General features: G+C 67.7%; 39 protein-coding genes and 1 pseudogene. 15 read left to right on the top strand and 25 right to left on the bottom strand.

Features of this window, described 5'->3' with window-relative positions; genetic code table 11:
• From HB662_RS28225 to HB662_RS28210, 4 genes are all read left to right on the top strand, one after another.
• On the top strand, positions 1–721 hold a 721-nt coding region (locus tag HB662_RS28225), incomplete at its 5' end, for a glycosyltransferase family 29 protein (RefSeq protein ID WP_171970302.1).
• Positions 715–2,610 carry a glycosyltransferase gene (locus tag HB662_RS28220; protein WP_168055322.1) on the top strand — a complete coding sequence of 632 codons (1,896 nt, stop codon included), beginning with the start codon at positions 715–717 and terminating at the stop codon, positions 2,608–2,610. The genes HB662_RS28225 and HB662_RS28220, both read left to right, overlap by 7 nt.
• Positions 2,607–5,504: a hypothetical protein gene (locus tag HB662_RS28215; RefSeq protein ID WP_168055320.1), complete on the top strand. Its 2,898-nt coding sequence runs from the start codon at positions 2,607–2,609 to the stop codon at positions 5,502–5,504. Before HB662_RS28220 ends, HB662_RS28215 begins: the two co-directional genes overlap by 4 nt.
• The gene (locus HB662_RS28210; RefSeq protein WP_168055318.1) at positions 5,501–7,456 is read left to right on the top strand and encodes a hypothetical protein; all 1,956 of its coding nucleotides are present in this window, start codon (positions 5,501–5,503) and stop codon (positions 7,454–7,456) included. Before HB662_RS28215 ends, HB662_RS28210 begins: the two co-directional genes overlap by 4 nt.
• A gap of 215 nt (positions 7,457–7,671) precedes the next feature.
• On the opposite strand, the gene HB662_RS28200 is transcribed toward HB662_RS28210, so the two are convergent.
• Entirely contained in the window at positions 7,672–9,042 is a 1,371-nt protein-coding gene (locus tag HB662_RS28200; protein ID WP_168055316.1) for a phage head spike fiber domain-containing protein, read from the bottom strand.
• A 396-nt stretch (positions 9,043–9,438) separates the two neighbouring features.
• Between HB662_RS28200 and HB662_RS28195 the strand changes: the two are divergent.
• Positions 9,439–9,765 (top strand): annotated as a pseudogene (locus HB662_RS28195) (cupin domain-containing protein); the annotation flags it as partial.
• A 32-nt stretch (positions 9,766–9,797) separates the two neighbouring features.
• On the opposite strand, the gene HB662_RS28190 reads toward HB662_RS28195, so the two are convergent.
• From HB662_RS28190 to HB662_RS28170, 6 genes are all read right to left on the bottom strand, one after another.
• Positions 9,798–10,664, bottom strand: a complete 867-nt coding sequence (locus HB662_RS28190; RefSeq protein WP_168055312.1) for a glycosyltransferase — start codon at positions 10,662–10,664, stop codon at positions 9,798–9,800.
• Between the two features lie 154 nt (positions 10,665–10,818).
• The gene (gene vapC, locus HB662_RS28185) at positions 10,819–11,232 is read right to left on the bottom strand and encodes a tRNA(fMet)-specific endonuclease VapC (RefSeq protein ID WP_168055310.1); all 414 of its coding nucleotides are present in this window, start codon (positions 11,230–11,232) and stop codon (positions 10,819–10,821) included.
• Positions 11,232–11,453, bottom strand: coding sequence for a type II toxin-antitoxin system VapB family antitoxin (gene vapB / locus HB662_RS28180; RefSeq protein ID WP_168055308.1), 222 nt, complete (start codon positions 11,451–11,453; stop codon positions 11,232–11,234). Before vapB ends, vapC begins: the two co-directional genes overlap by 1 nt.
• A 257-nt stretch (positions 11,454–11,710) precedes the next feature.
• The gene (locus HB662_RS29875; protein ID WP_280865802.1) at positions 11,711–11,836 is read right to left on the bottom strand and encodes a small membrane protein YohP; all 126 of its coding nucleotides are present in this window, start codon (positions 11,834–11,836) and stop codon (positions 11,711–11,713) included.
• Between the two features lie 65 nt (positions 11,837–11,901).
• Entirely contained in the window at positions 11,902–13,218 is a 1,317-nt protein-coding gene (locus HB662_RS28175) for a PRC-barrel domain-containing protein (RefSeq protein ID WP_168055306.1), read from the bottom strand.
• Between the two features lie 171 nt (positions 13,219–13,389).
• Positions 13,390–13,845, bottom strand: coding sequence for a PepSY domain-containing protein (locus HB662_RS28170; RefSeq protein ID WP_168055304.1), 456 nt, complete (start codon positions 13,843–13,845; stop codon positions 13,390–13,392).
• A 333-nt stretch (positions 13,846–14,178) separates the two neighbouring features.
• Here HB662_RS28170 and HB662_RS28165 point away from each other — a divergent pair, with 333 nt between their 5' ends.
• On the top strand, positions 14,179–15,627 hold the full coding sequence (locus HB662_RS28165; RefSeq protein ID WP_168055302.1) for a sensor histidine kinase: 1,449 nt from the start codon (positions 14,179–14,181) through the stop codon (positions 15,625–15,627).
• A complete protein-coding gene (locus HB662_RS28160) occupies positions 15,624–16,982 on the top strand; it encodes a sigma-54-dependent transcriptional regulator (RefSeq protein WP_168055300.1) in 1,359 nt (452 codons plus the stop codon). Before HB662_RS28165 ends, HB662_RS28160 begins: the two co-directional genes overlap by 4 nt.
• 70 nt (positions 16,983–17,052) lie before the next feature.
• On the opposite strand, the gene HB662_RS28155 is transcribed toward HB662_RS28160, so the two are convergent.
• The 3 genes from HB662_RS28155 to HB662_RS28145 all read right to left on the bottom strand — a co-directional run bounded on the left by HB662_RS28155 (position 17,053) and on the right by HB662_RS28145 (position 19,356).
• On the bottom strand, positions 17,053–17,412 hold the full coding sequence (locus HB662_RS28155; protein WP_168055298.1) for a stability/partitioning determinant: 360 nt from the start codon (positions 17,410–17,412) through the stop codon (positions 17,053–17,055).
• Complete coding sequence (locus HB662_RS28150; RefSeq protein ID WP_168055296.1) at positions 17,409–18,098, bottom strand: ParA family protein; 690 nt, start codon at positions 18,096–18,098, stop codon at positions 17,409–17,411. Before HB662_RS28150 ends, HB662_RS28155 begins: the two co-directional genes overlap by 4 nt.
• A gap of 160 nt (positions 18,099–18,258) precedes the next feature.
• A complete protein-coding gene (locus tag HB662_RS28145) occupies positions 18,259–19,356 on the bottom strand; it encodes a site-specific integrase (protein ID WP_168055294.1) in 1,098 nt (365 codons plus the stop codon).
• A 190-nt stretch (positions 19,357–19,546) separates the two neighbouring features.
• Between HB662_RS28145 and HB662_RS28140 the strand changes: the two genes are divergently transcribed.
• Positions 19,547–20,695: a Fic family protein gene (locus HB662_RS28140; RefSeq protein ID WP_168055292.1), complete on the top strand. Its 1,149-nt coding sequence runs from the start codon at positions 19,547–19,549 to the stop codon at positions 20,693–20,695.
• An 83-nt stretch (positions 20,696–20,778) separates the two neighbouring features.
• Here HB662_RS28140 and HB662_RS28135 read toward each other — a convergent pair whose 3' ends face one another.
• The 3 genes from HB662_RS28135 to kdsA are packed head-to-tail and all read right to left on the bottom strand — an operon-like array spanning position 20,779 to position 23,392.
• Positions 20,779–21,786 (bottom strand): KpsF/GutQ family sugar-phosphate isomerase, encoded by a 1,008-nt coding sequence (locus HB662_RS28135; protein ID WP_209443518.1) that lies wholly within the window; start codon positions 21,784–21,786, stop codon positions 20,779–20,781.
• Positions 21,783–22,508, bottom strand: coding sequence for a 3-deoxy-manno-octulosonate cytidylyltransferase (locus HB662_RS28130; RefSeq protein WP_168055290.1), 726 nt, complete (start codon positions 22,506–22,508; stop codon positions 21,783–21,785). Before HB662_RS28130 ends, HB662_RS28135 begins: the two co-directional genes overlap by 4 nt.
• A gap of 17 nt (positions 22,509–22,525) precedes the next feature.
• A complete protein-coding gene (kdsA, locus tag HB662_RS28125) occupies positions 22,526–23,392 on the bottom strand; it encodes a 3-deoxy-8-phosphooctulonate synthase (protein ID WP_168055288.1) in 867 nt (288 codons plus the stop codon).
• A gap of 556 nt (positions 23,393–23,948) precedes the next feature.
• Here kdsA and HB662_RS28120 point away from each other — a divergent pair.
• Positions 23,949–25,259: a DUF1800 domain-containing protein gene (locus tag HB662_RS28120; RefSeq protein ID WP_168055286.1), complete on the top strand. Its 1,311-nt coding sequence runs from the start codon at positions 23,949–23,951 to the stop codon at positions 25,257–25,259.
• Positions 25,256–26,491 (top strand): DUF1501 domain-containing protein, encoded by a 1,236-nt coding sequence (locus HB662_RS28115; protein ID WP_168055284.1) that lies wholly within the window; start codon positions 25,256–25,258, stop codon positions 26,489–26,491. The genes HB662_RS28120 and HB662_RS28115 overlap by 4 nt, the downstream gene beginning before the upstream one ends.
• Positions 26,492–26,852: 361 nt before the next feature.
• Here HB662_RS28115 and HB662_RS28110 read toward each other — a convergent pair whose 3' ends face one another.
• Positions 26,853–27,794, bottom strand: coding sequence for a replication protein RepA (locus HB662_RS28110; RefSeq protein WP_168055282.1), 942 nt, complete (start codon positions 27,792–27,794; stop codon positions 26,853–26,855).
• Positions 27,795–28,418: 624 nt separating this feature from the next.
• Here HB662_RS28110 and HB662_RS28105 point away from each other — a divergent pair.
• The 4 genes from HB662_RS28105 to HB662_RS28090 all read left to right on the top strand — a co-directional run bounded on the left by HB662_RS28105 (position 28,419) and on the right by HB662_RS28090 (position 34,833).
• A complete protein-coding gene (locus HB662_RS28105) occupies positions 28,419–29,285 on the top strand; it encodes a hypothetical protein (RefSeq protein WP_168055280.1) in 867 nt (288 codons plus the stop codon).
• Positions 29,286–29,512: 227 nt separating this feature from the next.
• The gene (locus HB662_RS30025; protein ID WP_168055278.1) at positions 29,513–31,141 is read left to right on the top strand and encodes a glycosyltransferase family 29 protein; all 1,629 of its coding nucleotides are present in this window, start codon (positions 29,513–29,515) and stop codon (positions 31,139–31,141) included.
• Positions 31,141–33,513: a glycosyltransferase gene (locus tag HB662_RS28095; protein ID WP_168055276.1), complete on the top strand. Its 2,373-nt coding sequence runs from the start codon at positions 31,141–31,143 to the stop codon at positions 33,511–33,513. The genes HB662_RS30025 and HB662_RS28095 overlap by 1 nt, the downstream gene beginning before the upstream one ends.
• A 72-nt stretch (positions 33,514–33,585) precedes the next feature.
• Positions 33,586–34,833 (top strand): polysaccharide pyruvyl transferase family protein, encoded by a 1,248-nt coding sequence (locus HB662_RS28090; RefSeq protein ID WP_168055274.1) that lies wholly within the window; start codon positions 33,586–33,588, stop codon positions 34,831–34,833.
• Positions 34,834–34,902: 69 nt separating this feature from the next.
• On the opposite strand, the gene HB662_RS28085 is transcribed toward HB662_RS28090, so the two are convergent.
• The 11 genes from HB662_RS28085 to HB662_RS28035 form a co-directional block, all read right to left on the bottom strand.
• Positions 34,903–36,873 carry a DUF6716 putative glycosyltransferase gene (locus HB662_RS28085; RefSeq protein WP_168055272.1) on the bottom strand — a complete coding sequence of 657 codons (1,971 nt, stop codon included), beginning with the start codon at positions 36,871–36,873 and terminating at the stop codon, positions 34,903–34,905.
• A gap of 30 nt (positions 36,874–36,903) precedes the next feature.
• Positions 36,904–37,737, bottom strand: coding sequence for a hypothetical protein (locus HB662_RS28080; protein WP_168055270.1), 834 nt, complete (start codon positions 37,735–37,737; stop codon positions 36,904–36,906).
• Entirely contained in the window at positions 37,730–38,764 is a 1,035-nt protein-coding gene (locus HB662_RS28075; protein WP_168055268.1) for a GSCFA domain-containing protein, read from the bottom strand. Before HB662_RS28075 ends, HB662_RS28080 begins: the two co-directional genes overlap by 8 nt.
• 67 nt (positions 38,765–38,831) lie before the next feature.
• Positions 38,832–40,913 (bottom strand): glycosyltransferase, encoded by a 2,082-nt coding sequence (locus HB662_RS28070; protein ID WP_168055266.1) that lies wholly within the window; start codon positions 40,911–40,913, stop codon positions 38,832–38,834.
• A 48-nt stretch (positions 40,914–40,961) separates the two neighbouring features.
• Positions 40,962–41,972: a hypothetical protein gene (locus HB662_RS28065; protein ID WP_168055264.1), complete on the bottom strand. Its 1,011-nt coding sequence runs from the start codon at positions 41,970–41,972 to the stop codon at positions 40,962–40,964.
• 58 nt (positions 41,973–42,030) lie between these two features.
• On the bottom strand, positions 42,031–42,705 hold the full coding sequence (locus tag HB662_RS28060; protein ID WP_168055262.1) for a hypothetical protein: 675 nt from the start codon (positions 42,703–42,705) through the stop codon (positions 42,031–42,033).
• Positions 42,705–43,883 carry an acylneuraminate cytidylyltransferase gene (locus tag HB662_RS28055; protein WP_342449605.1) on the bottom strand — a complete coding sequence of 393 codons (1,179 nt, stop codon included), beginning with the start codon at positions 43,881–43,883 and terminating at the stop codon, positions 42,705–42,707. Before HB662_RS28055 ends, HB662_RS28060 begins: the two co-directional genes overlap by 1 nt.
• A 149-nt stretch (positions 43,884–44,032) precedes the next feature.
• Entirely contained in the window at positions 44,033–44,911 is an 879-nt protein-coding gene (locus HB662_RS28050; RefSeq protein ID WP_168055260.1) for an N-acetylneuraminate synthase family protein, read from the bottom strand.
• 151 nt (positions 44,912–45,062) lie between these two features.
• Positions 45,063–46,664, bottom strand: coding sequence for a hypothetical protein (locus HB662_RS28045; RefSeq protein ID WP_168055258.1), 1,602 nt, complete (start codon positions 46,662–46,664; stop codon positions 45,063–45,065).
• Between the two features lie 254 nt (positions 46,665–46,918).
• Positions 46,919–47,662: a glycosyltransferase family 25 protein gene (locus HB662_RS28040; RefSeq protein WP_168055256.1), complete on the bottom strand. Its 744-nt coding sequence runs from the start codon at positions 47,660–47,662 to the stop codon at positions 46,919–46,921.
• Between the two features lie 45 nt (positions 47,663–47,707).
• The gene (locus HB662_RS28035; protein ID WP_168055254.1) at positions 47,708–48,886 is read right to left on the bottom strand and encodes a tetratricopeptide repeat protein; all 1,179 of its coding nucleotides are present in this window, start codon (positions 48,884–48,886) and stop codon (positions 47,708–47,710) included.
• Between the two features lie 309 nt (positions 48,887–49,195).
• Here HB662_RS28035 and HB662_RS28030 point away from each other — a divergent pair.
• The coding region (locus tag HB662_RS28030; protein ID WP_408871691.1) for a tetratricopeptide repeat protein at positions 49,196–51,122 on the top strand (1,927 nt) is incomplete at its 3' end.

Below are 51,122 nucleotides of genomic sequence, written 5' to 3'. Positions count from 1 at the left end.
TGCGGCGCTGCACCGGGCGACGCGCGCACGGCTGGCCGAGGCCCGCGCCGCCTGGCGTGCCGATCCTGGCCTGGTGCTGCTCGCCGGCCAGCCTGTCCCGCATCCCTCCCCTGAACACGCCGCCGCCCTGCAGGGCGCCGAGGCCGCCCTGCGGCAGATGGAGGCCGGCCAGACCGTCATCGTCGGCAATTCACCGGAGCTGATCGGCCGCGGCGGCGGCGCGCGGATCGACGCGGCGGGGGCTGTGGTGCGGCTGAACGATGCGCGGATCGGCGGCTTCGAGGCGGATACCGGGTGCCGCACCACCCTGTGGTTCTCCTCCGCCAACCGGCTGGGGGAGCCGGACCCGGGGCTGCGGCCGGAGCATGCCTGGCTGTACCAGCCGGAGGCGCAGCACCTGCCGCCGATGGCGCTGTTCTGTGCCGGCCGGCTCGGCGTGCCGGCGCCGCCCGGCAGCACCTTCCTGCCGCCGGACCTGCACCGCTTCAGCAATGAGCTGATCTATCCGAAGCCGACCACGGGCTTCCGCATGGTCACCACGCTCGCCTTTGCGCTGGAGAACCCTGTCGCCATCACCGGCTTCGACTTCTTCGTCCGCCATGGCGGCCACTATTTCAGCACCGGCCGGCCGCTGCAGGTGGGCGAGGTGCATGCGGTCGATTTCGAGCGGCGGCTGGTCGATGAGGTCCTGGTGCCCGCCGGACGCGTGCAGCGATGGTAGCCGCGCCGCTGCCCTGGGCGGTCCTGGCGCGGGACGCCGCCGCGGTGATCGCCGCGGCCGAGGCGCTGCTGCCGCCCGATGCGCCCGCCTTCCTGCATCTGGGGGAAGCCGCAGCGGCCGAGCCGGTTGCCGGGCTGATCCTGTTCGACGACCGCGGCGCCATCTCGCGCGCGCGCATCGCCGAGGCGCGCGGCGCCGGTCTGCCCGTGGTGCTGGCGCAGGCCACGGCCGGGCTGCCGCGCAACGTCTTCGGCCTGGCTTCGCGTGACGTCACCCAGGCGCCGCCCTGGGGCGCCAGCGCGCCGGACCTGCTGGTGCTTGCAAGCCCGGCGGATGCCGCTTCCGTGGCCGGCAAGACCGGTCTGGCGGCGCCGCGGCGCGTGGCGATCGGCCAGCCGGGCGTGGGGGCCTGGGCCTGGTCGCGGCTGCGCCAGCCGGCGCGGCCGGGCGAGGTGGTGCCCGATCCCGGCCTGCAGACCCTGGGCCTCGACCTGCCGCCGGGCATCGAGGCAAGCGGGCCGCCGATCCTACTGACGACCCGCCCGGCCGATGCGGCCGAGGCGCTGCGGCTGGGATGGAAGACGCTGCTGCTCGCGCCCGGGCATGGGGCGGACGATGTGGCGCAAGGGCTGGCCATTGCCGATGGGCCGGTCCGGGCCGCGGCGCTGCTCGCCCGGCTGGCGACGGACCGGGATACGCCCGCCGCATCTCCGGCGCGGCTGCTGCCGCTCGCCGGGGGCGAGCCCTTGGCGCGGCTGCTGGCCCAGCTGGTATTGGCGGGCATCGAGGCGGTGGGCCGCCCCTGCGGAGTGCCAGCCGCTGGCCCGGCCCCTGCCCCCCTGCGGCTGGAGGGGCTGGCGGTGCCGCGTGGCGGCCTCGTCATCGTCTCGCATGACTGGTCCGAGCGTACCGGCCTGGCCCGCCCCGCGCTGCGCATGGCGGAGGTGCTGCGCGCCGCCGGCGTGCCGGTGCGCTGCCTGCCGATCGGCCCGGAGTCGGACCCCCGGCCAGTGCTGCGCGCCATCCCGCCGGAGGCCGCAGTGCTGTTCAACTCGGCCGGCATGTTCGAGCGCGGCGAGGCGGCGCTGCGGGTCTATGACGCCATCGCGCCGGCACGGCGCGCCATCTACCTGCATGAAACCGCCTGGACGCTGGAGCGGTTCCGGCAGACGGCGCCGGATCTGTGGCAGGGCTTTGCCGAACGCCTGCCGACGGCGCTGCTGCTCTGCGTCTCCGCCGCCCAGGCGCGGCTGCTGGCCGGGCAGTATGGCGCCACGCGCTGCGTCGTGGTCGGCAATGCGACGGAGGTGCCGCGCCCGGCCGAGGCGCCGCCGCCGGCCCCAGCCGGTGCGCGGATTGCGATCGCGATGCTGGGCACCGTGCAGGCGCGCAAGGGCCCTGCCCTGTTCGGCGCCGTGGCGGAACGGGCGGCGGCGCTGGCGCTGCCATGGGATTTCAGCTGGATCGGCCATGACGTGCAGGAACCCGGCCTGCCGCCGCCCAGCCCGGCCGTGCGCTGGGCCGGACGGATGGAAGGGGCGGCACTGGCCGCGGAGCTGGCGGCGATGGATTTGCTGCTGCTGTCCTCGGCCGATGATCCGATGCCGCTGTCGGTGATCGAGGCGCTGGCGCTCGGCAAGCGGGTGGTCGCCTATGCCGGGACCGGCGCGGCCGAGGCGGTGGCCGGCCTGCCGGGCTGCGGCGTCTTCGCCGATTACACGCCGGAGGCCGCTCTGGCGGCGCTGCAGGCAGCGCTGGCCCGGCCCGCCGATGCCGGCGCGATCGCCGCGCGGGGGCTGGACCTGGCCTCCCCGACCGGCCTGGCGCAGCGGGTGCTGGCCGCGCTGATGGCTGGCGCCTCGGGCCAGCCGGTCCCCGTCGCCGCATGATCGAGCCCTTGCGCGGTGCGGCGGCCTGGTCGGAGGCGGCACGCCTCGGGCGGCCGGTCGTGGTGGTGGGCAACGGCCCCTCGGCCGCTGACCTGCCGGCCGGCGCGGTGCCGGAGGAGGCGGTGATCGTCCGCACCAACGCCTTCTTCTTCGAGGATACGCGCCGCTACGGCAGCCGGGTCGATGGCATCTTCTGGGCGGTGGCGCGGCGCTGGCTGCAACTGGGCTTCCAGGCGGCGATCGCCGAGCAGGCCTATGATTTCGGCACTTTCTTCACCCCGGTCGGGGTGGCGCGCGAAACCCTGCCGCCCTTCCGGGCGGAGGCGGCGGAGCTGGCGCGCCTGCTGCAGCCGCGCATGTCGCATTTCGACCTGCTGCGCGCCGAGCCGATCATCGCCGGCTTCCTGGCCGCGCCGCGTGAACGGGTGCGGCCCATGCTGCCGACCCAGGGTCTGCAGGCGGTGGCGACCATGCTCGCCTTCGGCTTCCGCGACATCCGCATCGCCGGGATGGACCTATACCAGGCCGATCAGCGCTATGTGCACGCCGTGCCGGACTTCATCCGCGACATGACGGCGCCCGTGCATCTCTCGGGCGGCTACGAGGCGGCGCAGCATGGGCTGGAGACCGACCTCGGCTTCCTGACGGCGTTGCGGGTGGCCTTTCCGCTGGCGCGGATCAGCTGCCTCAGCCCGAGTTCCTACACGGCGCGGCTGCTGCCGCTGGCGCCGGTCTCCGCCCGGGCTGCGGCCTCGGCGGGTCCGGTCCCGGCGGGCTTCGAATCGCGTCTGCGGATGCTGTGCGGCGCGCCCTTCGGGCCGGTGCCGGCCGCCCCCCAACCCGAGGCCGAAGCGGCAGGCCTGGCGGGTGGCGTGGCCCAGCTCGATGCGCGCCGGGCGCTGCTCTGGGCCTGGCGGCCGGAACAGCCGACGGCCTGGCGCAGCGTCCTGATCGAAGGCGCGTCGGGGCTGCGGGAGCGGTTGCGGCCGGACCAGAAGGTGCATGAGCTGGAGCTCGCCTGCCTCGGCGATGGCCGGCATGGGCGGATCCTCGACTTGGCCTGGCTGGCCGAACGGGTTGGCCCGCCGCCCTGGCGGTTCACCGACGTGACCAGCGGTCTGCCGCTGCATGGCAGCCCGCTCGACCCGCGCGAGGCGCTGCGCTGGCCGCGGCCCGACCCGCGCGAGATCCGGCTGGTCACAGATCCGGCGGCCCCGGCATCGGCTGAGGCATCGGGCGACGTGGTGGCGATGCCGGATGGCGAGGGACGACTTCGTTGCGACATCAAGGATGGCCCGACACGGATGCTGCGCCCGGCGCGGCCTGACCTGGCCGGGCAGGTGGCGGCGCTGCGGCACAGCTTCCCGGGCGTGCCGATCCGCTGGCAGCCCGCCCCAGGCGCGCTGACCCCGGCGGCCCTTGCGGCGCTGGCGCAGGAGATCGGCCCGCGCCTGGGCGACTTGCTGGCAATGGCGGCGGAAGGGATGTTGATTGGCCTGCCGGTCCCGGCGCAGGACCAGATCAAGGCCGCCCTCATGCTGCAGACGACCCTGTTCATCCTCGGTGAGGGCCATCCCCGCGATGGCTTTGGCGGTTTGCTCGACCGTGTGCCGGCGGCCCAGCGGCTGCCGCTTTCGGTCGGCATCGGGCTGCTCGACATGCTGGGCGAGACGCCGGGCGGTGCGGCACTGCTGATCGGGCTGCCCGAGCTGCTGCAGGCCGGGGAGATGCTGATGCCGCGGCTGCTCGCCATGGCCCGCGCCGGGGAGAAGCAGGTCTTCGTCTCGGTGCCCTGCTGGCCGGCCGGCGGCGCGCGGGCGCGCGATCTGCTGCACCGGCTGGGTGCCGCCGGCGGCACCGCGATCGCCACCGACCTCGGGGTCGCCGATGCGTTGCGGGCGGCGCTGCCGGGGCTGCCGCTGCGGGTTGCCGAAGCGCCGCCGGCGACCTGGCGGGCCATCTACCCGCGACCCGCGCGCCCGGATGGTCGGCGCAGTATCGGCCTGCTGGTCGCCGAAGCCGACCGCGCCACGCTCGACCTGGTGGCCGATGCGGTCTGGGCCTTGCCGGCCGAGGCGCGCCAGCGTCTCGACCTGCTGGTGCTGCCCCTGGGTGGGCAGGCGGGGCCTGCCGAGGCGGAGGCGGCCGGCATTGCGTCAACCGATGCGGTGCCGGTGGCGAACCCCTCGGCCGAGGTGATGGCGGCGCTCGATGCCGGCATCCTGATGGGGTCCGCCTCCGGCTTTCCGCCGGCGCTGTCGCATGCCGCGGCGCTGGACCTGCCGCTGCTGCTGGCCCAGCCGGCCGGCTTCGCGGCGCAGGGGACGGCGCCGCCGGTGCTGGGGCTGGACGCGGCACTGGCCGCGGCGCTGGCCGGCCATGGCGAAGCGGGCGCGCTGCAGGCGCCGGCGACCGAAGGCAGCACGGCCGCGCTGCTCGCCGCGATCGCGGATGTGCCGCGGCATGCGGCGGCGGCCTTCCTGACCGGGCAGGACAGCCTGGCGGCAGCCAGCCCAACCGAGGACGATGCAGCGGATCTCGAGATCCGCGCCTACCTCGGCACGTCGGGCGAGGGCAGCACGGTCACGCTGCGCCTGTTCAACCGCAGTCCGCATGCCTGGGTACGGGCCGGGCGTTCCGGGCGTGGCGCCACGCATCTCGACGTGGCGTTCCACAGCAACGAGCCTGGCCACAGCAACGAGCAGGGCACCACCCTGGTCCGCCATACGCTGCCGCTGCTGGCGGACCTTCCGCCGGGCAGCGAATGGGCGGCCGACTTTCCCATGCCCAAGGGGCTGGCGGGACGATCCTGCACCTTCACCCTGAGTCTGCTCCGCGGCGCGATGGGACGAAGGCGACTATTCGGCCCGGTGCAGATCAGAAGGGCTCCATGAGCGAAACGGTGTTGCCGACGACCGTCATCGAGAAGCGCTGGCTGCAGCGGGTCACGCTCAGCATCGCGCCGGCGCCGCTGCCGCGCGGGGCCGTGCTGAAGGTAGGGGGCACCCCGCTGCCCTGGACCCCGGCCGGGCCCAGCGGGGCCGCGTTCACCCTGCCCGAGGAACTGATCGCCCAGGGCGACACCACGGCGGAGTTCGTGGGTGCCGACGGTGCGAAGCTGTCCTCGCCCTGCCCTTTGCCGATCGGCTTCTGGGTCTCCTTCGGCACGCTGGTCGGCTTCATCGACCATGTCGAGCGGCTGCGGGGCCAGGTGACGGTGCGGGGCTGGGCGGTGGATTGGCGGAAGCCGCGGCAGCGCGTGCAGGTCGGCCTCGAGGTCGAAGGCCGGATCGTCGCCCTGGCGCGCGCCGACATCTACCGCGCCGACCTCAAGCAACTCGGCGTCGGCGATGGCCACCAAGGCTTTGCCTTCTGCATCCTCGGCAGCGCGTTGCACGATGATGAGGAGGTCGTGGTCCGGCTGATGGCCAATGGCGCGCCGCTCGACGGGTCGCCGGTCCGGCTTGGCGGCGGCCACGACAAGACCGGCGGCGCCACCGTGGTCGGCCGGCTGCACACCCCGCAGCAGGCTGAGGCAGGCGATACCGCGGCCGAAGACATCGAGCTGCCCCCGGACCTGGTCCCGGTGGCCTTGCCGCCAGCATTGGCGGGGCAGGATGCCGAACTCGGCGCCTTGCTGGCCCGGGCCGCGCAGGATCATCCGCAGGCCTATCTGCTGCTGCAGGAAAGCGGCACCACCCTGCCGCCGGCGCAGGCCGTACGCCTGGCGGCAACGCTGCGCGCCAATGCCTGCGCCGGCTTCGCCGTGGCGGTGACGACGATGCCGGATGGCATGGTGGTGGGTGGCGGCTATCGCATGGTGGGCGACGGGGAGGCCGATGGGATCGCGGCGATACGGCCGCCGCCCGAGTTCGACCTGCTGGTGGCGGAGATCGGCAGCCCCGGCGTGGTCGCCTTTCCGGCACAGGTGCTGCTGGCTGCGCTGCAGGATTGCGGCGCATGGCAGGAAGGCCGCCCCGGCTCGATCTGGAGCGAGCTGGCGGTGGCGCTGCTGGCGCGGGGCTTGGTCGGCCTGCTCGATCCGGCGGTGCGGGCCGTGGCTCCCTATCGGCATCCCAAGGACCGCGGGCCGCCGGCGGTGAGCCCCGCCTTCGGGGCCGCCTTCCGCCCGGTCCGGCCTCGCCGCCGCCCGCAGCGCCTGGTGGAGCTCTCGGCCGCCACCGGTCTCGGCCCCGGTCTCGGCCTGGCCTGGCAGACGCTGGGGGAGATCCTGCTGCGCCGCGCCGTGGTCTGGGCGCTGCTCGACCACCGGCCCGTGGTGGTGCTGGATCCGGCCGCGCCCGCGGCGCTGTTCCGGCGGCTGCGCGGCCATGGGCTGGAGGTGCTGGAAGCGCCCCTCCCGGACGGTCTGGACGCCGCCGAGCAGCCGCTGCGCCACCGGTTGCAGCAGCCGGGACAGCAGCCATCCGCAACCGGCCGGGGTCCGATGCTGCAGGACTTGGTGCTGCAGGATGTGGTCGCCGGCGAGGAGCCTGCCGGGCCTGGAACGATTTCGCTGCGGACGCACCCGCTGGCGATGCTGCCGCCGCCGGATGCGGCGCTGACCGCGGCCCTGCTCCGCGCCCAGATGCTGCCCATTGCACCGGCACGCGAGCCAGCGCTGTGGCGGGGCCGCGGCAGCAATGGCGAGGACCGGCTGGATCGCATGATCGCCGCGCAACTGGCCCTGGAATCCGGGGCGGACGAAGCGGCGGACGACCTGCAGGGCTGGCTGCGGGAGCTTGCACAGCCCGAGGATGTTGGGCTGGAAACGCTGCGCGCGACCCGCCACCCGCAGGCCTGTGCCGAGCGCCTGCAGGCGGAGCTGCGGCAGCTGGGGTTCTGAACGGGGCCGGGCTCACCCCTGCCCCGTGCGCGCCATCATCCGCCCGTGCGGTGTCGAGAGATCGAAGGTCATGCCGTTCAGCGCGACAAGCGAGACGTGCCGCGCCTCGAGCTCGCGCACCGGCACGGGTCCGGACGGCTTCCGGCTGCTGCGCGTCGGCCGCTACACACTCGCCGACGCTGCATGATGTTCCCCCTCCGTCCTATGGTGTGACCCTAATTGAGCGCCATCACCGCGGCCTCCAGCTGTGTGTCGGTCATGGCGAAGGGCAGTACGCGCAGGTGCTGGACCTCGCCGAACATCGGCGAGGTGCCGGCGGCGCCATTGCCGAGCCGCAGCGTGGTCAGGCCCGAGGTCGGTCCCGACGTCACGTTCACCACGGTGGATCCGTTGAAGCTTGCCCTCGCCGACCCATCGCCAGGCACGACCATGCCGACCGAGAAGGCCGTGCCAGGCGTCATCGTGCCGGCCGTGGCGAGACTGCCTGCCGCGGCGAGCCTGCGTCGCAACCGGATGGCCGATCCGGTCGCATCGTTGAACATGGCGAAGCCGTTGTTGTCGCTGCTGTCATCCAGCTGGAACAGGGCCTGTACCGCCGTCTCCGCCGCCTGCGGCAGCACGCCGCGCCACAGGATCGTGCAGGGGCCGGCGATGCCGAGGCTTGCCAGCGATGCGCTTGCCAGATCCGCGCCGCGCATGCTGGCACTCGGCACGCCGATCGCGGGAAGGATGGGTGAGGAGGCGAAGGCTCCGAGTTCCAGCTGCGGCACTCCGAGGCGGATCGTGATATCCAGCTCGCCTGCCTCCAGCAGCAGGAAATGCGCCGGGCGCAGGCGCCCCGTCGTCGGATCCGTCAGTGTCCGCGTGACGGCATGGCGCTGGGTGACGAGCGCCGCGGCGGTGACCGGCGGAACCATCATGTCCGCGTTCAGAAGCACGGCGCCCGCTGCCGTCAATTCGGTGAACCGGATGCCGAAGCCCGTCACGGCGGCCGTACTGCCACCCACAACCCGCGCGAAACGCGAGCAGGTCCAGACTTCGCCGGGCGCCGCGGCGACACCGGTCGTGTTCTCGAAATGAATCGCGTGTACGACCGGCCCGCCGGTCAGCGTGCCGGACAAGCGGATATCGAAATACGGGATGCCGTTCTCGATCCCACTCCCGACATTGGCGCGGCTGACGGCCCCGAAGGATGAGGTGGAGACGGAGGCCGCCCAATTGGTGGGGAGCGAGCTGGAGGGGAACGGAAGACCGCCTTCGCCGCGTGGGTTCCGCACCGTATTGGCCCGCTGCCCCTCGATCAGCAGGCGTCGTGCGGCGCCACTGAAGCGCGGCATGTCCGCCGCATATTCGACCGCGGTCGCGCCATCCGCCCCGAACGCGGTCGCGAGCGACGTGACCTGCGCGCGCTGCAGCGTCGCGAGGCTGCGCAGGCTGGATGGGCCGACCAGCCGGGTGCCAGCCTCCTCCAGTACGCCCGGGACATAGGCCATTGTCATGGTCATGCCTGAGGCTCCCCTGCATCGTTGCAGAGCTGTGTGGCAAGCAGCATGGGATGATGTCCCTTCGGTGTTGGTTGCAGGCACGAATCCGGACGCTGCCGGCCCGCCGGGAGGCAGGCCGCTGCATGGTGCGGCGGCGTCGAGGGAAATCGGGACCAGGCGTGGGATGCGCCTGCGCCGAGGCGCAGCACGGATGGCGCCACGTGATAGTGCCTAAATACCTAAATTACCTCCACCGTCAAGAATTTTTTCCTTTTCCAGGGCATGCATGCACGCCGCCCGGACTCCACACCGGGCGTCCGAGGCTCCGCGGTGATTCCGGCTGGGTGATTGTGGTTGGTCGAGGCAAGTGTTCAAATCACTGCCGGCGTCTCCCACCGGCAGTGATTCCGGGACCGCCTTGAAGCGGCAGGACCAGGCAAGATGGACCAGAACCCCACGCGGAAATCGACAACCTACACGGTCGGGGAGCACGGCGAGCGCCCCTGGGGTAGCTGGGAGCTGCTGGCCTGCGGGGACGGCTATGTCCTGAAGCGCATCATCGTGCTGCCCGGACAGAAGCTCAGCCTCCAGAAGCACGAGCACAGGTCGGAGCACTGGGTCGTGGTGGGCGGCAACGCCCTCGTGACCCGCGACGAGGAGCTGATCGAGCTGAAGGAGAACGAGGCGATCTTCCTGCCGCTGGGCTGCGTCCACCGGCTGGAGAACAAGGGGCAGGTTCCCCTCATCCTGATCGAGGTACAGACCGGCGCCTATCTGAGCGAGGACGACATCATCCGCCTGGAAGACGTCTACGGGCGGTCATGACCCTGCCGGCCTTCGCGGGCCGGGCCGCATGCTCAACCTGACATGACCAGCGGTACTCCGGCCATCTGCCGGAGTTCATGGAACCGGTCGTAGAGCGGGTTTCCATCGCTTGGCTGCAGCAGCCGCCATTTTGTCACTCCGACAAAATGGACCGCGCGCGCATTCTGCAGCGCTTCCTTGCAGAAGGCCGTCGAGGCGTCTTCCTGCATCTTCCAGTTATAGGTGTGTGGAAGATAGAATATATCGGAATCACGCCACAGATGTTGCAGGAGTGACTGGTCCTGGATGCTGGTATGACTTCTTTCATGCAGCAGGGAGACCGCCTTCTCGAACCAGACCATGCCGATATGGGGCTTCCTGATCAGCATGAAGCCGGAGTTGATCGGTGCGCGGGAGGCGCCGAAATCAACCCCGAAGCCATGGCGTGACGGCCCGGCCGCGACCAACGCCAGGCTGAAGGGCAGCCGGAACACGCCGCCCACGCCGCGCAGGACCATGAAGTCCGAATCGATCCAGATCAGCGCCTCGTACCGCTCCATCCTGAGAAGGCAGAGCTTCAGATAGACGCTCTTCTTGTTCGGAAGATCCGCGTCGATCCCCTGCTTGACGATCTTCCCGTCGCGCCATCGCTTCACCAGCTCATCGTCCAGGAAGTCGGCGTTGGCTTCCTCGAAGATCAGCGGAGGATGGATCCGCAGGAGCAGGTTGCGGTTCTCGTCATTCAGCGGGGCGTAGACCGGATGCGTCAGCAGCACGACATCGGTGTTGGCGGGAATGGATCTGGACAGCACCAGGCTTTGCAGGAAGACGCCGCCCAGGCCGATGAAGTTGTCAGTGATGCAACTCACGAAGGCGCGGCGGGCCTGGCGTGGGGGCGGCGCCGGTGACGTGTCTTCCATGACGTGCCGCATCCCTTTCCCGCTTTCGCACCTGGCGACCGATCATCAGGCCATCGGGCACCGATCGCCTGCCCGGCCTGTTCGCAGATCCTCGAAGCGCGCCAACGACGTTGTAGTCCAGATATGCCACGGCCTGGAGCGACGGCCTGCCGATTCAGCCTGGTGAACCGGCCAGCCAATCCTCCGCACGCAGCCCGTCGACACGCCGGAACTCGCCGAGATTGCCGGTGATCACCACGAGACCACGGCTGCGCGCGTGTCCGGCGATGAGGATGTCATAGGGGCCGATGACCTGGCCGCGCCGTTCGAGTTCGGCGTGAATCTCGCCGGCATGCGCCGCGGCATCCTCGTCGAAGGCCAGCACCGCGAGACGCGCGGCGAGCCCTTCCACCTGCCGGCGGTTCTCGACCGGCCGCGCGGATCTCGCTGCGCCGTGCAGCAGCTCCGTCAGGGTGATGGTCGAGATGCAGAGACTGTCGGCCTCCGCGTTGAAGCGCGGGCGCAACCCCTGCGGCCGGTCGCGCAGCAGCCGGATGCAGAGATTGGTATCGAGCATGTTCCGCAGCATCAGAACGGCTCGCGGACCTGATGCGGTGGCTGCGCCCGTTCGCCGAGATCAACGCTCTCCCCCGCGAAGAAGTCGTCCCAGATCGCCGTGGCCGGCACGATCACCCGACGCATCCCGTCACGGATGATCGCCACCTCGCGCACGCCTGGGGGAAAGGCCACGTCCTTGGGCAGACGCACGGCCTGGGAGCGATTGCTCAGGAAAAGTGAGGTGCGGGTCATCGGCGCCCCTTGGGATATACTGAACATATATCCCTCCCGCCTGCGCGTCGCAAGCGCCGGGCGCGGTCGGACGACCTGATCGGTCCCGGCATCCATTGCCTGCGTGGAAGGCCCGGTGCTCCCCGTTCCCGGGGCGGGCCTCGTCCACGACGGGTGCCGCCTTCCAGAAGGGACCGGATGAGAATTGCGACGGGTGCTCCGGTCAGGACGTGGCTGGATGGCGCACACGTCGAGGGGCGGAGACGGCCAGCCCTGCCTCAGAAGATGAGCGCGAAAAGGCCGATCACCACGAGCAGTCCGATCAGGAAGACGATTCCCGCCGCACCACCCAGAAGCTTGAGAATTCCGCCGATCATGTCGTCTACCCCGCGCTGTTGCGGCACGGGCGCTGCCCGTGCCGGTGGTGACGGCGCGGGAGACGATGCCCGTCATCCCGCGCCGAGGTTCATCAGCGGTACAGCCGCAGACCCTCGCCCCAGCCCTGCTCGCGGCCATACGTGCCGACGCGGTCGGCCTCGTAGCGCGGCAGGCTTTCCAGCTGCTCGCGGGTCAGCTCCATCCGCACGCGCTCGCCCTGCGCGCCGAAGCGCAGCTGCTCGATCGGCACGACCGCTTCGCGGCTACCAATCCCGAGGAAGCCGCCCCACTCGACCACGGCGGCGCGCACCTGGCCGTTCTGGTCGATCAGCAGGTTCTCGACCTCACCGGCGTCGCGGCCATTGGTGCCGACGACATTGGTGCCGACCAGGTTCGAGACGCGGGCCAGCGGCATGCCCACCTGCTGGGCGCCACCCGACTGCGCCGGCGCCGGTGCCGCCGAGGCTCCGGTCGTGGCATTGCGGTCTTCCGCGCCACGCGTAGAGGTGTCGCGGGCCGTGGTGTCAGCCGCAGTGCGCTGCGACTGTGCGGCGGGCTGCTGCTGCTGCTGGGTCTGCGCCTGTCGCTCGGTACGGATCACCGGCTCGCCGGTCCGCTCGAAGCGGATCTGCGGCTCGCCCTCGGCCTGCTGCACGCGGACACGCGGCTGCGCCTGCTGCACCTGCACGCGCGACTGGTCCTGCCGCCTCTGCGAATCCGTCTCCGAGACGCGAACCTGGGGCTGCGCCTGCTCGACGCCGACCCGCGGCTCCGGCATCCGGACCGTGATCTGCGGCGCCGGCTGGCGGACGATGATCTCCGGCTGCGGAACCAGCACGGTGATCTCCGGCTCGCCCTGCTGGACGGTGACCTCCGGCGGCGGCTGCGTCACCTGCAGCGTCGAGGAGGCCTGCACCTGCGCGCCGGCGGTGCGATCGCCAGACTGCTGGCCGGATTGGGCGCTACGGGCGCCCGGCAGGGCCGCCAGGACGCGCTCCACGGCGTTGCGGGCCCGCGGCGCCTCGATGGCATTGCCCTGCAGCGCCTGACGCGCCTCGGTCACACGCTGGTCGAGTGTGCGGTTGGCCTCGTCGGTCCGCTGGGCGGCCGGCCGCTGCTGCAGCGCCTGACCCAGCTGGTCGAGTGCCTGCCGCGCCTGCTGCACGGTCTGCGACGGGGCCTGGCCGCTGGCATTGCCGAGCTGCTGATGCACCTGCCGGAGCCGCTGCTCCGCCTGCTGCATCGCGCCCTGCTGAGCACCCTGCTGTGTTCCCTGCTGGGCCTGCTGTTGCCCGCTGCCCGCCTGCGGCGCCTGCTGAGCCTGCACGGCAGATCCGGCGACGATCGCGAAGGTGGCGGCCGTGGCCAGGAGGGTGGCCCGGATCGGGCTGATTTCGCGGCTTTTCATGCTGTTCTTCATGGATGAATTGTCCTTCTGCTGAGATCGCCTGGGTTGGCAGCGCGGCGACTGGCTGGCGTGGCGACAGGGCCTGATCGGCTTCGATGCTGGCTCAGCGCCTGCCACCGGCTGCCGACGCTGGGAGGGAGTTCCCCCAGCCGGCTGGTATCCAGCCGTTGATCAATCGTCCTCGCGCGTGCGCTCACGGGAGATCGAGCCGCTCTGGCCATCAACCCGCAGCCGCACCCGCTGCTTGGCGTCGGCGGTGTAGGTGAAGCCGTCGCGCTCGACGTTCTCGACGTCGTAGTAGCCGCGCTCCTCGAGCATGTTGTTGACCTGGTCCTCGCTCAGGCGGTCTTCGTTGCGGACCTGGCCGGTGCTGACATCGACGCGCAGGTTGTCGACCGTCTCGCCGTAGCGGCGGGCCTGCGAGATGCGGAACATCTGCCCGTCACGCCGGATGTCCTCGATCTCCGTGTAGCCACGCTCACGCAGCGTGTTCTTGAGCTGCTCCTCGCTCATCGGCGACGCCGTGCCGCGCATCTGGCTGGACTGGGTCGACTGCGCGCTGGCAAAGCCGTGGCCGCCCAGAAGCAGGGCGGCGGCGAGCGCGGTGCTCGAAAGGATGTTCTTCATGATGATCAGCCTCCGTATCGTGGGTTGTTGGATGTCCGGGGAATCCCGCCTGTGACGTACCGGGCTGACGTCCGCGGCAAGAAAAACCGAGCGTCCTCGTCACCTGGCCAGAAAAGAACGGCATCCATCGCCACCCGTTCAGCAGTCTTCCCCCTGCCGAACGAGCCCGCGAATTCTTCCCTGTTTTGTCCGAAATCCGGTGCCTGTCGTTCAAGGCGGCCGACAGGGTGTTCGGATTCCTGAACCGGACTGCCAGCACCTAACTTCATGCAGAAGATGCACCCGAGGGCTGCTTCCCGCGTTGCTGGGCGACACTGACTGGTTTGCCGCTTCATGCGACTGCGACAGCCCTCCCTGCCGGTTTCACTCCGCGTGCCCCTGCTGGCGGCGGCCGCCGTCTTCCTGTTCGTGACAGCCACGACGCAGATCGCGCTTCGCCTGGCCGGGCACCGGATGGACCTCGAGGCCGAGCGTCTCGGGCGCGTCTACCTGGATGGCCTGTCCGCCGCCGTGCTCCCGGCCATCCGCGACGGAGGCCGGACGGCGTTGGACCAGGTGCTGGACCGCGCGACAGGCTTCTACGAAGGCATCCGGGAGCGTCGCCTGGTCGTCGGCACGCCGGAGGGAAGGCAGGTTTCCGCCGCTGGCGTCGGCCCCGAGCCGGACTGGCTGGCGCCTTTCCTGCGCGGCAACGCCGGCCCGGCCTGGGAGGTGTCGCCGGAGCGTGATGCCGTCTGGGTGCAGCGGCCTCTGAAGAACGGGGCGGAGGTCATCGCCATCCTGGCCGCAAAGCTCGACGTCTCCGCCATCACGCGCAGGCGCCAGCAACTCCGGGCCGCCATGCTGGCCTTCGGGCTTGCGGTCGGTGTGATGGGTGGCGCCCTCGCGGCGCTGGCCGCCCGGCACGCCATGCGGCCGGTGCTCGGTGTCACCTCCGCCCTCGATCGAGCCGGGTCGGGGCATATCGCACCAATCCCGGAAGCCGCACTGCCGCCGCCAGGCACCGAGGCGGCGCGGCTGGCGGCCGCCTTCAACGCCATGGTCGCGCATGTCGCGGAACGGGAGCGCCTGACGCAACGCCTGGCGGAGCGTGAGCGCGGTGCCGTGCTGGGCAGGCTGGTCGGAACTGTTGCGCATGAGGTCCGCAACCCGCTGGCCGGCATGCTGACGGCGGTCGAATCGGCACATGCCGCGGGTGACAACCCGGTCGAGCGTGCCGAGGCGCTGGAGATGATCGAGCGTGGCCTGCGGCAGATCGAACGCGTTGTCTCCTCGACGCTTGCGCAGCACCGGGACAGCGGGCCGCCACGCCCGCTGAAGGCGGCGGATCTGGAGGATCTGCGGGTCCTGGTGGCGCCGGAGGCGGCACGGCGCGCCGTGGGCCTCGACTGGCGCGCCACGCTGCCGAGCCCCTTCCCGGTCGATGCGCCGCCGTTGCGCCAGGCTGCGCTCAATCTGCTGCTGAATGCCGTCGCCGCCACGCCGGCCGGGGGGCGCGTCGAGCTGGAGGCCGGGGTGGAGCAGGATGGCGGGCTGCTGCTGGCGGTGGAGGATGAGGGGCCCGGCCTGCCCGCCGCGGCACGGCAGCGCCTGGGCGTCGGCACGGCCTCGCAGGACGAGGCGAGGCTGCATGAGGCGAGGTTGGGATTGGGGCTGGAGGTGGTGGTAACCATCGCCCACCGGCTCCACGCCCGTATTGCCGTGGAGCCGGGGCGCAAGGGATTGGGCAATCGCGTCGCGCTGCGGGTGCCGCCGGCCGATCCGGCGGCGATCCCGGCATGACCGACCTCGCCAACAGCTCGGTCATCATGATCGAGGACGATCCCGTATTCGGCCAGGCCCTGGTGCAACGCCTGCGATTGGCCGGCGTCACCACCCATTGGGCGCAGACCGCCGAAATGGGAGAGGCGCTGCTGCGCCGCCATCGCCCGCATCTGGTCCTGTGCGATATCCGCCTGCCGGATGGCGACGGAGAGGCCCTGATGGTCCGGCTGATGCCGGAGCTCGGCGGTGTTCCCGTCGTCGTCATGACGGCCTTCGGGGGGCTCGACCAGGCGGTGCGGCTGCTGCGGGCCGGCGCCGACGACTACCTCGCCAAGCCGTTCCCGGCGCAGCGGGTGCTCGACAAGCTGCGGGCCTTCGCGCAGGAGGATCGCGGCACCGAGGATGCCGAGGATCTGGCCTCGGTGCTGGACCCGCCCGGCTGGCGTTCCCCGCCCATGCTGGCCTTGCAGGCCGAGTTGGAGCGCGTCGCATCGGCGGAGGCGACCGTGCTGCTGACCGGGGAAAGCGGCGTCGGCAAGGGGGTCGCCGCGCGCCGCCTGCATGCCCTGTCCGGCGCCCGCGCCGTGGCGCCCTTCGTGGTGGTCGATTGCGCCGCGCTACCGGCCGACACGGCCGCGGCGGAGGTCATCCTGTTCGGTGGCGACGGAGCACCCGGCCTGGTGGAATCCGCCGGGGCCGGCACGCTGTTCCTCGACGAGGTCAGCGACCTTCCCGCTTCCCTCCAGGCGCGGCTGCTGCGCCTGCTGGAGGAGCGCCGCTTCCTGCGGATCGGCGCCGCGGAGCCGGTGCAGACGCGGGCCCGCATCGTCGCCACGACCAATGCCGACCTGCCGGCGCGCGTGGCTGCGGGCACGTTCCGCGCCGACCTATGGTTCCGGCTGTCCGGCATCACGCTCGTCCTGCCGCCACTCCGTACCCGCCCTGGCGACCTGCAGGATCTTGCCCGGCACTTCCTGCGACGCTTCGCGAAGGCCGAGCGAAGCTTCGCCGACGATGGCATGGCGGCCATGCTGGAGCATCCCTGGCCGGGCAATGTGCGGGAATTGCGCAACCGCGTGGAACGGGCGGTCCTGCTGGCGGACGCGCCGGCGCTTGCCGCGCAGGACCTGTTTCCGGAATGCGCCAACAGGGCGGCGCCGCCCTCCCCTGCTGTGGCGGATGCGCCCGGCGAGGTCGCAACCCGGGCCGAGCCGCTCTCGCTTGCCGAGGCTCGCGATGCTGCGGAGCGGGCGCATATCCGGCGGGTGCTGGCACGCTGCGGCGGGCGGATCGGCGATGCCGCCGGCGCATTGGGCATCTCGCGCACGACGCTCTGGGACCGGATGCGCCGGCTTGGTGTCTCGGTCCGCTGAAGCCGGCCCTGGCCCGGGTGTTGTCCGGATGACGAGGCATCGCCCTCGCAAAATATCTGGTAGCTACCAGCTAGCCTTCGGATAGCTCCCGACTACCGTCTCCGAGATCCCGCTGAAGAGCCGCCACGGCACGCTCGAAGGCCTCGCCAAGCACCCAGCCCTGCTGATCGGCGATCTTGTAGAAGGCGTCCACCGTCTCGCGCCTGACCTTGAGGTTGAGCTGGACATTGCGGCCCGTTCGGTAGCGGCGCGGCTCCCGCGGCGCTGGATCCGTCGTGGTGGCCAGGGGTGGCGAGGCTTCACGGCTGCGAAAGCCTGCCTGCTCCGCGACATCCCGCACCTGGTCCGGCTTGGCGGCGGCCTTGGGCTTGAAGCCGGACAGGTCGAGGTCCGCATCCTGCCCGAAGAGAGGAGCCCTTCCTCCGCTCATGCGACGGCCTTCGCGGCTTCGGCCGAGCCCTTGAGAAGCGACACGACCTCCGCCGTCACGGCCTGGGCATTCTTGATCGCGCCCTCGACGCCGCTGACCTGGTCGGAGCCGAGGCCCTGCAGGACTCCGCCGAAGCTGAAGATCGCCCGGAAGGCCTCGCGCTCATGCATCTGGCTGTCTAGGACCGGCACCTCGTTCCGCGCCAACTCCTCCCGGATGTGCTGGAGGATGCGAGGGCGTATGGCGGACGAGGTTCGCGTGAGGAGCACGGCATAGGGTATGCGTCGGCCGAAGGCCCTCTCCTGCTGGCGAATGAGCCGGATGGCCTTCACGGCCTCCGCAGCGTCGAGCTGGCTGCCCTGTGTCGGCACGATGACCAGGTCCGCCCGGCTGATGGCGTAGGCGACGGTCATGCTGGCCGTTCCTTCAAGGTCGACGATGACAAAGGGAACCCGCGCAGCCGCCGCCTCGATCTCGTCGATGATGGAGCTTTCCGTCACATCCGCCAGGACGGTGAGGGTCGATGGACAGCCGGGCCGGGCAGCCCAACGGCTCACCGGGCGATTGGGGTCCGCATCGATGAGCGTGACCTCGGCACCCCGCAGCGCCAATTCGCTCGCAAGCACGACAGCGGAGGTACTTTTCCCGGCGCCGCCCTTCGGCGACGCGAACACGATGGTCGGCATCGGCCGATGGCTCGCTATCCAGTTGCAAGCCGATAGTCGCCAGAAAGCTATCTGGTAGTCAACTGGTAGCTACCAGATTGCCTTCCGATAGCGTGCTGCCAGGCCATCGCCGGGATCGCCGCCTGTGCAGCGCGGCGGGCGGCATCATGCTCGTGTGGAATCAAAGGCTTCCGGCCAGCGGATGACCCTCGAACAGGTCGCCGAATTCAAGGTATTCGCCGAGGGTATCGAAGCGCTTGTGCCGGCCCAGCCGCTTGAGCTGGGCGGGATGGACACCGCGGTTCATCCCGGTGGTCAGCGCCCCGCGCCTGAGGCTGTGCCCGCCGAAGGCCGCCGGATCGAAGCCCGCCGCCGCAGCGCGGGCCTGCACGATGTCGCCGACCGATTGCAGGGAGAGCGGCGCATCGCCGATGCGCGGCCGTGGCGGGATGCGGCTCAGCCGGGCAGGTCCGGGTGCCCAGATCCGCCGAAACAGCGGCCCGGCATCGATCGCCGCCGCCGCACGCCAGCGGGCGATGGCACGCACCGGGCAGAGTTCCGTGCTGCCGTAGGGCAGGGGGATGCGCACCGCGGCGGCCTGGGAGCCCTTGGTCTGCGGCAGTTCGAGCACCAGCCCGCGCTCGGTCGGGACCAGGCGCTCGACCTCGATGGCGGCGATCTCGGCGCGCCGCAGCGCTCCGGCAAAGCCCACGATCAGCAGGGCGCGGTCGCGCAGGCCGCGCAGATCGTCAGGGATCGGCGCCAGCACCTGGCGCAGCAGCGCATCGGTGGCGGCCGTGACCTTCCGGGGCGTCTCGCCGGCTGCGGCAGCAGCCCGGGCAATGCCGGCCAGGGTCTGGGCCACGCGGATGTCGTCGGTCGGCGTCGGCAGGCCTGCGGCGCGGTGCAGGAAGCGCAGCGCGGCGCGGCGCAGGACAAGCGTGGGGGCGGCGAGCCCACGCGCGCGCTCGCCCGCCAGGAAGGCGGCCACATCCGCGACGGTAGCCGGCAGCGCCTGGCGATCATGCAGCAGGCACCAGGCGCACCAGGCACGCACGGCGGAGCGATAGGCGCTGCGGGTGTTCCGGGCGGTGGCGAGCCGCCGGAAAGCCTCGGCCGCGGCCTGATCGCCGGCGAGCGTGCCATCGGAGGTGGGCGGCACCGCCTCGGCGGCGGCGTCGAACCAGCGGGCGACGGTAGCAGGTGGCCGGCCGAGCGGGGCAGGGGGCGCGGCGGCGTCGATGACCTGGATGCCCAGGGGCGTGCCGTAATCGTGCAAGGGGCCTCCCGGGGCTGGGCTGGAGCCGATTCTAGGTGCCGACCCTTACTACCCACAAGGCGCATTATGGATAGTAAAATCTGCCACAGCATGATTCGGGGTGGATTGGCCCGAATATCATCGTTGTTTTACCCATATGGCTTGATCCGGTAAGTTGTGCCGTAACGTGCTGAATCGAAGCCATCCGATCATGTCCACGTCGCGCATCGCGCTCCTCAACACCCCGGGCCCAGGCGTTGACCCCGCCCTGCTCGGCGCGCTTGCCCGTGCCGCCGCCGCCTTCGCCCGGCTCGACCAGGCCAGCCAGCACCACCCCCTGCTGCCCGCCCTGCTGCACCGTGCCCGGCTCGACGCCGTGCGCCGCCAGGCCGCGGTCGACGGCCAGTTAATCGATCCATGGCACCTCGCCGCCCTGATCGAGGGGCTGCGCCCGCGTCGGATGGCAGGCGCCCGCAGCCTCGCCGAAGCCGGGGCGGTCTTCGAGGCGGGCCGCGCCGCGCTTGTTCTGCATCGCTGGCTCACCGCCCCCGACGCCGAGGAGGAGAGCGAGGTCCTGCTGGCCCTGGCAGTGCTCCAGAACGGCGCGACGACCGGCGTCAGCCTGCTGGATGCCGCGGCTTCCGCCTGGCGCTGGCTTGAGCAGGGCGGTGCCAGAGCCCCGCTCCGCGCCGCCCTGCTGCGTCACTGGATGGGCACAGGCCTGCTGCGGGCGCCGCTGCCATTGACCGGCGCCGCCGCGCTGCGCGCCGAGGTCGAATGGGATCTGGCGCGATGGATCCCGGTCTTCCTGCACGCCATCGCCGAGGAGGCCGAGGATTTCCTGAGCTTGCTGTCCGACCTCGATCGCGGCTGGTCCGACGCCCGTCGCGCCGTCGCCGGCCGCCGCCGCCATTCCCGCACACCCGCCGCCGTCGACCTGATGGCCGCCGTGCCACTGCTTTCCGCCACCAGCCTTGCCCGCGCGCTGGGGATCTCGATCAAGAGCGCCTTCACGATCCTCGCCGCGCTGGTTGAAGACGGCGTCGTGGTCGAGGTGACGGGGCGCACCGCGCGCCGTCTATTCGGCCTGCGCGGCCTGGCGCCACTCGCCGCCGTCGTGGCTCCACCACGCCGGCCCGTGCCTGGACGAGGACCAGGGCGACCCCGGACGATGCCGGCCGGGGCCGAAGGCGCACCGCCGCCGATCGAGCCCTTCGAGCCGATACCACGGGCAGCCCTGGACTACAGCGACCTCAAGGCCGCCCTGCTGCAGACCGAGGCTGCCATGCGCCGCACAGCCAGCACTCTCGATCAGCTGGCCCAGGACGGATGGGCGCGCAGGCCCAGCACGGGCAACTGATCTTGCTCGGGACGCGCATTCAAGCCCGCCAGGCGCCTGAAATCTGCGCCGGGCCAATCGCAAAAGCTGCGGGCGTAAACCGCCTACATCACGCCTGCACGCAGCAAGTCATGCAGGTGCAGGATGCCAACCGGGCGCCTGTCATCGGCAACGACGAACAGGCTGGTGATCCGCGCTTCGTTCATCAGCCCGAGCAGGTCCGGCGCCAGCGCCTCCGGCGTCGCGGTCAGCGGCTTCTGCGTCATGGCCGCGGCGACGGGTCCGTCCTTGAAGCCGCGCTGGAAGGCGCGGCGCAGGTCGCCATCCGTCAGCACGCCAATCAGGCGGCCGTCCTTGTCCAGGATGCCCGTGACGCCGAAACGGCGCGACGTCATTTCCATGATGGCGTCGGACAGGCTGGCGCCGTCCTGGACGAGCGGCAGTTCGACGGCGCCGTGCATCAGGTCGCGGGCCCGCTTCAGGCGGGCGCCGAGCTTGCCGCCCGGATGGAAGTCGCGGAAGTTCGCCGGGGAAAAGCCGCGTGCTTCCAGCAGGCACATGGCCAGCGCATCGCCCAGCGCCAGGGTCATGGTCGTGGAGGTTGTCGGCGCCAGGCCGTTCGGGCAGGCCTCGGCCATTCGCGGCATCGTCAGGCAGAAATCCGCCGCCGAGCCGAGCGCGCTATCCTCGCGTGAGGTGATGGCCAGCAGCGGCACGCTGAAGCGCCGCGTATAGGCGATGATATCGGCGAGTTCCGGTGCCTCCCCGGACCAGGACAGGGCGATGACGGCGTCTTCCGGCTGCACCATGCCCAGGTCGCCATGGCTCGCCTCGGCAGGATGGACGAAATGCGCCGGCGTGCCGGTGGAAGCCAGCGTTGCCACCAGCTTGCGTCCGATATGCCCTGACTTGCCCATGCCGGTGACGATCAGGCGGCCGCTGCGTCCCAGTATCAGGGCCACCGCCGCGAGCATCCGATCACCCAACTCGCCCGCAAGCGCCGTCTCCAGCGCCTGCAGCCCCTCGGTCTCGAGCCGGACGGTACGCAGCATCGTCGCGCGGCGAGCCTGCTCCGCCACCGCGTCGTTCGAACCATCGGCAAGCGGTGTCATGCAAGCATTTCCCAAGCTCTTTTCAGATCCTCCGGCGTATCCACGCCGAGCGGCACGTCATCCACGACGACGGCATCCACGCGCATGCCATCCTCCAGCGCGCGCAGCTGCTCAAGCTTCTCGCGACGCTCAAGTGGCGAGGGCGGCAAGGTGACGAAGCGCCGCAATGCCGTACGCCGCCAGCCATAGAGGCCGATATGGTGCCATAGCGGGCCATCGCCCCAGGGTGCCGTCGCGCGCGTGAAATACAGCGCGCGAAAGCGGTCGGGCGAGATCTCGCTGCCCACCATCTTCACCACGGAAGATGCCGTGCGCTCCTCCTCGCGCCGGATCTGCGCCACCAGTGTCGCCAGATCCACGGCCGGGTCGGAAAGCGGGGTCAGCACGGCGCGAATGGTTTCCGGCGCGATGGTCGGCAGGTCGCCCTGCACATTCACCACGGCGTCGTGCCGTCCCTCCGGATCCAGGGCTTCCAGCGCCTCATGGATGCGGTCGGAGCCGGAGGGGTGGTCGGCGCGGGTCATCTGGACGCGTCCGCCGAAACCCCGCACCACATCCGCGATCTCGGCGCTGTCGGTGGCGACCACCACTTCGCCAATCGCTGCCTCCATCGCCCGGCGCCAGACATGCACGATCATCGGCACGCCATGCAGATCGGCGAGCGGCTTGCCCGGCAGGCGCGTTGCCGCCATGCGCGCGGGGATCAGCACGATGGGGTTCATGCAGGGAACAGCAGCCACTAGCCTTCGCCCTGTCCTGCGCGGCTGCCGTCGAAACCCTTCACCAACGTGTCGATCGCCTGCAGCCGCGTCAGCAGCGCTTCGAACTGCGCCAGCGGCACCATGTTCGGCCCGTCCGAGGGGGCGTTGTCCGGGTCTTCATGGGTCTCGATGAAGACGGCGGCGACGCCCACCGCGACGGCGGCACGGGCCAGCGTCTCGACGAATTCGCGCTGGCCACCGGAGGACGTGCCCTGGCCGCCTGGCTGCTGGACCGAATGCGTCGCATCGAACACCACGGGCAGCCCCGTATCGGCAGCCATGATGGGTAGCGCGCGCATGTCGCTGACCAGGGTATTGTAGCCGAAGGAGGCGCCACGTTCGGTCAGCAAGACGCGCGGGTTGCCCGCGCCCGTCACCTTGGCCGCGGCATTCTTCATGTCCCACGGCGCCAGGAACTGGCCCTTCTTGATGTTCACCACGCGCCCCGTTGCCGCCGCCGCCAGCAGAAGATCGGTCTGGCGGCAGAGGAAGGCCGGGATCTGGATCACATCGACGGCTTCTGCCACCGGCGCGCATTGCGCGGCGTCATGCACATCGGTCAGCACCGGCAATCCGAGGCTTTCACGAATTTCCGCGAATACCTCGAGCGCCTTTGCCATGCCGAGGCCGCGTGCCGCACCGGCGGACGTCCGGTTCGCCTTGTCGTAGGAGGTTTTGTAGATCAGGCCGATGCCGCGCCGCGCCGCGATCTCCTTCAGCGCCGAGGCCATCTCCAGCGCATGCGCGCGGCTTTCCATCTGGCATGGGCCCGCAATCAGCGCGAGGGGAAGGTGGTTGCCCATTTGAACAGGACCAATGTCGACGACCTGTCGCAACTGCACCATGTGCCATTTCTCCGCGGAGGCCCGAACGCGCTGCATGTCAAAGCGCCGCGGCCAAGGCGCCTGCGTCTGACCGACGCTTCCTAATCCCGTACAAATCCAGAGGCAACAAGACCAGAATAAGCTGCTGGTCGTTCGTATAAGATTGGCCGTCCGTCCATTTGAACCGCGTTGGGTTTGCCGGAGGCAATTCGATGTGAGTCACGCCGCGAGGCACAGATTCTCCTGTGCGGCATGGTCGCGTTCCTCGGCTGCAGCGGGAGGGATGTTGCCGTTCGGCGTCGAGGAGGCGAAGGTTATTGAACCAGTACACTTGTTCGAGGACGGTAAACTCGACCATGGCGGCCACGGCCGACGGTGCATTGGCTGTTGCCGGGTCGGCCGCCTGTAGCGCGGCAAGCCAGCACGCACAATCGGAGCACGGCGAAGCGCGCGGCAGAACGCCTTGGAGCGCGCCATCAGCCGCGTGTCTTGGCGCTGCTGCCGTCATCCCGGGCGGTCACGCTATGTCACCAACCTGGCAGGCCCCTGGCTGCCGGCATCATGCTATGGGTTGGGCATGAGTCTGCACGGCCACATCGCCGCCATCCGCTTCGGGCTCGGCCTTCGGCTGGGAGAGGCGCCGCCGCCGCAGCCGAAGGACTGGCTGCTCGGCCAGATCGACCTGCCCGGCGCTCCGCCGCAGGGCGTGAGCCTGGCGGAGGCACTGGCGATCCGCAACGCGGATCTGGTGGCGCGCCGCGCCCTCGAGCCGCAAGGCGACCCGCAGCAGACCCGCGCCGCCATCGCCACCTTGCTGCGGCAGGAAACCGAGGCCTGGGCCGCGCGGCGGCTGGAAGCGGCACAGCCCTTCCGGGAAAGGCTGGTCGATTTCTGGATGAACCACTTCACCGTCAGCCGCCGCTCCGGCAGCATCGCGGTGCTGATCGGCAGCTATGAGCGGGAGGCCATCCGCCCGCATGTCACCGGCCGCTTCGCCGACATGGTGGTGGCGGTGGCGCGCCACCCGGCGATGCTGGTCTATCTGGACAATGCCGGCTCTGTCGGCCCGGGCAGCCCGGCCGGCCGACGCGGACGCCGCGGCCTGAACGAGAACCTGGCGCGGGAAATGCTGGAGCTGCACACGCTCTCACCCGCTGGCGGCTACACCCAGAACGATGTGCAGGAACTGGCGAAGATCCTGACCGGCTGGAGCTTCGTTGGCGACGGCGCCACCCCTGGCTTCCAGTTCCGCCGCTTCGCCCATGAGCCGGGCGAGAAATTCCTGCTCGGCCGCCGCTTCGGCCCCGGCGAGGCGGCGGGGGAGGCGGCGCTGCGCTTTCTCGCGGAGCATCCCGCCACCTGGCGGCACCTGGCGGTGAAACTGGCGCGGCATTTCGTGGCCGACAGCCCGCCGCCGGAAGCGGTGCGCGCGCTGGAGACGGTGCTGCGGGACAGCAAGGGCGACCTGGCGGAAACCGCCCGCGCCCTGGTCGCGCTGCCGCAGGCCTGGGACCCGCCCTTGGCCAAGCTGCGGGCGCCGATGGACTACGTACTGGCCGCCTGCCGCGCGCTCGGGCTCGGGGCCAACCGGGCCAGGCTGGCGCTGGGCGGACTTGGTAGCCTCGGCCAACCGCTCTGGATCGCGCCGCAGCCGATCGGCTGGCCCGACATCGCCGACGAATGGGCGGCGCCGGAGGCACTGATGCGGCGGATCGACTGGGCCTTCACCCTCGCCGGCCGAATGGAGCGGGTGGACGGCATGGCAGCGGCGGAAGCCGCCCTCGGTCCGCTCGGCCGGGCAGAGACGGCGCGGGAAATGCGCCGCGCCGGCTCGATGCGCGATGCGCTGACCCTGCTGCTCGGCAGCCCGGAGTTCATGCACCGATGAGCCAGCCCAGGTGCGACACCCCGCACGCCCATTTCCGCATCGGCCGCCGCGGCCTGCTGCTCGGCCTTGGCGCCAGCTTCGCGGCCGGGCGGTCCCGCCTCGCCTTCGGCCAGGCACCGGGGGACCGGCGGCTGGTCGTGGTGCTGCTGCGCGGCGCGCTGGATGGGCTGTATGCGGTGCAGCCCTATGGCGACCCTGGGCTCGCAGCACTGCGTGGCCCGCTGGCGCTGCCGGAACCGGGACAGGAATCGGCGCAGGAACCGGGAGCCGAGGAAAGGTTGCTGGACCTCGGCGGCATGTTTGGACTGCATCCGGCGCTGGCCAATCTGCATGCGATGTTCACGGCGAACCAGGCCCTGGTGCTGCATGCGGTCGCCGGCCCCTATCGCAGCCGCAGCCATTTCGAGGCGCAGGATCTGCTGGAATCCGGCAGTGGCCAGCGCCTGGCCAGCGGCTGGCTGAACCGTGCCCTGCAGGCATTGCCGCCGGGCGAACAGGCGCGCACCGGGCTTGCTGTGGGCACCGGCGTACCGCTGCTGCTGCGCGGCTCCGTCCCGGTCGGCGCCTATGCCCCGCCGGGGCTGGACCGGCCTGCGGCGGAGCTGATGTACCGGCTTGCGGCGCTGCAGCAGGCCGATCCGCGCCTCGGCCCAAGCTTTGCCGAAGGGATGCGGGGCCGCGGCTTCGCGGCGCAGGCGCTGGGTGATTCCGAGACCAACCGCGAGCGTGTCACCTTCGCCCGCCTCGCTGGCATCGCCGGACGGTTGATGGCGGAGCCGGGCGGGCCGCGCGTGGCGGCGCTGGAGCTCGGCGGCTGGGACACGCATCTCGGGCAGAAAACCCGCATCCTGGGTCCGTTGCGGGCGCTGGATGATGGGCTGGGACAGCTTCGGGACAGCCTGGGCGAGCATTGGGCGCGTACTGCCGTGCTGGTGGTGACCGAGTTCGGCCGTACCGCGCGCGTCAACGGCAACATGGGCACGGATCATGGGACCGGCGGCGTCGCCTTCCTGGCTGGCGGTGCCGTCGCCGGCGGCCGCGTGGTGGCGGATTGGCCGGGGCTGGCCGAGAATCGGCTGTTCGAGAACCGGGACCTGATGCCCACACAGGACCTCCGCAGCGTCGCCAAGGGCCTGCTGCGGGATCATCTGCGCCTGCCGGAGGCCGCGGTGGCCCGCGCCTTCCCCAGCAGCCCGGATGCGCCGGCAATGCGAGGGCTGGTCCGCGCCTGAAGGAGGGCGACTGGAGCCTGGGAGGTTTGGTGCGGTTCTGCCCTCCTACGGGAACGCTCACCCTGACCGAGGGTGTCGATTAACCCCACACCCGCTGCGCAGCCGGGTTCGCGCCATATGTCGGACGCGTGCGGCCAGGCGCTGCAGGCCTGCCTGTCGACAGACCCCACACCCGTCCCACTCGCAGGTCTGGGCTCACAGCCGGAGCTTTCCGAGTGGTACCGCTGCGGCGGCAGGGGCGGCCTGCGGTGGCGTTCTGCGACCGGGCGTGTGCGCCAACGATCGTGGCGGCTGGATCAGCCCTGGGGGATTTGCAGAACCGATCGAACGATCGTTTCGATCGTCCCCGTGCTGTGGGGTCTTACGACACTCCGGCTATCTTCAGGACGGGCGGGCGCGAGGGATTGAGTGTGAGGCCGGTCTCGGACAGGCTGATATTCGCTTCCGGGTAGGCTGCCGTCGCGGCCGAAAGCGCGTCCAGGAATTGCGGGCGGAACTGCCGGATGTGCTTGAAGCCGCCGCCGAACTGCGCATGCAGCGAGGTCCAGCCGATGGGGGTGGTGCGCTCCAGCACATGCAGGCGATAGGCAAGCCAGATGTAGACGTCGAGCGCCATGGAGCGCTCCTTGAGCCGGCGTATGGCGCTTTCCAGCAACGGCACGGGATGGTCGCGGAGGGCCTTGTAGAAGGTCTCGTCAAGCGTCACGACGTCTTCGAACAGGCTGGACTGCCCGCTGGTGTCGTCTTCGCGGAAGAAGAGCCCGCTGCGGACGATCGCGCCCCTCTCAAAGCCGTCTTGAGCACGGCCATTGGCGTCGGCGGTGGTCCAGAAGAACTTGATCGAGCAGGCGCTGATCCGCCGGGCCTGATCGCGGAGGGCGCGCGCGGACTCACCGCCCACGGACATCCCCATGCGTCCCATCCAGTCGCGCATCGAGCCGCCGAGCCTGACTTCGCGGCTGCCCGTGCGGATGGCCTGTGTCTGCAGATAGATCAGGATCATCCGCGCACGGGCGCCATATGGAACGCCGAACAGCGTTGCTGGTCCCGGGCCCATTCTCAGGCGCCCCGGCTCGACCAGCAGAGTAACGTTGTGCCCGCGCTTCTCCCACACCTCGTCATCCCCGAGCTTCTTGTGCGGAAACCCGGTGAGGCAGAATCCTGAGTATGTGATGCCGAGGCGTTGGGCGTCGTCGCAGAGAACCTCGGCCGCGATATCGACGAGCATGCGCTGTTTGGCCGGGACCATTTCCCGAGCCTTTTCTTTTCCGTGCAGCAGGACCAGCCGGTGTAGTTCCCCCATGGTCCGTTCCTACGATGATCCTCCGTCCAAGGTGAAGGCTGGTGACCGGCTTGGTCAAGTGTGGGGTTAGGCGACAGGGCTATTTGAAGAGTATTTGAGTCTTACTAGTAGAGTCGTCGGGAGACCCCACGGGATAACCCCGATTCGCGCCACAAGACCCCACAGTGCCGTGTCGATAGACCCCACGGGACGACTCGGATGTTCTGTGGATAAGGGAGCCGGCGTCATAAGACCCCACGGGATAAATCGTGGAGGATGCGGAGCGCGAATCGGAGGTCACGGTAGCGCCTCCCAGCCTCGTGCGGATTGCAGGCAGGCTTGAGGCGACCGCAGCGCAAGCGGGCTGGTGAGCTGACGCGGATGATCTCCTCGCTGGCGCGCCTCGACGTCCCGCTTGCCCAGACGGTGGCACGTCGAGCTCGCGGACGACGACGAGTTCCGGGGCCTCCCTGGCGCCCCGCATGCCCTGCCGACGCTGCCCGACGCGCCCTTTGCCAATCCCGCCGGCGCTGCTCTATAATAAAATCTGTCAACCCCGACTAAGTATCCACTGCTTTGAAAGCCAGTCGAAGTCGTTCAACTGAGCTTCTGCCTGGGCGCGATCTCAAGTGAGAAGGGACTGCTGTGCCGATCTCTGAAATTCCACTCGAAGATAAAAGCCGCGCCTATTTTTCCTTTTCTCTCCGAGACGGTCCCCTGACGGACTCTCTGGTTCTGAATTTATCCGCGCGGCGCAAGTTTTCGCTGGGAAGCGTGGACTTTTCTTTCACGACCCTCGACATTTCCGACAATAACGACAGTTATTACGTGCGTGGCGCAAGCGAATTACTGCGCGCGTTGAAGACGTTTGTGGTGGAGAACGGATTCCGCTTCGTATTTCTGGTTGGCTCGAGCAAGGGGGGGTTCGGCTCGTTGATGCTCTCCGCCCGGCTTGCCGCAGAATTACCTTGCACGCACTTCAGGGCCGTGGTCTTCAGCCCGCAAACTTACGTCTGGCCGCCGAACCCGCATATCCCCTACCTTAGCTACAAGAAGATGATCGCGAGCGCCAAGAAGGGAAACAATGACTTAGAGGCCGACCTGAAGGAGTTTGGCACCGCACCCTTGATCGAAGGGCAAGCAAACCTCTGCTGGCTCGTCATGTACGGAAACCGTAACCGATTCGACGCCAAGGCCATTCACTCGCTCGGCAAAGGTCGGGTCATGCTGGAGCCGCTCCCGATGTCCAGCCACAGCACAATCCTGCCTTTCTTGTGTAATGCGAACGATCCGGCCCGGGTGCAGAGGCTGGTGGCAGAACTCACCAGTAAAGCCGATCAGGATGGTGATATTGCCTTTGATCTTGCATCGGCATCAAACAGCAAACTTTTCAACGAAATTATCAACATGCTGCCGCGTCCCGATTTGCGTGATCTCATTATCTGGCTTCGCAAGCTGGATGCGGAGGCCGCGAATAGGATGTCCACCCAGCAACCAGTGAACGCCACATGATTAGAACGGCGAGTCGTTGATAGCAGCGGCAGTCGCTCACATTTACGACCGGGCCGAGTTTGGGATTATTTGTCTCAATCGACCAATTTTAATTTCTGCCGATGCGGCATGTAGCTTGCTTCCTGGGTTGCGCCTGCAGAACCCACAAAAAATGTCATGTGCCGTCAGGGCTGCCGCGTTCGACAAGCCAAGTCTATGCGCGGACGCCTTATTCCAAGGAGATTCGCGTGGACCTTGAAGCACCTACTGCGCCTGACGCGCCGACCAATTCGGGATTGACCAGATTGGTGCCACTTCTTGCCTGGGCGGCAAATGCGATGCAGCCGGAGGCCCGGACCCGGCCCGAGACGGCTGATCTGAAAGTATGGCGCTCGTTGGAGAGGCAGAAGCTGCTTCTTTCCAAGGACATCACGGCAACCTACCAGACCCTGGCGCAACGCAGCCCCGGCACAATCGGCCCGCAGGTCCGCTTCGAAAGCAAAAGGCTATTCGAGCGCCTGCTGGAATGCGGCGTGCTCGCACTGCGCGCCAAGGCGCAGGATGCCGCGCTCGCGCTCTATGGCTGTGCGCTGGCGCTGAACCCGAACTCGCGTGCCGCCAATTGGGGCATGGCCCAGTCCTTGGCCCGGCCGGCTGAGAATGAACGGATCGTTCAGCACCTGCGGATCGTGCTGGATTCGGGGCCTGGTGGCGTAGCCGATGCGGCCAACAACCTGCTCATCTCGGTCCAGCAGGAGACGGCGCTGCGTCTGCAGCTCGCGCGGACGGTGCGCACGTTGGGAAGCCGGAAGGTGCCGCGCAAGACCCCAAATGGGAGAGCGGTTGGCCTTTGGGCTCGCGTGCAGGAGGCGCAGGGGCTCGGGGACCATGAAGCGGCGGCTTATTTCTGCGGCATGGCCGTTGACGCAATGTCCGACGACCAGCTGATCGAGTTTGCCGCAGAGATTTCCGACATAGCCTGGGCGGCGAAGGAAACGGAAATCAGCTTGGCTATCACACGTGCCCTATGCGCACTTCGTGAGAAGCATTCGCCCGACCAGATCCCGCGGGTGCCATTTCGCGCCTTCAATTTGTACGATCTGCGGGAATACGTATTCGGCAAGCGCGTCTGCCTGGTAGCGAATTCCGGTGCCCTGCGTGGCTCCGGCATGGGCGCCTTCATCGACGGCCACGACATTGTGGTCCGCTTCAATTCCTTCGCCATCATCCCGGAAGACACCGGCGCCCGAACTGATATCCACGCAGCGATCCACAAGCACAGCTTCAACCTCGAGGTGCCGGTTCATCTGCGGCTGATTTTCTCGGGAGATCCGAAGGCCTGGCGCATCTTTATGCGCACGTCGATCACGCCGAGTGCCCAGGATTTTGTCGGCGACATCTCGATGCGCTGGCCGGTGCGGGATGCGAAGCTGGTCAATGATCGCTCCGGACTGGGTCTGCCGACCAGCGGCTTCAACATGCTGCGCCTGCTGCATTTCCTCGGCGTCTGCGGGGAGATCAACCTGGTCGGCTTCGATTTCTATCGCGAAGGAATTCTGCGGGTCCCCGAGGCGGAGGCGCTGCCGCTGGCTGAGGCGCATAACGTCTCCGACGAGGAGCTATGGATCCTGCAACGCCAGATTTCACATGACGGCATCACCCGCTCCATCGCGGTGCGAGAGCCGGAAGCGGTCGCCGTGGCGATGCCTGACCCCGAAGCTGTTGACGAAGCTGAGGAAGTAGCCGGCGTGGCGCTCGACGAGGCCGTGCCCTTGGCGGCCGGTGAGGTCGAGGCAGATGCGGCCGGGCTCGCGGATCCAGTCGAAACAACGGAAGCCAGCGGTAGAAACTATCTCGAGACGGCAGGAGTAGTCTGATGGCGCGCAGCGTTTGTTACTGTTCCTTCGTCGACCAGACCTACATGCCTGGGTTTCTGACCCTCCTGAAAAGTCTCGTGGCCAACAGCAGCGACAGCCTGTTTCCGTTCGTCGTGCTGCACGACGGGCTGGATGCGCAGTCTCTGAAGTCGATTGCCGAGATATATCCGCCGGTGACCTACAAGGCTGTGGACAAAACGCTCTATTCGGATTTTGTCCGCGGTGACCGCGGCAATTACCTCGTGGAAAAGGCCTACTATATTCTCGAGGCCTTCCTGATCCACGACTACGATACGGTCATCACGCTCGATACGGACATGATCGTGCTCGGCAGCATTGGCGAGCTGGCGACCCACAACTCCAATGTGTGCGCCGTGCCCTCCTTCTACGACAATCCAGACGGAACCAAGCTGAACAGCGGGCTCCTCGTGTTGCCGCGCAAGGTGCGTGGGCGGAGTGCCTTTGAGGCGCTATGCCGGCTCGGCCGCAGTGGCGCCTATGAGCTGGACAAGCACGACCAGGGGATCCTTTCGGCCCATCTCGACGGCAACTTCACGCGCCTCGATGAGTCCTTCAACTTCGTCAAGCGACGCATCCGGGCAAAGCTCGTTCCGAAATCGGTCCGCATTCTGCATTTCACCGGGCCGGTCAAGCCTTGGGCCGGTACCGAGGTCGGTTATGAAAAGGCCGAGGCGCGCTGGCACGCTCTCAACGTCGCGCCACAGAAGCTGTGGTCCGACTACGTGCAGCGGCACGGCGACAAGGGCGACCCTGATTTCCTGATGCCCTTCATCGCCAGCAGGCTCGCGGGCCTGCCCTACGACCGGGAGACCGCGGCGGAAGGCGCAGCCCTGGCCATCCGTTTCGGACGCTATGACCTGATCGACGTCATTGTGGGGCGGGATACGCTACGGCCGGGCAAACGGCTGTCCAACATCCTTCTCTACAAGGGCATCGAGGCCAGGGTGCGGGGGCGCTTCGCGGAATCCGAACGTTGGCTGCGCCATCCTGGACTGGCCGATCCGGGCCTCAAGGTCCGCGTGCTGGCCGAACGGGCAGAACTGCACTGGATCGACGGCAAGCTGGATCTCGCGCGCGAGAGTGTCGAGGCGGCACGCCGGCTGGATCCGATCGAGCGGCGGGTGCAGAAGCTGGGCGAGCGCATCGACGTCTCCAGCCGGCTTGCACAGGGCCGCGCCATGCCAAGCACGCCGGGACAGCCACGCCTGACCCATGTGGCCTTCTACATGACACCGAAGGGCAATGCCGGCGATTACCTGGTGCCTGAAAGCGTCCGTTGGGCGCTGACGCATGCGGTCGGTCCCTCCGTCTGGGAGGGCCATCACGCGCATCAATCCTTTGGCCCGGAACAGGTCCAGGCAGCGGCTGGGACGAATGCCGTCGTGGTTGGTGGCGGCGGCCTGTTCATCCCGGACACTGCGGCCAATCTGGTGTCCGGCTGGCAATGGAACGTCGCGGATGCCTCACTGCGCGCGATGCAGACGCCGCTGATCCTGTTTGCCGTGGGCTACAACGTCTTCTTCGGCAAGGACAGGTTCTCCCCCGGGTTCGACCGAAGCCTCGCGCTTCTCGTGCAGAAGGCCGGCTTCGTCGGTATTCGCAACCACGGTTCGATCCGCCAGCTGCGCAAGCGCCTGCCCTCGCACCTCCATGAGAAGCTGGTCTTCCAGCCCTGCCCAACCACCGTCACTCGCCATCTTCTGCCGGACCTGGTCCCGGCGCGGAGTCCTGGCGGGTTCGTCGCCCTGAACTGCGCCTACGACCGCAAGGATGCGAGGTTCGGGCAGAGCTATGCCGCATTCCTGGCCGAGATGGCGCACCTGATCCGCGGCCTGAGCGCGGAGCGGGAGGTGATCTTCTATGCCCATACGGTGTTGGACGAGGAGTTCCTCATCGACATCGCTTCGGCGGAGCGGATTCATCTGCCATGCCGCCGGCTGTACGACATGTCGGTCGCGGAGATTCTGGCGGCCTATTCCGCGCCCTCCGTCGTCGTCGGAATGCGAGGCCATGCCTCAATGATTCCGTTCGGATGTGGCACGCCTATCGTCAGCCTGATCTCGCATCCGAAGATGGGGTATTTCCTCGACGACACGAAGCTGCGCGAATGGGGCGCCGATATTTCGCAGCCAGGTTTCGGGGAGCAGGCACTTCAGGCCTGCCGCGACATCTTCAATGACGAGCAGCGTGCCGCGGCGACGGTCGATGCGGCACAACAGCGGCTCTGGACGATTACGCAGGAAAATCTGGCGGTCTGCCGGGAGCTGATCCTGGGCCCGGAGGCGGCACCGAATTCAAATTCGGATACGCCGTCCGTCGCGTCTGATGCGAAGCTCATGCCAGCCCACTGAGCATCCCGTCAGGCAATAGCAAGCCATAACGTTCGGGAGGTAACTCTCCCGAATGAAAGGTTCGTCTGCCCGATGTCCGATGAAATGCCGCTTCTGGCCGAGCCGCGGTTCGGCCTCAGGCATCAGCAGTTTCTCACCGCCCGCGCGAGCATGCGGGATGGGCCGCCTTTTCCGGTATTGGTCAACGATACGCGGACCCAGAACAATATTGGTTGCCGCGTGACGACGGAGGGCGTCCTGGCCCTGATGGAAGCGTATGGCTTTCCTTCTGGCCACAGCATCACCCTTTCCGAGCTGGTGGACCTCAGCAAGGCCGCCCTGCAGGAGCGGCACAACGAGGGGAGCCTGGATGTCGAAGGGGTTCTGGAGGCTGTTCAGGCAACGGCCCAGTACGGCAGCCTCGCCGCGCTGCTGAAAAAAGCCTCGCTGGTCGTCGTCAATGGCGAAGGCAGCTTTTACGATCGCCAGCTCAAGGGACTCGCGACGCTGGCGGTCGCCATATTGGCGCGAGAGACACTGGGGAAACCGGTGGCCATCGTTAATCAGAGCGTGGTGCTGGACGACCCGCTCATGGCAGCCATGGCAATGCGCGCGTATGATTCAGCCGATGTGGTGGCATTCCGCGAACCCATGTCGCTAGATCGCCTCGGACAGCACAATGTCAGGCGACCGATCCTGGCAGCGGATACGGCCTTCCTGCACGCCTTCGCCACCCCTGCGGAAAGGGTCGAGGCCGTGCCAGCCGGCTTGTTCCCGAACCTGTATCTCGCCGGTCGGTTTCCCGTGGGTACCGTATTATTGGGTGGCAGTTCAGCGCTGTTCCGGGCTGATCGCCCTCCGTTTACCGGCTACGCCTTTTATCGTGACCTGGCCCAGGCATTGCTGCAGCGAGGCCATCCGGTCGGACTTTATGCAGCAGACGCGGCCGACGAGCGCATGCTATCGGCGTTGGCGGTGGAACTGGACCTCCCGATGGCATCCGCGGCTACCCCGCCGCAGGAAGTCCTGGCATTAATGAATGCGGCATCCTGTTATATTTCCGGACGCTGGCACGCTTCCATCCTGGCTGCCTGTGTGGGCACTCCCCCGATCCTGGGAAGCGCCAATTTCTTTAAGACTCAGGCCCTGCACGAGATGTTGGAACTGCCCTGGAAGATGTTCGATTACCACGATCTGGAGCATGATGCGCAGAGTATACTCCAGACGGTCGACGCCATTTTCACGGCTGGTGACGAGCTTCGCTCCCAGATCCGGCAGAAGGCGACGCATTGGGCGCACACCGCACATCTGTGGGCGGAGGCATGTTGTACCCGTGGCTAGAGCATGCGGCTTGGCGTCTGCAGGCCCCGTAATCGACAGCACGGGCAAGCCCCGCCTCGCAAGTTCCGACTATGCCGATTCTGCTTCATTAATCGGCACCGCGCCCGCCAAGGTGGTTGTGTCGGCCTGAAGCCTGTACTCGGCTATTTTATCAGCCATGGCGGGCTCCAGATCAGCCCTCAGCCTTGCGCCGTATTTCGGCAAGCGCAACGAGAAATATAGATCCAGAGCTGCCGGCAGGCGATCAAGTCCAAGCAAAGCGCTCAGCATTATATCCCCCACCCTGCGAATTGAGTCTGGATTCCTCCGGACGCTTTCGTTGCCGAGAACGACGCAGTAGACGAAATTGTGCGAGGCAAGCGCATCCTGCGCGTATCTGGTGAAATCCTTGTTGGGAAGCGGCCGTATTTCCCTGTCTTGCCATCCGTCAAAACCGGGAATCAGCGGATCTGTATTCAGCCTGGTGGTCGCGCGGACCATTCCTCGAACCGCCCGCCGGAGCAGCGCAAGGAGCTTCGTATTGAGCGGTGCTATTTGCAGGCCGGACATGATATTGTCCGCGGCGGAAAAATATTCATTTCGAGCAAGGTGCGCAATGGCAATCTCGCGATAAAGCACGTGGGATGCGGCTTCCCGCAGCGACGCCTGATCGAGAATTTCGATGACTTCCGAATGGCGCCCCAGGCCGTTCAGAAGAAGCGCGAGCTTTGATTTCGTTCGCCCGGATTTGTCGCCGCGATTCAAGCTCTCATAAAGCAGGGAGGCGGCAAGACCGTTCTCGCCGGACGCTTCAAGCGCATCTGCCTTTTCTATGTAATTTGCAGGAGAGAATTTTGTCGAGTTGAACAGGAGTCGCGCGATCTGGGCTGATGCGATCTGCTGCTTGCCGCGAGCAAAGCGAAACTCGTCGCTGAAGGTAACCGCCAGCGACCTCGCATGCGAGTACTCCGTGACCGGTTGGAGAGATTGGCGGGCCAATTCAACAGGCTTGATTCGAGACCTCAGGTCTTCGACATGCCGCAAGGACGGCGTAATCATGTTGGCGACCCATCGTTCATCGACGGCCGCAATTTCATCATTCATAAGCTGGCTGAAGGTAATGACCGAGCCGCATTTTGCGAAAGTGGCAGTCCCGTAATTATCGCGTATGCCGAAATCCGCAACGATTATGAACGGTATTCCCGTAGCATACGCCTCGATCGCCGCGGTTGAGCTGATGGTTACCAGAAGGTCCACTTCTTCGAATAGCTCGGTTATGGGGCGATAGTCGAATACCAGATTGGCTGGCCTGGTCGCCACTTCTATGTATTTTTCATAGAGCTTCTGGTAGTGGTGCGGCTCCCGGTGGAACGTGTCCTCGCCGATCCGCGTCCGCGGTTTGAAAATGACTTTTCTGTCGGGGTGCCGGTGGGCGTATTCAACCAGGCGCAGAAGAAGATAAAACCGCTCCTGCTGCGTCGATGGGACCGTAGGTTGGCCCGCGAAAAGGATGGTTCGAGGGGAAACACAAGGCTGGACTGGTTTCAGTTCTGGGATCAAGGGCAGCCCAAAATCCATGATCCGGCGATCTGCATCACCTGCATAGACCGCGAGCGCGTTGACGAACAGAGCGCGATCCGACGCCCCATTGGCCAAGATAAGGTCGCAGAGCCGCCGGTAAAGAATTCCGCCAAGATGCCCTTCGATGACGACTCCCACATAGCCCGTGACGATAAGAGGGCGGCGTGTCCGGCCTTGTTCCGCCAGACCTTCCAGTCTTTCCAGGAACAGGATGCAAAAGCGCTCGATCTGGGCGCCGTTCAGCGCGACGAAGACCGCGTCGAAGTCGGACAGATAATCCGATCGAACGAGATTTTCCATTCGGTAGGTGCTGTAGCTCAGATTTTGCAGATACTCGGCCGTCTGCTCATCAGAAATCTGGTTCTCTCGAACATCTATGACGATGATCTCGGAGATGAAATCATCGCCCAGCAGGGCACTCATCATCCTGGCCCATTTCAACTGGGAGTCGAAGGACGCCAGGAAGGCAACTCTTTTCATGCGCAATTCTTGCCTGCTGCCTGCGGATATCTATGATGCATGGATGCCCAATGCGGCGACTGCGGAGCTTATCACCGCAGCCCCGTATTCCAGGCCCATGTGCCCGATATCCGTTTCTTCAAAGAGCGTGTCGCCACTTGGCTTCATGCGTACCGCACCGCGCCGCAGGCGATCATGGGTGAAGGGTGGACTGGCACGGGTTTCGGGGGGCTGCGGAATGAAAACGGCATTCACCGACCTCGCAGCGAGGTGTGCCTGTGCCGCGAAGCGTGCAAGCAGGCTGGCCCCATCAGCGTCGCTGGCCAGGTGCCGCCATAAGGCGGCTTCCGGGCCCTTTGCGGCGGCCTCGCTTGGCAGAGGGTCGGGCACCAAAAGCAGCGGCTTCGGCGTCGCTTCCCGGATTACGCCTGCCAGGGCCAGGCTCTGCGAGCCTTGGACCAGGCCTTTCGAGGCCGCCTCGAAGGCAGCTTCGGACAGCAGGCGCTTGAATGGCAGGGCCTTGGACTGTGACAGCGTCCGGTTGGTGCCATACAGCCGGGCCAGGGAGGTGAAGCTCAACCCCAGGCCGACCAGCAGGAAGGCGTCATAATCTTCGAAGACCACCTGGCGCAGGCCGCCCGAGGTCCAGGCGAGTGTGGCTTCCACCTTCGGAACATGATCGGCGCGCAATGCACCGCCCACGCGCCGCAACTGGGCAATGCCATCCCACATCGCGCCGAACCAAGTGGCCTGCACCGCCGGATACGCCGCGGCACAGAGCCCCCAGCCGCTGCGCAGGGCCGCGAGGTGCGAGTTGCCGATGGCGCAGAGCCGCAGGGGCCGCCCCCTTCCCGGCATCCCGGAGGCTCGAAGATCTTCAGTCACCGAAGGCTTCCAGCATCGCCTCCTCGCAGACCACCGGGCGCGCCTCCGCGGGCACTGCGTCGGTGGCGGCGGCGAGCCTGGGGTGCTGGCTGAAGAAGGCCTGCATCACCGCATCGACGCCCGCCCGCGTCACGGCGCGGCGATCCTCCTCGTAGAAGCGTCCGCCTGTGAAAGGCGCCGTGATGATCTCGTAGGATGGGAAGTAGTCGATATCCTCGTGCCGTTCGGATAGCGCCCCGGCCACCGCGCGCAGCACGGATTTGGATCGGACCGTGGCCGCCAGCACATGGGCATCTGCGGCCGTCGCAGCCAGCGGCACCGGCGAGACAGTCAGCAGGAAGCGGACCGAGGGATTGGACTTCCGGAAGATCGCACGCACCGCCAGGAAATCCGCCAGGGTCTCTTCATAGGTGAAGTTCCGGAAGGCATGGATGGCCGGGTCGTAGCTGCCGGCGAGGGTGCCGGGCGCGGTGGGGTAGACGGTGCCGCTTTCGGTGTGCAGCCAGGCCTCGGTCAGGCCGAAGGTGAAGACGAAGACGTCGGTCTGCCGAATCATGGCACGGACCTGGCGCAGATGCTGTTCCCGCAGCGCCTGCACCTCCTCCACACTGTCGAGCCCCTCCGGCTCCACATTGGGGCGCAGCGCGTCGTACCAGCGGCCATCCCGCTGCCAGGCAATATCGGCCGGCCGGAACTTGCCGCGCGCCTGCTCCAGCAACTGCAGCAATTGGCGCGCCGTGTAGATGTTACCGAAGCGGGCGGCGAACAGGCCGTAGCCAAAGCGTGCCTGTGCGGGCCCATCGAGGCCACGCGGAGGCGGCTCCGTGTCGAGCACGGTGTAGCCCTGGCGCCGCAACCGGCCGGAGATGTGCTGGGCGAAACACGACCCTGCCGTGGCGATGCGGTCCGTGGGCGCGATGACGAAACGGCGGCGGTAGAGATCCTGCAAGGCCTCCGCCGGCTGCTGCCCGACACCGGACCGCCAGAAAGCCCGGGGCGGCAAGCCTCGGTAGGGGTGGCCACGCATTGATCGCTCCTCGGCCGATGGCCGCCAGCATCAGCTCATACGGCCATGTCAGCGCATGCTGTGGCCCTCAGGTCGTGGAATAATCCTGCAATTTCCCCTTGGGGACGGTCTGCAGCGCACCGCCCACGGTGCAGTCGATGAACTCGATCCCACGCGCGGTGAGTTCTTCCGTGACCAGCTTATAAACAAACTGTCCACGCCCCTCCTCGGTCCAGGTCGAGGTCAGGCTGTCCTCCCTGGTTTCCGCGGATGTATGCTGTGACATATCGTAGAAATATTTCGAGGTGGTCCCGGCCTGATTGTAGTTGGAATCGCAACCGACCAGCAGGATGCGCTCGAAGCCGAGCTTCACCGCAGCTGGAATTGCCAGGCTGATGACTCCGGTGCGGCCATCGTCCAGGAAAGTGTCGATATCGGCATTGAAGCGGCCGACGCGGTCGATGAAGCGCTTGAACGGCTTCTCGAACAGCCCGTAGTTAATCTCGAATTCCTGGTGGAGATTGATGGATTCGAGATACTCGCGGAAATAGAAGGAGGTCCAGAGGGCCGGGCGATGCTTGTGCGCGCGCAGTTTGTCCAGGTAGCCCGCGGGAAAGCACGGCTCCGTGGTCGACCAGCCACCGAACAGCATGTGCGAGCCCAGGACCAGATGGTCAGGCCGCACCACGTCGAAGCCCTCGTGCAGCACGAACCAGTTGAAGGCGAATTTCTCCAGCCCCTCAACCAGCGTCAGGTCCGTTTGTGCCATGGAGGGGCCGTTGCCAATCATCACGCAGGTGCGGCGCCCTTCCACGGTGGAGTCGAGGCGTACGGGCACGGCGCGGCGATGAGCCTTGGCATGGTCGCGATAGGATTCGACCCGGGTATGGAACATCATGTCCCGGTAGGCGTCGACCCAGGGCTTTGGAAATTGCAGCGCCTTTGAGGCGCTCGGCTGAAGATGGTCCGCCGCGACGTAAAGCCGGCTGTTCCAGGGCTTTGGCCCGGCAAAATGAATGACCGAGATGCCGTCCGGCTGGCCATTGAGGAATTTGGCCAGGTATTTGACGTTGCAATTGTAATTCAATGGCAGGTAGCGCTTGGGTTTGTCGCGCAGATAGATGTTCCAGATCTTCTGATCCGAAAATCGATCAATGGCCGGGCAGACTTCGGCCGAGGCATGGGCCAGGACCGCATCACGAAATTCGGCATAGGCCTGAGGGCCGGTGCGATCCCCGGGAATGCTGATGACCCCGCTGTTGAAGACCCAGTCGCCGGTGAAGGCGGAACGGGCGACATATTCACGGTCGCCGCAATCGTAGCAGATGTTGTAGTCGTCGCCGTCCCAAAGCTCGGACAGGTCATCGAGGATCAGGATATCGGAATCCAGCAGGATCACACGCTTGAAACCCGTGAGTGCCAGGCCTTCCATGTTCATGTAGCCAAGCTTGCCGATCCGCTTGTGATTGTCGGACATGGCAGGAACCTGCTCGAACCAATCCATGTTCGGCTCAAGGAAAATCAGGTTCGCGTAGAAGCTTCGCAGCCGTGTCTGCACGAAGCTGTTCAGCGTGCCGTCATGGCAGATGTGGATGGGGCTGGTCAGGTCGGGATAGACCCGCAGCAAGGACAAGATCAGCCCTTCGAGCCCCGGCAGGAACTTTGCATTCGCCACGGTCAGGAAGGCGATGTCCGGACCGGGCGTCTGCCGCGGCCGCGCAGCGCGGCGCATGGGCGGGATCAACCGCTCTCCCAGCAACTCCGCCTCACGGATCGCCAACGGCAATCCCCGGGCCTGCTTGCTGCGGATGTCGGGCAGCCGTGCGGCGCGGTCAGCTTCGAGCGCGAAGACATCGAGTTCACCAATGTCGCGTGGCGGCGGCGCCTTCACGGACTCGCCGCGCGCCGCGGAAGCCAGCTGGCTCTCGAGCATCTCGATACGAGACTTCAGTTCGTCGCGCTGCTTGCGAACCTCGTCCCTCTGCTGCCGCGCAACCTCTCGCTGCTGGCGCGCTTCGTCTCGTTGGCGGCGGAAGAACTCCGCCCCCGGATCGTCTGCCTTTGGCGCGGCTGCAGGCGCTTTGACGGGCGCAGCCTCGGCAACGATGTGCAGGGTTCCTGCTTCGCTGCGGACGATCAAGGGCAACGGAGCGGGAGAGTTCGCCGACATTGCTTTATTTGTCCTTAATCTACCATCTGTCGTATTTGCGTATTTTACTTATATGGTCGCAGTAAGGCTATCACGGAGTTCGGCAATGCCCCGCTGCCGCAGGAAAGGTTCCAGCATCGCGGCGGCGGTGGCCACATCGTCCTCCGCCTTGTTCTCCTGGACGAGGCGCGCATAGCCGACACAGAACTCCGCGACCTCCGGCGCCGACCGCGCCGCAAGGCGAGCGGCTTCCAGCGCCTCGGCCGCCGCATTCTCCCGGCGCAGCACCGTGGCGCGCAGGTGTTGCCAACCAGGGTTGGCCCAGCCGGCTTCCGCCTCGACCAGGCGCATTGCGCGCTTTCGTCCCGACTGGCCGCGCCCCATCGCAGAATGCGCTTCGTGGAATGCGGCATATTCGCGCGGCTTGCCGTGCGCGTAGGGCAGCGAGACCACATTCTCGTCGATCAGCGTCCGCAGCGCGTCGGCACCGCGTTCCAGCAACACGCCGAGCGCACGCTTGCGGCGGAGATAGGCAATGCCGTTGCTGCGGCAGGGCAGTTCGACGATCGTGCCGTAGGCCGGCTTGAGCGTCTGTTCGCCCCCCAGCATGGCGGCCGCCGCCGGATCCCAGGAGCAGAGCGCCGTGACGCCCATCTGCTGGGCCGGGAAATCACTCGCCAGCTGGTCGACCTGGCCCCAGAAGGGATGCCGCAGGGCGCCGGCCTCCATGAAGCTTTCAGGCACCGTGAGCGGGCCGACGGCCAGCAGCCGGGACTTGGGCAGCAGCATGTTGGCCAGCAGCGCCACGGAGGCTCCCGCGCCTTCGCCAACCAGGTAGACAGGCAGTTCCGTGCCCAACCCGCGCAGCCAGCAGAACAGGCTGTCGAGGCTCTCGACAAATCCGGGAACGCCTCTCCCGAAGGCGCCATCCGGATCGTCGAAGCGAACCACCGAAGCGGGGCCGGGGGTTTCGCTGCCACTCGGCGCATCCGTGCCAAAGGCGACGAAGATGCTGCGCGCACCGGGCCGCACGACGATCTTGTGGTTGCGGCCGCTGCCGGCTTCCAGGCTGCGCGACAATGGCGATTGGGGCGCAGTGTTCCTGCTCGATGAGGTCGAGGACATTGGGCTGCGTCCCTTACGACTGATACCAGAACAAGGATTGCGGCGTGACGCGCCGCAACTGGCTGGGACTCAGGCCTGCCGCCTCGACAACGCGATCGCGGATCTGCTGACCGAGGCGAACGCGGCATTCACGGCCGAATTGACGCCGCACGATGCTGGCAAAGGATGGTGTCTCCGTGCCAGGCGATGCGGCGGCGGCGAGGGGCGCGCTGATGACCCTTCCCTGCTCATCGACGATGTCGCCGCCGAACAGCAGCGAACCTCCAGGGCGCAGCGCCTGGCTCAGCGATTCCAACACCGCCGGAACCGCCGCACCGATATCCATCAGGCCATTCGCAATGATGATCAGGCCGTAGGAGTTCGGTGCCAGAGCCTCCGCCTGCCCTGCCGGCTCGAATTCATGAAACGGTAACTCGCCTGTCGGCGCCGCCATCCCCGGCACGACGGTCGGGTGATAGTTGCTGCCCAGCAGCGCGTAGAAGCGCCGCGCGGATACCGCGGTCGGCATGTGGTGCAGCACCGCGCCACCGGCCTGCAACAGCTTCAACTCCGTCACCATGACCCAGAGAATGCGGTCCGCCACTGTCGAGCCGCATCCATCGCACTGCATGTCAGTCACCACCCCGGCCCCGCAATACGGGCAGAAGGCCTTCGATGTTGCGCCTCCGAAGGTTGGGGTGATCACCATCAATGCTCCTGCGTGCCGGCACGTGTCGTCGGGCGATGCTCGAGCAAGAACTCGGCCAAGGCACGGATCGCGCCATGGCCTCCATTCTGCTTCAGGACCAGCGCTCCGGCACGAACCGCCCGGTGCGCATCCGCCGGCACCACGGCCAGCCCCGCCGCGTTGAGGCAGGCGGCGTCGTTGATGTCGTTCCCGAGATAGGCGACTGAATCCCAGCCCAGGTTGCGCTCCGCGAGCCAGGCCGACAGCGCGCCGAGCTTGTCCTCGATCCCTTGGAGGCAAGGCACCTGAAGCTTGCGCGCGCGCGCCGTGACCACCGGGTTGCGTTCCTTGGACAGGATCAGCACCTGGAACCCCGCGCGGCGCAGCATCTCCACGCCCATGCCGTCGGACCTGCTGCAGAACACCGCCTCGCGGCCATCCTGGTCCACCAGCACGCGATCATCGGTGTGGACGCCGTCGAAATCCGTCACCACCACCTGGATGCGCACATGCGGCGGCAACCTCGGGCGATCGAGTACCGTGGCCATGGCGTCGCACAGCAGCAGGTCGGCTTCCTCATCGATCTCGATGTGGGGCGCCGCCATCGGCACCGGCACCGCCGGCCCACAGAACCTGTTGCCGCTGGCCCGGAACGGCGCGACGCGCATGGCGTAGAGGGCGCCATTCTCGCGGAACTGGGGCGGCAGTTCCTGGCGCATGCGGCGGCGCCCCGTGTGGTCGTGGTTCACCCCGACGCCGAAGCCCTGGTCGTCCAGGCCCCAGAGAAAGCCGTGATCCTCCACGACGGAGAGCGCGCAGGCGGCCTTCCTTTCGTCCATCGCCGCGATCAGCGCATCGATGTCCGGGCCCGTGGTGAAGGGCGAGGTGCATTGCATCAGCACCACCACATCCGGCAGCGCGCGGCCGCCGGCCTCGAGAACATCAAGCGCGTGCAGCACCGCCGCTTCGGAGGAGGCACGGTCCCCGGATATCTCGGCGGGACGCTCCACGAGCACCGCGCCGGCGGCGGTCGCGGCCGCGCCGATTGCCGCATCATCGGTGGAGACTAGGACCAGATCGACACAGGCGGCGGCCCGGGCGGCCTGGACGGCCCGAACGATCAACGCGCGCCCGCCGACGGGTCGAAGATTCTTGCCGATGATGCCCTTTGATCCGCCTCGGGCCGGAATGACGACCACAGCTCGCAAAGAGGTCACAAGGACGCACTCCAGCCGAAAGGCCTGATCACTCGACCAGGCCTAGACGCAACAGACTGATGAGATCTTCGAAGCCCTGATCCAGGGATGCCCACGCGGCGGCCGCGGGCATTCCTGGGTGGCAACCGAGACTACTGGGCGGCCACCTGGTTGGCGGGTTCCCACTTGAGCTTGCGCCGCGTGGCTTCCTCGATCTCGAGGATTTCCGTGCGCTTGTAGGTCAGCGCCTTGTTGACGTTGACCAGGTCGCGCTTGAGCCGGCGCATGCCGTCGGGCTCCAGCGAGGCGGCGTGGTCCGTGCCCTTCCAGGTACGGTCCAGCGTGAAGTGCCGCTCGATGACCGTGGCACCCAGCGCCATCGCCGCGATATCGGCGGCAATGCCGAGGTGGTGGCCGGAGAAACCGATCTCCCGCACCCGCGAGCCATACAGCTCCTTGAAGCGCGAGATCTCGAGCAGGCACAGATCCTCGAACGGCACCGGATAGCCGGAGGTGCAGACATACAGGACCACGTCCTTGGCACGGCCACGCTCTTCATAGAAGCGGACCACGGACTCAACCTCGGCCGCCGAGGTCATGCCAGTCGAGACGTGCAGCTCGCCCGGGTAGTTGGCGCAGAGCCATTCCTGCAGTTCGAAGTGCAGGTTGGTCGCGGACGGGATCTTCAGGAATGCCGGCCGCAGCGCCGCCATCTCCTTCGCGGAGGTCAGGTCCCACACAGACGTGGAGTAGATAACCCCCTCACGCGCACAGACTTCCATCAGTTCCGCGTGCTGGTCCGGGGTAAATTCCAAGGCCTCGCGATGCGCACCATAGGTCTCGCCATAGGCGTTCGACGGCACCGGATGCGGCGCATGATACTGAGTCGGGCTCAGGAGCTCGACATTATTCCTCTTTTGAAACTTGACGGCGTCCACCTGACAGATCCGGCCAGCAACGCCAATCATCTCCTTGGCCAGGGCAAGACTACCCTTGTGATTGCAGCCGATTTCCGCGATCAACTTCGCCATATCTGCCTCCTGACATCCGCACAAAAAAGCTCTTAGTTTGAAACAAAAGCAACCGAGCGTCTTTGCCCTGTCCGTCGCTCGGCTTATCGCGCAGAGCTGTGCGGCGCGCAAGCAAGGAGTGAGTATGCATATTTTTGCTCAACCGGCAGCCTCATAGCGCGATCTCGCCTGCATGCAGCACAAGACCTGCCATTCCTTGCTGCAAAGCCTGCCCATTCAGAAGGCAGTTGCGCATCTCGACGCGGCGCAACCTCTGGCTGTCACTTCGTCCTGCAACAATCGCCGGTCGTGTGCTGCCGGCCACGGTCTGGACGAGAAGGTCGCGGCACCTTGCATCCCACCTCAGATCATCGGCCGCCCTTGGCACATCATCCCGCAAGGCGCCTCGGGGAAAGCCCTCGATCCGCCCCGACAGGACCAATCCGCTGCTGGCCCGGCGAAGGACACCGAGGTCCGGGGTCCGCAGCGGGTCCGACGCAGCCCCTGAAAGCTCAAGCCGCAGCGTGCCTGCGCAGGCATTGATCGAGACCGCCGTACGCCGCCGGCGCGTCGCGGCCGCCCGCCCCATGCCACGAGCGACGATCTGCCCTTCGATGGTCGCGACGTTGGAAGCGCCCAGCGCCTCCGGCCCTCCCTCGACCACGACACCGGCCGCGAGCGTCAGGCGTCGCAACGGGCAGGCGGCGCTGCGGGTGGCGCGGATCGCATAGACGGCCATGTCCTTCAGGATCACGTCTTCCAGCAGCAGATGCTCCGTCGCCGGCTGGCCCGGGAACGCCGAATCATTGATCTCCGTGCCGATATCGATGCCCTTGCCTTGGAAATCAGAACCTTCATCACCTTCGGCCGCCTGCAGCGGGCGGCCCCGGGCACGGAGCCGGCGGATGGTGAAGCGCGCCGGGCCGCCGAGATTCATCAGGGAGCCGTTCCAGGCGCCTTCCGTGGCGAAATCCTCGATCACCACGTCGCGGGTCTGCGGGCCCATGATGTTCAGCGGCGAACTGACACCGCGCTGATCAGCGCCCGTCGGCCCCCGCAGCCGGAAGCCGCGCACGAGGAGACGGCGCGCATCATGCACGAACGGCCCCTCGCGGAAGGTCGGGTGCTGCAACACCAGGTCATGCAGTTCCACATCCTGGCAATCGGCCACCAGAAGTGGCCCGCGCCGGCCATAGGCGCCGTGTATCGGGGTGCGGGTGTCCCAATGGCCGGCAAAGCCGGTCAGCACCACGTCACGCAGCGCGCAGCTGCGGGCGCCCCGCACTTCCAGCAGGGCCGCGGCATGCGGGTCCTCTCCTCGCTGCAGGCCTCGGCCGACGCGCTGGAGGCCGCCATCGAGCGTCACGCCAACCAGGGAGAAGGACTCGGCACCGACCGATTTCAGGACTGGTCTGCTGACCGGCAGGCTCGGATTGGCAGCCGTCGGTCGCGGAACACCGAGCAGCCTCGTGCGCCCTGCCCCCTCGCCACGAATACGCAGGATGCGATGGCGCACATCCGGACAATGATGATCCAGCGGGTCGCTGATTTCCCCGGGCGCCGTCGAGATGATGATCGTGCCAGCCCCGAGCAGCAGGTCTGTGCCGCGTGACGCGGCGGCGGACAGCGCCTGACTGAAGGCGTCCGACGCATCCCCGCTGCGTGACGATCGCAGGAAGTCGGCCAGCCTTATGCCGGAGCGCTGCTGAGAGAGGGCAGGCATGGCAATTGGAAAAGCGGCGGCGGCGGCAATAAAACCTCTGCGTCCAAGCATCGCGCCACTCCATGGCGGTCCACGGGGGGACCGAAAAACATCCAGATCCGCGTCGATCAGAGCAGGCATCGCTCGACGATGAAGAGGCTGCCCCGGGCTCTGTGTCTGGATTCCAGGTTGCAAGGAAGGTTCAGCGACGGCTGCTGGATTTGTGCCGGTCGCAAGCGCCCAGCAATGCCGGGCTTCGTGAATATCCTTGCCCCGTTATGAGCGGCGCATAGGATATTCATTAATTCATGCTGGCCATTTCGGCTTCAGGCGAGTTCCTGGTCAATGCTGGTACGGGAACTTTTCGTGCCGATTCGCTCGGCGACGAGGTGGGGCGCAAAGCAGAAGGCCACCAGTTCTTCTCCCTCGACCGCAGGAGGTCCGGCGTGTTTCAGTTGCAGCGCCATGGGCTTTGGCCCCCGAATGTCCGCCAGCGCAAGCTGGTTGATCGACTTCATGCAGATGAAGGCGTCAACATGCCTGCTGATCGGGCCATCCGCCAGCATTTTTAATAGCTTGCGGGAACCGCTCCGGCTGAGGAAATAGCCATCCGCGCCAGGATTGGAGAGTCCGTTCGGCCGCCTCCTGATCGCCTCCATGAAGGGAAAGAATTGGCTCGGACTGTCTTTTTCCCGCAGGTGGGCACACAGGCGGTTGTTCACGAATATTATGTCATACGAGTCCGGCGTAGCATTGACGTCAAAATGCGCAAGCCGGGGAGATAGTACGACGTCATCCTCCAGAATCAGAGTATGCTCGAAATCAGAATCCGCGACTATTTCCCACGCCCGGACATGGCTCATGAAGCAACCAAACGTTCCGGGAAATTCGTTTGCATAATTTCGGCCCATCTTGAATTTCTTGAGCAGGAAATTCGGAACGTGCCGTCCGTTCAGGGCCTCCACCCTCCTGTGTTCGATACCCTGCTTCTCAAGCTCCTGGGAAATGGGAAGATAGCGCGCGCTATCCTTGTCTAGGCTTATCGTCAGTACCTGAAAGCCGCTTCCCACTCACCGTCCCTCCCCTGGTGGAGCCTCGAAATTGCGTAGGCATTTTTACATGTCCTCCCCCGGCTCTTCCAGACTGGAGATGGCCACGGCCCGTCCTTCCAGAACCGCGGCACGCAATGATTTGCCCCTGGCCAGACGCGGCCGGATGGCAATCGCCGTATCGAGATGCGCCAAGGCGCGCTCGTAATCACCCGCCCGCGCCCGCAATATTCCGAGCGCGCAGAGCGCCGCGTAATGCTTCGGGCGGATCTTCAGGCATCGTTCGAATGCCGCTATCGCTTCCGCTTCGCGCCCCAGCCGCATCAACAACTGGGCGTGCGAAGTCTGCAGCGTGATCGAAAGCGGTGCGAGCTCGGCCGCCTTGCCCGCCGCAGCCTCCGCGGCCGCGACGTCGCCGCGGCGCGTGGCCAGCATGGCGGCGACATCGTACGGCACGGCCCAGTCAGGCTCCAGGCGCTGCAACCGCTCCGTCCATTCCTCAGGCGCCAGGTCCGGCTCGGCCAGATACAGGGCACGGGTCAACCGATCCAGGATCGCCTTGACGCGCGGCGCCTCGCAGCGCCGGTCCAGCGCCGCCGTAAGCGTGAAGGCCTCGTCCCGCGCAAGCCCCGAAAGCGCGACGGCCAGATCGCCATTCCCCGCGATCAGATTGGAGGCCAGGTGGTCGCGACCGGCCACCGGGTACTGCACATCGCCCGGCAGCGTCACCACACGCGTTGCGTTCCAGACATCGACGATGTCATCCGACCCGAACAGGATGTGGGTGGCCGGCCTGTGCCGGTTCTTGATGCGGAGCAGCGGCGCCAGGTCGAAATACGGACGATCGGAGAAGTCCTCCGACGGGGTATGTGGCAGGCGACGATCGATGATGGTCTGCGGCGACATCGCAAACACGGCATCGACGCGCAGCAGATGGCCGAACAGCAGGGCCGCGTAGCCCCCCATGGAGGAGCCCATGGTCACGCGGCGCAGCGGTCGCAGCTCCGCCAGCACGCGGCCCAGATACGCGACCAGGGCCTCCGGAGAGTCGACGCCGCTTCCGATGCCGCGCTGGAACCAGCAGTCGAACGGATCCCTTACATAGATCCGGGAGAATGGGAGTTTCTCCAGATTCTTGTAGAACGAGAAGCCGTTCGAATTGACCGATGTAAACGCAATGATGACCGGCGCACCGGGGGCGAATTCACGGACCTCGAGGGCATCCGGAATATTAAATTCACTCATATCGCCCCGGGCGCCGAGGAGCGCTGCCAGTCGGCATTACGTATGTCCGCATCGAACGCTCACCATCCTCTGGGCTCTTCTTCCAGGAGCTAATCCCTTTTGCTTCCGGGATAACCCACTCTTCCACGACCAGGGTTATCCGTGCGACTGATGAAGGCAATGGCATCCCCTCTCCACCCGCCCCCCCGCCCCGCCGAATTCTACGCCAAAGAACTCAGGGCCCTGCGCAGCGCAGGACGACTTCTAGCATTGCGGGAACTGCTTGAGGAGGCACTGACGTACCACCCGGCTCGCAAGGATTTCAACGCTTTGCGGGCCAATCTCCCGGCCCTGGAGAATCAACCGGCCGATGCGGCGTCGGAGTGGCTGGAGCGTGGCCCCCGGCTGGGCCTCGTGCATTGGCGGTTCCATGCGGCCCGCCACCTGGCCTGCGCCGGGGACATGGATTGGGGTCGCACCGATCCGCTCTCGGATGCCCTGGACCCGCTGTTCCTGCGCGATGCCCTGCCGATGCTGGACTCGCCCCTCCAGGCGCCGCTGGCCAGCGCCATCGCCTCTCATCTGGCGCGGGAGGCTCCCGGCTTCGGGCCGGAAGCTGCCCTGGCCTTCCTGCGCGGGGCGGAACGCTTCCTGCGGCTGGCGCCGGATGGCCTCGGGGATCACCCGGAGACGGTGACGCAGTTGGCGGCCGCGGCCCGCGGCCTGGCGGCCCGGGCGGACCTGCGGGACAGCCTGGCCGGCGCGCCGGAGGGTCTGGGCCTGCTCCTCGCCAGCACCTGGCCGGACCGCCCGCCGGCGGATTTCGGCAGCGACCTGCCCGCCGCCATCCTGGCCGCCTGCAACGGGCCCGTCGCGGCCCGGCTGCTCGGCCCGGCGCGGCTGTCCGGCCTGATCCGGGACATTGCCGGGCTGGGCCTGCCGCTGCCCGCCGCCGCCGCGGTGCCGCCGGCCCTGGTGTTCCTGCTGGCGGCGGATCCCCTGCCCATCCTCGGCCGGCTGCAGGCCGCCGGCGGCACCGCGGCCCTGGCCGTGCTGGTGCCGAAGCTGCCGGCCGATGCGGCCATCCTGCCGCTGCTCGGCCACATCGCCGAGACCACGGATGTGCCCGCCTTGGCCGATGCCTGCCTGACGGCGCTGGAGCCGGCCCTCGGCGCCTATCTGGCGCTGCTGCTGCGGCTGCGGGCCGAGGGCCGGCTGGGGGCGGATGCGGCCTTCGGGCCGGGGCTGCACGGCCTGCTGCGGCGGGCCGGTGCGCCAGGCCTGGCCAGCCCCACGGCCGCGCCGCCGCCGGCGCCGCCCGCCTCCCCCTGGCCGCGCCGCGCCGCGGCCGAGGCGGCGGGCGATGGCGACCTGACGCGCGCCACCGAACTGGGCGAGGCGCTGGCCGATACGCTGGACCACCAGGGGCTGCGCGCGCTGACGGCGCGGATGGTCGCCGCCGCGCCGCACGACCCGCGCACCGGGGTCGCCGTCGCCCGCCTGCTGCGCCGTGCCTGGATGTGGGAGGAGTGGTTCGCCGCCTGCCACCGGCTGGAGGAGGTGGCGCCGCGTTCCGCCCCGGCCGCCGTCGAATGCGTCTTCGGCGCCATCGATGAACGGGACTTCGGCCGTGCCTGGGATGCGGTGCGCCGTGCCCGGCGGCTCGGCGCCAGCACCGCCGCGCTGCGCGCGGAGGCGCGCGTGCTGCATGCGGAAGGCCGGGTGGAGGAGGTGCTGGCGGCGTGGGAGGCGGTCTGCGCGCAGCCCGATGCCGGCGCCTCGGACCGGCATGACCGCATCATCTGGCTGTTCGGCGCCGGCCAGGATGTGGCGGCGGAAGCCGCCACGGCGCAGGCCCTCGCCCGCCATCCGGCAGAGCCGCGCTTTGCCATCAAGCTGGCCCAGGCCGCCGAACGCCGGCGCGACTATGCGGCGGCGGCCATGGCATGGGGCGCCATCGCCGCCCGTCCGGATGCCGCGGCGGATGCGCTGCCGGGCCTGTTGCGCTGCCTGTGGATGCAGGAGGATCGGGCGGGCCTGGCCGCGGCGATCGAGGCCTATCGCCGCCCCGATGCTGCGCATGACCTGCTGTTCGGCCTGCTCGATGCCTGGTTGCGTGGCGAGGCGGCGGGCCCGGCGGCCATGGCCGAGGCGGTTGCGGCGCTGCACCGGGCGACGCGCGCACGGCTGGCCGAGGCCCGCGCCGCCTGGCGTGCCGATCCTGGCCTGGTGCTGCTCGCCGGCCAGCCTGTCCCGC

Origin of the sequence: Falsiroseomonas frigidaquae (genome assembly GCF_012163145.1) — a bacterium.
Taxonomy (GTDB): domain Bacteria; phylum Pseudomonadota; class Alphaproteobacteria; order Acetobacterales; family Acetobacteraceae; genus Falsiroseomonas; species Falsiroseomonas frigidaquae.
Note: the sequence above shows the minus strand (reverse complement) of the source record. Positions and strands in the feature narration are given on the sequence as shown.

Bases quoted from the DNA above. Each gene is read 5' to 3' on its own strand.
- HB662_RS28220 (WP_168055322.1), top strand. From the start codon at position 715: ATGGTAGCCGCGCCGCTGCCCTGGGCGGTCCTGGCGCGGGACGCCGCC.
- HB662_RS28215 (WP_168055320.1), top strand. From the start codon at position 2,607: ATGATCGAGCCCTTGCGCGGTGCGGCGGCCTGGTCGGAGGCGGCACGC.
- HB662_RS28210 (WP_168055318.1), top strand. From the start codon at position 5,501: ATGAGCGAAACGGTGTTGCCGACGACCGTCATCGAGAAGCGCTGGCTG.
- HB662_RS28190 (WP_168055312.1), bottom strand. From the start codon at position 10,664: ATGGAAGACACGTCACCGGCGCCGCCCCCACGCCAGGCCCGCCGCGCC.
- vapC (WP_168055310.1), bottom strand. From the start codon at position 11,232: ATGCTGCGGAACATGCTCGATACCAATCTCTGCATCCGGCTGCTGCGC.
- vapB (WP_168055308.1), bottom strand. From the start codon at position 11,453: ATGACCCGCACCTCACTTTTCCTGAGCAATCGCTCCCAGGCCGTGCGT.
- HB662_RS28175 (WP_168055306.1), bottom strand. From the start codon at position 13,218: ATGAAAAGCCGCGAAATCAGCCCGATCCGGGCCACCCTCCTGGCCACG.
- HB662_RS28170 (WP_168055304.1), bottom strand. From the start codon at position 13,845: ATGAAGAACATCCTTTCGAGCACCGCGCTCGCCGCCGCCCTGCTTCTG.
- HB662_RS28165 (WP_168055302.1), top strand. From the start codon at position 14,179: ATGCGACTGCGACAGCCCTCCCTGCCGGTTTCACTCCGCGTGCCCCTG.
- HB662_RS28160 (WP_168055300.1), top strand. From the start codon at position 15,624: ATGACCGACCTCGCCAACAGCTCGGTCATCATGATCGAGGACGATCCC.
- HB662_RS28155 (WP_168055298.1), bottom strand. From the start codon at position 17,412: ATGAGCGGAGGAAGGGCTCCTCTCTTCGGGCAGGATGCGGACCTCGAC.
- HB662_RS28150 (WP_168055296.1), bottom strand. From the start codon at position 18,098: ATGCCGACCATCGTGTTCGCGTCGCCGAAGGGCGGCGCCGGGAAAAGT.
- HB662_RS28140 (WP_168055292.1), top strand. From the start codon at position 19,547: ATGTCCACGTCGCGCATCGCGCTCCTCAACACCCCGGGCCCAGGCGTT.
- HB662_RS28135 (WP_209443518.1), bottom strand. From the start codon at position 21,786: ATGACACCGCTTGCCGATGGTTCGAACGACGCGGTGGCGGAGCAGGCT.
- HB662_RS28130 (WP_168055290.1), bottom strand. From the start codon at position 22,508: ATGAACCCCATCGTGCTGATCCCCGCGCGCATGGCGGCAACGCGCCTG.
- kdsA (WP_168055288.1), bottom strand. From the start codon at position 23,392: ATGGTGCAGTTGCGACAGGTCGTCGACATTGGTCCTGTTCAAATGGGC.
- HB662_RS28120 (WP_168055286.1), top strand. From the start codon at position 23,949: ATGAGTCTGCACGGCCACATCGCCGCCATCCGCTTCGGGCTCGGCCTT.
- HB662_RS28115 (WP_168055284.1), top strand. From the start codon at position 25,256: ATGAGCCAGCCCAGGTGCGACACCCCGCACGCCCATTTCCGCATCGGC.
- HB662_RS28110 (WP_168055282.1), bottom strand. From the start codon at position 27,794: ATGGGGGAACTACACCGGCTGGTCCTGCTGCACGGAAAAGAAAAGGCT.
- HB662_RS28095 (WP_168055276.1), top strand. From the start codon at position 31,141: ATGGCGCGCAGCGTTTGTTACTGTTCCTTCGTCGACCAGACCTACATG.
- HB662_RS28090 (WP_168055274.1), top strand. From the start codon at position 33,586: ATGTCCGATGAAATGCCGCTTCTGGCCGAGCCGCGGTTCGGCCTCAGG.
- HB662_RS28085 (WP_168055272.1), bottom strand. From the start codon at position 36,873: ATGAAAAGAGTTGCCTTCCTGGCGTCCTTCGACTCCCAGTTGAAATGG.
- HB662_RS28075 (WP_168055268.1), bottom strand. From the start codon at position 38,764: ATGCGTGGCCACCCCTACCGAGGCTTGCCGCCCCGGGCTTTCTGGCGG.
- HB662_RS28070 (WP_168055266.1), bottom strand. From the start codon at position 40,913: ATGTCGGCGAACTCTCCCGCTCCGTTGCCCTTGATCGTCCGCAGCGAA.
- HB662_RS28060 (WP_168055262.1), bottom strand. From the start codon at position 42,705: ATGGTGATCACCCCAACCTTCGGAGGCGCAACATCGAAGGCCTTCTGC.
- HB662_RS28050 (WP_168055260.1), bottom strand. From the start codon at position 44,911: ATGGCGAAGTTGATCGCGGAAATCGGCTGCAATCACAAGGGTAGTCTT.
- HB662_RS28045 (WP_168055258.1), bottom strand. From the start codon at position 46,664: ATGCTTGGACGCAGAGGTTTTATTGCCGCCGCCGCCGCTTTTCCAATT.
- HB662_RS28035 (WP_168055254.1), bottom strand. From the start codon at position 48,886: ATGAGTGAATTTAATATTCCGGATGCCCTCGAGGTCCGTGAATTCGCC.